The sequence below is a fragment of the Candidatus Mycalebacterium sp. genome (genome assembly GCF_977828045.1).
Window position 1 is genome coordinate 112812 of sequence record NZ_CDWCUL010000013.1, and the last position, 57671, is coordinate 170482.

51 protein-coding genes, 1 tRNA gene and 1 pseudogene (2 of these 53 cut by a window edge) are annotated in these 57671 nt (G+C 50.1%); 15 read left to right on the forward strand and 38 right to left on the reverse strand.

Annotated elements, in window-relative coordinates:
• Both lpdA and lipB read left to right on the forward strand, forming a co-directional pair.
• On the forward strand, nucleotides 1–884 hold the 3' portion of the coding sequence (gene lpdA, locus ACY430_RS04760) for a dihydrolipoyl dehydrogenase (protein WP_462137740.1). It extends 553 nt beyond the left edge of the window; 884 of the gene's 1437 nt are visible here — the last part of the coding sequence; its start codon lies beyond the left edge, outside the window; it ends in the stop codon at nucleotides 882–884.
• 7 nt (nucleotides 885–891) lie between these two features.
• The gene (gene lipB / locus ACY430_RS04765) at nucleotides 892–1563 is read left to right on the forward strand and encodes a lipoyl(octanoyl) transferase LipB (RefSeq protein ID WP_462137741.1); all 672 of its coding nucleotides are present in this window, start codon (nucleotides 892–894) and stop codon (nucleotides 1561–1563) included.
• Here lipB and ACY430_RS04770 read toward each other — a convergent pair.
• The 6 genes from ACY430_RS04770 to ACY430_RS04795 form a co-directional block, all read right to left on the reverse strand.
• Nucleotides 1547–2107 carry an ankyrin repeat domain-containing protein gene (locus tag ACY430_RS04770; protein ID WP_462137742.1) on the reverse strand — a complete coding sequence of 187 codons (561 nt, stop codon included), beginning with the start codon at nucleotides 2105–2107 and terminating at the stop codon, nucleotides 1547–1549. The genes lipB and ACY430_RS04770 overlap by 17 nt on opposite strands.
• A 24-nt stretch (nucleotides 2108–2131) precedes the next feature.
• Complete coding sequence (locus tag ACY430_RS04775; protein ID WP_462137743.1) at nucleotides 2132–2596, reverse strand: DUF805 domain-containing protein; 465 nt, start codon at nucleotides 2594–2596, stop codon at nucleotides 2132–2134.
• Nucleotides 2596–3024: an EamA family transporter gene (locus tag ACY430_RS04780; RefSeq protein ID WP_462137744.1), complete on the reverse strand. Its 429-nt coding sequence runs from the start codon at nucleotides 3022–3024 to the stop codon at nucleotides 2596–2598. The genes ACY430_RS04775 and ACY430_RS04780 overlap by 1 nt, the downstream gene beginning before the upstream one ends.
• Nucleotides 3025–3090: 66 nt before the next feature.
• Nucleotides 3091–3876 (reverse strand): tetratricopeptide repeat protein, encoded by a 786-nt coding sequence (locus tag ACY430_RS04785; protein WP_462137745.1) that lies wholly within the window; start codon nucleotides 3874–3876, stop codon nucleotides 3091–3093.
• A 25-nt stretch (nucleotides 3877–3901) separates the two neighbouring features.
• On the reverse strand, nucleotides 3902–7624 hold the full coding sequence (gene metH, locus ACY430_RS04790) for a methionine synthase (protein WP_462137746.1): 3723 nt from the start codon (nucleotides 7622–7624) through the stop codon (nucleotides 3902–3904).
• A gap of 8 nt (nucleotides 7625–7632) precedes the next feature.
• A complete protein-coding gene (locus tag ACY430_RS04795; RefSeq protein WP_462137747.1) occupies nucleotides 7633–8583 on the reverse strand; it encodes a hydroxyacylglutathione hydrolase in 951 nt (316 codons plus the stop codon).
• Between ACY430_RS04795 and thrC the strand changes: the two genes are divergently transcribed.
• On the forward strand, nucleotides 8583–9827 hold the full coding sequence (gene thrC / locus ACY430_RS04800; protein WP_462137748.1) for a threonine synthase: 1245 nt from the start codon (nucleotides 8583–8585) through the stop codon (nucleotides 9825–9827). The genes ACY430_RS04795 and thrC overlap by 1 nt on opposite strands.
• Nucleotides 9828–9837: 10 nt before the next feature.
• Nucleotides 9838–10110: a MoaD/ThiS family protein gene (locus ACY430_RS04805; RefSeq protein ID WP_462137749.1), complete on the forward strand. Its 273-nt coding sequence runs from the start codon at nucleotides 9838–9840 to the stop codon at nucleotides 10108–10110.
• Between the two features lie 7 nt (nucleotides 10111–10117).
• Here the strand turns inward: ACY430_RS04805 and dnaJ are convergent, their stop codons facing one another.
• The 21 genes and pseudogenes from dnaJ to ACY430_RS04910 form a co-directional block, all read right to left on the reverse strand.
• Complete coding sequence (gene dnaJ, locus ACY430_RS04810) at nucleotides 10118–11182, reverse strand: molecular chaperone DnaJ (RefSeq protein ID WP_462137750.1); 1065 nt, start codon at nucleotides 11180–11182, stop codon at nucleotides 10118–10120.
• A gap of 1 nt (nucleotide 11183) precedes the next feature.
• Entirely contained in the window at nucleotides 11184–11813 is a 630-nt protein-coding gene (locus ACY430_RS04815; protein WP_462137751.1) for a nucleotide exchange factor GrpE, read from the reverse strand.
• Between the two features lie 2 nt (nucleotides 11814–11815).
• Nucleotides 11816–12346 (reverse strand): gamma carbonic anhydrase family protein, encoded by a 531-nt coding sequence (locus tag ACY430_RS04820; RefSeq protein ID WP_462137752.1) that lies wholly within the window; start codon nucleotides 12344–12346, stop codon nucleotides 11816–11818.
• A gap of 1 nt (nucleotide 12347) precedes the next feature.
• Entirely contained in the window at nucleotides 12348–14249 is a 1902-nt protein-coding gene (dnaK, locus tag ACY430_RS04825) for a molecular chaperone DnaK (protein WP_462137753.1), read from the reverse strand.
• Between the two features lie 3 nt (nucleotides 14250–14252).
• The gene (locus ACY430_RS04830; protein WP_462137754.1) at nucleotides 14253–15098 is read right to left on the reverse strand and encodes an RNA polymerase factor sigma-32; all 846 of its coding nucleotides are present in this window, start codon (nucleotides 15096–15098) and stop codon (nucleotides 14253–14255) included.
• A gap of 184 nt (nucleotides 15099–15282) precedes the next feature.
• A complete protein-coding gene (gene sucC / locus ACY430_RS04835) occupies nucleotides 15283–16446 on the reverse strand; it encodes an ADP-forming succinate--CoA ligase subunit beta (RefSeq protein WP_462137755.1) in 1164 nt (387 codons plus the stop codon).
• 17 nt (nucleotides 16447–16463) lie between these two features.
• Nucleotides 16464–17204, reverse strand: coding sequence for a succinate dehydrogenase/fumarate reductase iron-sulfur subunit (locus tag ACY430_RS04840; protein WP_462137803.1), 741 nt, complete (start codon nucleotides 17202–17204; stop codon nucleotides 16464–16466).
• A 30-nt stretch (nucleotides 17205–17234) separates the two neighbouring features.
• Entirely contained in the window at nucleotides 17235–19145 is a 1911-nt protein-coding gene (locus ACY430_RS04845) for a fumarate reductase/succinate dehydrogenase flavoprotein subunit (protein ID WP_462137756.1), read from the reverse strand.
• A 9-nt stretch (nucleotides 19146–19154) separates the two neighbouring features.
• The gene (locus ACY430_RS04850; protein ID WP_462137757.1) at nucleotides 19155–19829 is read right to left on the reverse strand and encodes a succinate dehydrogenase cytochrome b subunit; all 675 of its coding nucleotides are present in this window, start codon (nucleotides 19827–19829) and stop codon (nucleotides 19155–19157) included.
• Between the two features lie 3 nt (nucleotides 19830–19832).
• Nucleotides 19833–20771: a malate dehydrogenase gene (mdh, locus tag ACY430_RS04855; RefSeq protein WP_462137758.1), complete on the reverse strand. Its 939-nt coding sequence runs from the start codon at nucleotides 20769–20771 to the stop codon at nucleotides 19833–19835.
• A gap of 21 nt (nucleotides 20772–20792) precedes the next feature.
• Entirely contained in the window at nucleotides 20793–22169 is a 1377-nt protein-coding gene (icd, locus tag ACY430_RS04860) for an NADP-dependent isocitrate dehydrogenase (protein ID WP_462137759.1), read from the reverse strand.
• Nucleotides 22170–22291: 122 nt separating this feature from the next.
• Nucleotides 22292–23155 carry an ankyrin repeat domain-containing protein gene (locus ACY430_RS04865; RefSeq protein WP_462137760.1) on the reverse strand — a complete coding sequence of 288 codons (864 nt, stop codon included), beginning with the start codon at nucleotides 23153–23155 and terminating at the stop codon, nucleotides 22292–22294.
• Between the two features lie 108 nt (nucleotides 23156–23263).
• Nucleotides 23264–25937, reverse strand: a pseudogene (gene acnA / locus ACY430_RS04870) (aconitate hydratase AcnA).
• A 26-nt stretch (nucleotides 25938–25963) separates the two neighbouring features.
• Entirely contained in the window at nucleotides 25964–27196 is a 1233-nt protein-coding gene (fabF, locus tag ACY430_RS04875) for a beta-ketoacyl-ACP synthase II (protein WP_462137761.1), read from the reverse strand.
• On the reverse strand, nucleotides 27186–27446 hold the full coding sequence (acpP, locus tag ACY430_RS04880) for an acyl carrier protein (RefSeq protein ID WP_462137762.1): 261 nt from the start codon (nucleotides 27444–27446) through the stop codon (nucleotides 27186–27188). Before acpP ends, fabF begins: the two co-directional genes overlap by 11 nt.
• Nucleotides 27447–27494: 48 nt before the next feature.
• Nucleotides 27495–28247 carry a 3-oxoacyl-[acyl-carrier-protein] reductase gene (gene fabG / locus ACY430_RS04885; RefSeq protein WP_462137763.1) on the reverse strand — a complete coding sequence of 251 codons (753 nt, stop codon included), beginning with the start codon at nucleotides 28245–28247 and terminating at the stop codon, nucleotides 27495–27497.
• Nucleotides 28248–28251: 4 nt separating this feature from the next.
• Nucleotides 28252–29178 carry an ACP S-malonyltransferase gene (gene fabD / locus ACY430_RS04890; RefSeq protein ID WP_462137804.1) on the reverse strand — a complete coding sequence of 309 codons (927 nt, stop codon included), beginning with the start codon at nucleotides 29176–29178 and terminating at the stop codon, nucleotides 28252–28254.
• Nucleotides 29179–29200: 22 nt separating this feature from the next.
• Nucleotides 29201–29395 carry a 50S ribosomal protein L32 gene (gene rpmF / locus ACY430_RS04895; RefSeq protein ID WP_462137764.1) on the reverse strand — a complete coding sequence of 65 codons (195 nt, stop codon included), beginning with the start codon at nucleotides 29393–29395 and terminating at the stop codon, nucleotides 29201–29203.
• 32 nt (nucleotides 29396–29427) lie between these two features.
• Nucleotides 29428–29904 (reverse strand): YceD family protein, encoded by a 477-nt coding sequence (locus ACY430_RS04900; protein WP_462137765.1) that lies wholly within the window; start codon nucleotides 29902–29904, stop codon nucleotides 29428–29430.
• A 43-nt stretch (nucleotides 29905–29947) separates the two neighbouring features.
• Nucleotides 29948–30712 (reverse strand): slipin family protein, encoded by a 765-nt coding sequence (locus ACY430_RS04905; RefSeq protein WP_462137766.1) that lies wholly within the window; start codon nucleotides 30710–30712, stop codon nucleotides 29948–29950.
• Nucleotides 30713–30715: 3 nt separating this feature from the next.
• A complete protein-coding gene (locus tag ACY430_RS04910) occupies nucleotides 30716–32041 on the reverse strand; it encodes an NfeD family protein (protein ID WP_462137767.1) in 1326 nt (441 codons plus the stop codon).
• A gap of 30 nt (nucleotides 32042–32071) precedes the next feature.
• Here ACY430_RS04910 and ACY430_RS04915 point away from each other — a divergent pair, with 30 nt between their 5' ends.
• Nucleotides 32072–32731, forward strand: a complete 660-nt coding sequence (locus tag ACY430_RS04915) for a tetratricopeptide repeat protein (protein WP_462137768.1) — start codon at nucleotides 32072–32074, stop codon at nucleotides 32729–32731.
• A 66-nt stretch (nucleotides 32732–32797) separates the two neighbouring features.
• Here ACY430_RS04915 and ACY430_RS04920 read toward each other — a convergent pair.
• The 3 genes from ACY430_RS04920 to ACY430_RS04930 all read right to left on the reverse strand — a co-directional run bounded on the left by ACY430_RS04920 (nucleotide 32798) and on the right by ACY430_RS04930 (nucleotide 34924).
• Nucleotides 32798–32879 (reverse strand) — tRNA-Leu (locus ACY430_RS04920).
• A 31-nt stretch (nucleotides 32880–32910) separates the two neighbouring features.
• On the reverse strand, nucleotides 32911–34137 hold the full coding sequence (locus ACY430_RS04925; protein ID WP_462137805.1) for a 2,3-bisphosphoglycerate-independent phosphoglycerate mutase: 1227 nt from the start codon (nucleotides 34135–34137) through the stop codon (nucleotides 32911–32913).
• A 1-nt stretch (nucleotide 34138) separates the two neighbouring features.
• Nucleotides 34139–34924 (reverse strand): MBL fold metallo-hydrolase, encoded by a 786-nt coding sequence (locus ACY430_RS04930; RefSeq protein WP_462137769.1) that lies wholly within the window; start codon nucleotides 34922–34924, stop codon nucleotides 34139–34141.
• 81 nt (nucleotides 34925–35005) lie between these two features.
• Here ACY430_RS04930 and polX point away from each other — a divergent pair, with 81 nt between their 5' ends.
• Entirely contained in the window at nucleotides 35006–36697 is a 1692-nt protein-coding gene (gene polX, locus ACY430_RS04935; protein ID WP_462137770.1) for a DNA polymerase/3'-5' exonuclease PolX, read from the forward strand.
• 2 nt (nucleotides 36698–36699) lie between these two features.
• The gene (gene ligA / locus ACY430_RS04940; protein ID WP_462137771.1) at nucleotides 36700–38739 is read left to right on the forward strand and encodes an NAD-dependent DNA ligase LigA; all 2040 of its coding nucleotides are present in this window, start codon (nucleotides 36700–36702) and stop codon (nucleotides 38737–38739) included.
• A 9-nt stretch (nucleotides 38740–38748) separates the two neighbouring features.
• On the opposite strand, the gene ACY430_RS04945 is transcribed toward ligA, so the two are convergent.
• Nucleotides 38749–40077, reverse strand: a complete 1329-nt coding sequence (locus ACY430_RS04945; protein ID WP_462137772.1) for a M23 family metallopeptidase — start codon at nucleotides 40075–40077, stop codon at nucleotides 38749–38751.
• A gap of 110 nt (nucleotides 40078–40187) precedes the next feature.
• On the opposite strand from ACY430_RS04945, the gene ACY430_RS04950 reads away from it, so the two are divergent.
• Nucleotides 40188–43673 (forward strand): translocation/assembly module TamB domain-containing protein, encoded by a 3486-nt coding sequence (locus tag ACY430_RS04950; protein ID WP_462137773.1) that lies wholly within the window; start codon nucleotides 40188–40190, stop codon nucleotides 43671–43673.
• Nucleotides 43674–43681: 8 nt separating this feature from the next.
• On the opposite strand, the gene ACY430_RS04955 is transcribed toward ACY430_RS04950, so the two are convergent.
• Genes ACY430_RS04955 through ACY430_RS04975 form a run of 5 tightly spaced genes read right to left on the reverse strand, consistent with a single transcriptional unit; the run spans nucleotide 43682 to nucleotide 48922 of the window.
• Nucleotides 43682–44533, reverse strand: coding sequence for a phosphatidate cytidylyltransferase (locus tag ACY430_RS04955; RefSeq protein ID WP_462137774.1), 852 nt, complete (start codon nucleotides 44531–44533; stop codon nucleotides 43682–43684).
• An 11-nt stretch (nucleotides 44534–44544) separates the two neighbouring features.
• Nucleotides 44545–45384 carry a deoxyribonuclease IV gene (locus ACY430_RS04960; protein ID WP_462137775.1) on the reverse strand — a complete coding sequence of 280 codons (840 nt, stop codon included), beginning with the start codon at nucleotides 45382–45384 and terminating at the stop codon, nucleotides 44545–44547.
• 52 nt (nucleotides 45385–45436) lie between these two features.
• Entirely contained in the window at nucleotides 45437–47899 is a 2463-nt protein-coding gene (locus ACY430_RS04965) for a S8 family peptidase (protein ID WP_462137776.1), read from the reverse strand.
• 49 nt (nucleotides 47900–47948) lie between these two features.
• A complete protein-coding gene (locus ACY430_RS04970; RefSeq protein ID WP_462137777.1) occupies nucleotides 47949–48473 on the reverse strand; it encodes a hypothetical protein in 525 nt (174 codons plus the stop codon).
• 2 nt (nucleotides 48474–48475) lie between these two features.
• Nucleotides 48476–48922 (reverse strand): DUF2085 domain-containing protein, encoded by a 447-nt coding sequence (locus ACY430_RS04975; RefSeq protein WP_462137778.1) that lies wholly within the window; start codon nucleotides 48920–48922, stop codon nucleotides 48476–48478.
• A gap of 297 nt (nucleotides 48923–49219) precedes the next feature.
• On the opposite strand from ACY430_RS04975, the gene ACY430_RS04980 reads away from it, so the two are divergent.
• Nucleotides 49220–49780, forward strand: a complete 561-nt coding sequence (locus ACY430_RS04980) for a pyruvoyl-dependent arginine decarboxylase (RefSeq protein WP_462137779.1) — start codon at nucleotides 49220–49222, stop codon at nucleotides 49778–49780.
• A 3-nt stretch (nucleotides 49781–49783) separates the two neighbouring features.
• Here the strand turns inward: ACY430_RS04980 and ACY430_RS04985 are convergent, their stop codons facing one another.
• Nucleotides 49784–51067 carry a glutamate-5-semialdehyde dehydrogenase gene (locus ACY430_RS04985; protein ID WP_462137780.1) on the reverse strand — a complete coding sequence of 428 codons (1284 nt, stop codon included), beginning with the start codon at nucleotides 51065–51067 and terminating at the stop codon, nucleotides 49784–49786.
• Between the two features lie 85 nt (nucleotides 51068–51152).
• On the opposite strand from ACY430_RS04985, the gene ACY430_RS04990 reads away from it, so the two are divergent.
• The 6 genes from ACY430_RS04990 to ACY430_RS05015 are packed head-to-tail and all read left to right on the forward strand — an operon-like array spanning nucleotide 51153 to nucleotide 56049.
• Nucleotides 51153–51920 carry a DUF3450 domain-containing protein gene (locus tag ACY430_RS04990; protein ID WP_462137781.1) on the forward strand — a complete coding sequence of 256 codons (768 nt, stop codon included), beginning with the start codon at nucleotides 51153–51155 and terminating at the stop codon, nucleotides 51918–51920.
• Nucleotides 51921–51923: 3 nt separating this feature from the next.
• Nucleotides 51924–53288, forward strand: a complete 1365-nt coding sequence (locus tag ACY430_RS04995) for a MotA/TolQ/ExbB proton channel family protein (RefSeq protein WP_462137782.1) — start codon at nucleotides 51924–51926, stop codon at nucleotides 53286–53288.
• The gene (locus ACY430_RS05000; protein WP_462137783.1) at nucleotides 53281–53802 is read left to right on the forward strand and encodes a MotA/TolQ/ExbB proton channel family protein; all 522 of its coding nucleotides are present in this window, start codon (nucleotides 53281–53283) and stop codon (nucleotides 53800–53802) included. The genes ACY430_RS04995 and ACY430_RS05000 overlap by 8 nt, the downstream gene beginning before the upstream one ends.
• The gene (locus tag ACY430_RS05005; protein WP_462137784.1) at nucleotides 53799–54209 is read left to right on the forward strand and encodes an ExbD/TolR family protein; all 411 of its coding nucleotides are present in this window, start codon (nucleotides 53799–53801) and stop codon (nucleotides 54207–54209) included. Before ACY430_RS05000 ends, ACY430_RS05005 begins: the two co-directional genes overlap by 4 nt.
• The gene (locus ACY430_RS05010; protein ID WP_462137785.1) at nucleotides 54206–54814 is read left to right on the forward strand and encodes an energy transducer TonB; all 609 of its coding nucleotides are present in this window, start codon (nucleotides 54206–54208) and stop codon (nucleotides 54812–54814) included. The genes ACY430_RS05005 and ACY430_RS05010 overlap by 4 nt, the downstream gene beginning before the upstream one ends.
• Entirely contained in the window at nucleotides 54811–56049 is a 1239-nt protein-coding gene (locus tag ACY430_RS05015; protein WP_462137786.1) for a tetratricopeptide repeat protein, read from the forward strand. The genes ACY430_RS05010 and ACY430_RS05015 overlap by 4 nt, the downstream gene beginning before the upstream one ends.
• Here ACY430_RS05015 and ACY430_RS05020 read toward each other — a convergent pair.
• Nucleotides 56046–57671, reverse strand: partial view of a TonB-dependent receptor plug domain-containing protein gene (locus ACY430_RS05020; protein ID WP_462137787.1) — the 3' portion only. It continues 1023 nt past the right edge of the window; the window shows 1626 of its 2649 coding nt (coding positions 1024–2649); its start codon lies beyond the right edge, outside the window; the stop codon is at nucleotides 56046–56048. The genes ACY430_RS05015 and ACY430_RS05020 overlap by 4 nt on opposite strands.

A 57671-nucleotide genomic window follows, 5' to 3' on the forward strand; every position in this document is an offset into this window, starting at 1 on the left:
TTGAGTTTGCTTATGTTTACAACTCTTTCGGCAGTAAGGTTACGATTGTTGAAATGGCTCCGAACATAATTCCGGGAGCCGATGAGGACGTTTCAAAGGAGCTTGAAAAGAGTTTCAAAAAAAGCGGAATGGAGGTTTTGACTTCCACCGCATACAAATCAATTAAAAAGACAAAAACGGGCGCGAAAGTAACCGTTGAGGACATCGCTTCAAAAGAGGAAAAAGTTTTGAACGCGGAGATCGTGCTTGTCGCCATCGGCAGAAAAGCGGTCGCCAATTCAGCGCCGACTTCTTTCAGTTTTTACGGTTCAGGCGACCCGCTCGGCCTTGACGAACTCGGCATAGAAACCGATGAGCAGGGATTTATCAAAACCGATGAAAATTATTCAACAACCTGTTCGGGTGTTTACGCGATTGGCGATGTTAACGGGCCTCCCCTGCTCGCTCACAAGGCGTCTGACGAGGGTGTTGTCGCCGTTGAACGCATGAACGGGCTGGACACGCACGTTCACTACAACAACATTCCGGGCTGTGTCTATTGCCAGCCGGAAGTGGCGTCTGTCGGCATCACCGAAAAACAGGCGAAAGATGACGGTTACAACATTTCCGTTGGAACTTTTCCCTTCAAAGCGGTCGGCAAGGCGGTTGCGGTCGGAGAAACCGAGGGGTTTGTCAAAATTATTTCAAACAAAGATAACGGCGAAATTCTCGGCGCGCACATAATCGGGCACGGAGCGACCGAACTTATTGCCGAACTCGGCACGGCGAAAACGCTTGAATCCACGCCTTATGAGATTGCGACAACTTCGCACGCGCACCCCACTCTTTCCGAAGCGGTTATGGAAGCCGCGCTTTCGGCGATGGGCAGACAAAGAAACTTTTAGTGCCTTTATGCAACAACTAACACTTCTGACCCCCGGCATTGTTGACTATCCCGGCGCGGTTGAAATTCAGAAGCAAATTCTTGAAAAACGCATAGCGGACAAAGCCGGAGACACTTTAATTCTTCTCCAGCATCCGCCGACAATCACAACGGGCAGACGCGGAAATCTTTCAAACCTGATGGCGAGCCCGGAATTTCTTGAAAAAAAAGGCGTTTATGTGGACGCGTCCGCGAGCAGAGGCGGAGACATAACTTTTCACGGACCCGGGCAGATTGTGTGCTATCCGATTATTGGCATAAAAAACCGCAAAGGCGGTGTGCCGGGCTATGTGCGCTCGCTTGAAGAGGTGATTATTCGTGCGCTATCCGATTTTGATATTTCCGCCCACAGAATTGAAAAACTGACGGGTGTTTGGGTTAAGCGCAGTAAAATCGCCTCAATCGGAGTCGGCGTAAGGCGGTGGGTAACATGGCACGGCTTCGCGCTTAATGTGAACACAGACCTTTCGTGGTTTGACACAATCGTTCCCTGCGGAATTCCGCAAGTGAAAATGACCTCAATAAAAGATTGGACAAAAAGTCCCGAAGATATTGATATGGAATTAGTTTGTGATTCGCTTGTCCGGCATTTTGCGGAGGTGTTTGGGTATGAGGAAGACGTGTTTAGTTCTTGTGTTTGAATCTTCCTTTGTTTTTCTGTAATTCCCGTATTACTTCATTGTTGCCTAATTTTTTTGCAGCCATCAAAACTGTAACACCTTGTTTATTTCTTATATTTACATCTGCTCCCGCTTTCAGCAATTCTCGTAGTGCTTGTGTTTTGCCTCTTGCTATCGCAGCCATTAGAGCAGTATCGCCGTTTTTGTCTTTTGCATTTACATTTGCCCTTGCTTTCAGCAATTCCCGCATTGATTGTATTTCACCTCGCAGTGCTGCAAACATTAGAGCAGTAACGCCGTCTCTGTTTCCTATATTTACATTTGCTCCCGCTTTCACTAATTCTCGTATCGCTTCGTTTTCCCCTTGTATCACTACATACATTAGAGCGGTCATACCGCGTTCACCTTTTGCATTTACATTTACCCTTGCTTTCAACAATCTCCGTATTTCTTCAGTATTGGCATCTATCGCCGCCCATATCAGAGGCGTATCGTAATTTGCTCCCACCCTTAACGGAAAGATAAAACAAACAAGCAAAACAGCAACTATCAGTTTTTTCTTCATAACTTTCTCACTCCTTCGTTCAATTCAGTTCACACCTTTCGGGTTTTTGCCGTATTTATTTGTTCCTTTTTCGCTGTTTTTCAGTCCGAACCATATTGAATAAAGCACGACAATAAAGCAACAACCTATGCCAAAAAAGATAAGTATGAGAGACTGAGACGCTACTCCCACAGTCAGCAAAAATATGGAAAGTATCACAAGAACAATTTCCCACAGAATCAACCAGGCGCTTTTGCCTATATCGTGAAGCCGTCTTGCTTGTATGGCAAAAGTGGGAATGGTGAAGAAGATATTTGCAAAAAATGCCGGTGTCGGGGCTACCAGAGAAGTTATGATAAAAGTCCATAATAGAAAAAACCAATACTCTCTTCTGCGAGCCCGACCTCCAAAAACGGCGTATAACCTGAGCCCCTTGAGAAACCACGGCAAACCCAGCGGCAGACCGGAATTTTTCCTCTTTTTTTCCGCCTCTATCAGTTTTTCCGACATTACTTTTTCGTCCAATACATAATCGCGGCGCCGAAGACAATCAGGGAAATTCCCGCGAGGCGCATTGATGTGATTCTTTCGCCGAGAATTGCCCAGGCGTAAAATGCGGAGAAAAGCGGAGCGGTTGCCGCGAGCGGAATGACATACGATGCCTCTCCGTCTTTGATCGCGGAGAAGAAAAGGAAAAGCCCTATAACGCCGCCCAAAAGTCCGGCGATGAGAATAAACAACAGCGTTTTTCCGCTAATTTGAAAAATCTCCGCCCCTTTGCCTGTCGCGATTGTAAAAACCGTTACAACGGCGGATATGAACAGCAACCGTATCGTCATAACAACGGTTGTGGATGTGTCTTTGAGGCTCAATTTCTCAAAAATCGGGCTGAGCCCCCATATTGCCGCGACCGCGAGAGCCATCACTGTTATTCTCATTGATGTTTCCATGATTTGTTTTAGTTGAAATGTGTCGTTGCTTTGCTCAAACACATTCAGGGTTTCTTAAGACATCTGTTTCTGATTCGCTTTGAGAACCTCTTTCGCGGTTTTTGCGAGTTCGGAATCCGTTTCTTTGTTTACTACCGCTTCAAAATCCGCTTTCGCTTCGGCAAACTTTCCGAGTTTTTGATATTCGGTCGCCCGCGCGAAAAGAGCTTTTGTAAATTCGGGATTCACTTCAAACGCTTTGCTGAAATCTTCCGCCGCCTTGTTGTTGTTGCCCATGCTGTCATAGACGTGCCCCCGGCTGTAAAGACTTTCAAAATCGTTCGGGTTAAGTTCAACCGCTTTGTCGTAGTCTTTGAGCGCGTTTTTGTAATCCCTGAGCAGGTTGTGGTATGTCGTGGCGCGGTTGTAAAATGCCTCGCCGCTTTTCGGGTCAAGTTCAATCGCTTTGTCATAATCGGCTATGGCAAGTTTGGCTTTCCCAAGCCGCCCGTAAGCCGTTCCCCTGCTCACATACGCTCCCGCAAAATCCGGCATCATCTCTATAACTTTGTTGAAATCGTCTATTGCGGGGCTGTGGTCTCCGATGTCAACAAGCAGGGAGCCGCGATTATAAAACGCCTGCGCGTAGTCCGGCTTAACCTCAACCGCCTTTGCGTATGAGTCAATCGCGTCCCGCAGTTTGCCCTGCATTGACAGTGCCACTCCGAGGTTGTAGCGCGCATCCGCATGGTCGGGCTTTTCTTCAATCGCCTTATTGTAATTCTCAATCGCTCCGTTCCAGTCCTTGGAACCGGCGCATGAATTTCCTTTCTTAAACACACTTTCAAAATCTTCAGCCATTTTTATTTCTCCTTTTTGCGAATTTTTACGCCAAGTTAGGCGTGAGCCATTTTCTTGCTTCCTTTAAGGATACCCTTTTTCTTTTAGCATAGTCTTTTAATTGGTCGTCCCGTATTTTCCCAACATTGAAATATTTTGCCTGTGGGTGAGCAAAATAAAATCCCGAAACCGAACTTGCCGGATTCATCGCGAGCGTTTCCGTAAGCGAAACCCCGGTGTGCTTTTCCGCGTCCAGAAGTTTCCAGATTGCCAGTTTTCCCGTGTGGTCCGGGCATGACGGATAGCCCGGCGCGGGCCTCACGCCTTTGTATTTTTCCTTTATCAGTTCTTCGTTGGAAAGATTCTCGTTCTTGCCATAACCCCATATTTCACGGGCTTTTTTATGCATCATCTCGGCAAGAGATTCCGCTATTCTGTCGGCGAGCGCTTTTACGATTATGGAAGTGTAGTCATCTCCCGTGCGTCTGAATTTTTCCGCGTATTTATCCGTTTTGTCTCCGGCGGTTACGACAAACGCCCCGATGTAATCCCTTTCGCCGGACTCTTCGGGAAGAATGAAATCGGAGTTGCAGTAATAGATTTCCTCTTTCGCGTTTTTCCTGATCGTTTGCTGACGTATAAAATACGCGGTCGCAATCGCCCGCCCGCCCTTGCCTTTCGGTGAATATATTTTCACGTCGTCTCCGCTGCCGTTTGCGGGCCAGAAGCCGATTGCCGCGCGCGGATTGAACGCGCCGGTTTTTATAATTTCGTCCAACACCCCGCGCGCGTCATTGTAAAGTTCGGTTGCCTGTTTGCCCCATTTCGGGTGTTTGAGAATTGAGGGGAAAGAGCCTTTCAATTCCCATGTCCAGAAAAACGGAGACCAATCCATAAACTCTGCGGCATCGGCCGTGCTGATGTTCTCAAACGGTATAATGCCCATTTTGTCAGGTCTGGTGACAGGGTGTTTTTTCCAATCGGCTTTGAATTTTTTACTCCGCGCCGTCTCAATATCCGTGTATTCAAGCGCGCCCGATCCGGTTAAATACCGTTGCCGCTGTTTTTCCTGTTCGCTTTCAAGATCTTTCGCGTATTGCGCGGATTTTTTCGGGTTCAGAATCTGTTCGCAGACGCCAACAACAAGCGAGGCGTCTTTGACATGCTCAACCACTCCGCTGTAAGCGGGAGAAATTTTGACCGCCGTGTGCGTTTTGCTTGTTGTTGCGCCGCCGACAAGAAGCGGAATGTTCAAGCCCCGCCGCTCCATTTCCGCCGCGTTGTATATCATCTCGTCAAGAGACGGCGTTATGAGCCCGCTCATTCCTATCGCGTCCGCTTTTTCCTTTTTTGCGGCGTTGAGAATTTTCTCGCACGAAACCATCACACCGAGGTCAATAACCTCATAGTTGTTACACGAAAGCACCACGGAAACTATGTTTTTTCCAATGTCGTGAACATCACCTTTGACCGTGGCGATAACAAATTTTCTGTCCGCCAGTTTCGCGCCTTTTTCCTTCTCCATAAGCGGTGTTAGAAAAGAGACCGCTTTTTTCATCACGCGGGCGCTTTTGACCACCTGGGGCAGAAACATTTTCCCTTCTCCAAAAAGTTTTCCGACAACCTTCATTCCGCCCATCAGCGGTTCCTCTATCACTTTCAGCGGCTTTTTATATTTTTTGAGCGCTTCTTTCGTGTCCTGTTCAATAAAGTCAACAATTCCGTGCACAAGCGAGTGTTTTACCCGCTCCTCAACTTTTTCTTTTCTCCACCGCCCGGGATCTTTTTCATCTGCGGATTTTTTGCCGCTCTGAAACTCTTTGGCGATTTCAAGCAAATCTTCCGCGGCGTTCGGATTTTTGTTCAGAACCGCATTCTCAACCCGTTCAAGCAGATTTTTCTCAATGTCCTCATATACCGCGAGCATTCCGGCGTTCACTATCGCCATGTCCAGGCCGCTTTTGACCGCGTGATGAAGAAAAACACTGTGCATCGCTTCGCGCACCCTCCTGTTTCCCCTGAATGAGAATGAAAGGTTGCTTATGCCGCCGCTTATAAGCACGCCGGGGCAATGTTTTTTGATTTCTTTTATGGACTCTATGAACTCAAGCGCGTAAGCGTTGTGCTCTTCAATTCCAGTCGCAATGGCGAGCACATTGGGGTCAAAAATTATGTCTTCGGGAGCCATTTTGGCTTTTTCCACGAGCAGTTTGTATGCCCTGCGGCATATCCTCACTTTGTCCTTGCGTGTTGCCGCCTGCCCTTTTTCGTCAAACGCCATAACCACAGCGGCGGCTCCGTAGCGTTTGATTTCCCGTGCCTGCTCAAGAAAAACCTTTTCGCCCTCTTTCAAACTTATGGAGTTCACAATGCATTTGCCCTGAGCGCATTTGAGCCCCGCTTCAATCACTCCCCACCGCGAGCTGTCTATCATTATCGGAACGCGCGCTATTGCGGGTTCGGACGAAACGAGGTTGAGAAAACGCGTCATGCATTTTTCGCCGTCCAGCATTGCTTCGTCAAAATTGATATCTATAAGGTTCGCTCCGTTTTCAACCTGTTGGCGCGCGACCTGCAAAGCGCCTTCAAAATTGTCTTCCTTAATCATGCGTGAAAACACCGGAGAGCCCGTAATGTTTGTTCTTTCGCCGACAATTATCAGATTGCCGTCACTGTTTTGCGCTCCTTTTGACGATTTTACCGCGAGCGGTTCAAGACCGCTCAGGCGGGTCGCCAACTGAATTTTCGGGGGTTTTCTCGGCGGGATTTTCTTCAGTTTTTTCACAATTTCCGCTATGTGTTCGGGCGTTGTTCCGCAACATCCGCCCACAATGTTCACAAGCGATGAGCGGGCGAATTCAGTGAGCAACGCGGAAGTGTGTTCGGGTTTTTCGTTGTATCCGGTTTCGCTCATGGGGTCGGGCAGTCCGGCGTTGGGGTAACAGCTGATAAAACAGTTCGCAGTTCGCGCGAGATCTTCTATGTAGGGTCTCATTTCGGACGCTCCGAGCGCGCAGTTAATTCCCACGCTGATGGGACCGCAGTGTTTGACCGAGTTCCAGAACGCCTCTATTGTCTGTCCGGAAAGCGTCCTGCCCGACATGTCTGTTACTGTCATTGACAGCATCACGGGCATTGTGCGCCCTCTTCTCTCAAACATTTCCTCCATTGCGTAAATGGCGGCTTTCATGTTGAGAGTGTCAAAACTTGTTTCGGCTATCAGAATGTCCGCGCCGCCTTCGGCGAGCCCTTCGGCCTGCTCAAGGTAGGCGGCTTTGAGGTCGTCAAAAGTTGCCGCTCTGTAAGAGGGATCTTCAACTTTCGGAGACATTGATGCGGTTTTATTTGTGGGACCGAGCGCTCCGGCAACGAAACGCCTCGTCCGTCCTCCGGCTTCCTTCACTGCTTGCACCGCGATTTCCGCCGCTTTTCTGTTGATTTCAAAAATGTGGTCTTGCAGTCCGTAATCCGCCTGCGATATTGAGGTTGCGTTGAATGTGTTTGTCTCAATGATGTCGCACCCCGCTTTGAGATACGCCTTGTGTATGTTCAAAATCGCGTCCGGTTTTGTCAGAACCAGAATATCGTTGTTTCCTTTCAGCGTTTCGGCGGACGCGCTTTCAAAGATTTTTCCTCTGAAATCTTTTTCTTCAAGGTCCAAACGCTGAATCATCGTTCCCATAGCGCCGTCAAGGAACACAATTCTTTTTTCAAGAAGTTTTTTCAGGGCGTTTTCAGTTTCGCGCCCGGACGATTTTGATTTTTTCATTCCGTGTTTTACCAGTTGTTTCTGAGCGCTCTGAGCCCGGCGAAAATTTCGGCTTCGCTCCGCGCCGAAGGAAATGCTTCGCGCATTTTTTCAACCACGCTTTCATTGCCGCATCTCATAAACGGGTTGTAAAGTTTTTCTTCCCCGATTGTTGAAACAGGGTTGCCGTTTGTCCTCACTTCGTCCAGTTTTCTTTTGGCGTCCGCGTTGTCCGGCTCAATGCTGAGCGCGAACTCAAGATTTGTTTCCGCGTAGTTGTGTCCGCAGAAAATACGGGTTTTATCGTCCAGTTGCCCAAGCCGCCGGACGGAATTGAAAAGGTCATCCACATTGCCTCCGAAACGGGTGTTTCCGCAACCCGAAAGAAACAAAGTGTCTGCCACGAAAGCGTTTCCGTCAATAAGAAGCGTTATGTGATCGGGGCAGTGTCCGGGTGTGTGCATAACCGAGAATGACAGGTTGCCGAACGCGATGCCGCCTCCCTCGCCAACGGTTTGCCGTGCGCCGGTTTTTTCCGCCGCAAGCGCGTGCGAAACAACCGGCGCGCCCGTTGCCTTTGCCGCGGAGTCGTTTCCGGCTATGTGGTCGGGATGCGAGTGCGTGTTCACGATGACTTCGGCGGACATTCCTTTGCTTGCAATGTAGTCAATAATTTCTCCGGGCGACAGCGGGTCAATGACGGCGCACTTTCCCGTTTCCGAACAACAGACGGCGTAGCTGTAGTTCGAGTCGCTTTTGGGAACGGAGAACCTTATTATGGAAAACTGTCCGCAGTTAAAAATCTCCATGAGTCCCATAAAATCTACACAATGCCCGAATTCAATCAAAAACCGTTCACTTCCGTCCGGGCGGCGCGGGCTTTGACAACCCGCCGTGTCGCTGTCATAGTAATACCCCGATTTTGCTTCATAGCAATACGCCATGTCGCGGATTGCTTTTGAAAAAAGGGTTTTAGGCAATGTCTTTTGTTCAGCAACTTTCCTGCAAGGAGTGCGGGCGTCCGTACCCGAAAAAAGCCCTGCATGTTTGCGAGGATTGTTTCGGGCCCCTGGAGGTCAATTACGATTACCCCGCCGTGAAGAAGGCGCTTTCGCGCGATAAAATCGCGTCCCGGGCTCCGAACATCTGGAGATACGCCGAGCTTCTTCCCATTGATGAAAAACCGCAAGCCGGGTTTGATGTGGGTTTTACCCCGCTTCTCAAAGCGGAGAAACTGGGGCGCGCGCTCGGGCACAAAAACCTTTATGTGAAAAACGATGCGGTTTCGTTCCCCACGCTTTCCTTCAAAGACAGGGTCGTTTCGGTCGCGCTTTCAAAGGCGCTTGAGTTTGGATACAAAACCGTTTCCTGTGCGTCAACCGGCAACCTCGCCAACGCGGTCGCTTCAATAGCCGCCGAGCGCGGGCTTGAAGCCATAATTTTCATTCCGCACGATCTTGAAAAATCAAAGGTTATAAACACCGTTGTTTACGGCGCGAAACTTGTCCGTATTAAAGGCACTTATGACGATGTAAACCGCCTTTGCAGTGAAATCGCGGGCAGACGCGAATGGGCTTTTGTCAATGTGAACATGAGACCCTATTACTCCGAAGGGTCAAAAAGTCTGGGTTTTGAAGTGGCGGAGCAGATGGGCTGGAGTCTTCCGCGCCACATTGTGGTTCCAATGGCAAGCGGCTCTCTTTTGACGAAAATCTGGAAGGCGTTCGGCGAACTGCGCGAGGTTGGGCTTATTGACGGCTCAGAGCCCCTTCCGGTTATGCACGGCGCGCAAGCGACCGGTTGCTCGCCGATTTCCGTCGCCGTCAAAGACGGAAGGGATTTTTTCAAACCCGTTATACCGGACACAATCGCAAAATCGCTTTCAATAGGAAATCCCGCAGACGGCTACTACGCGATAAAGGTTATAAATGAGAGCGGTGGGTGGAGCGAAGACGCGTCCGATGACGAAATACGCGAGGGAATAGCCCTTCTCGCCGAGACCGAGGGCATATACACCGAAACCGCCGGCGGTGTTACGGTGGCGAGCGCGAAAAAACTGATAGCTCAGGGCCGCATACCGGACGGCGAGCCGACCGTACTGTGCATAACGGGCAACGGGCTTAAAACTCAAGACGCGATTGAAAACAGCGTTTCAACCCCTTATCTTATGGAGCCGAACATTGAGGATTTTGAAAAGATGTTCGCAGAAACCAACAGCAAATAAGGAGACGAAAATGCCGCTTGTCAGAATACCCACCCCTTTGAGAAATCTTTCCGGAGACAGAGACGAACTCAATGTTGCCGCCGTGAATATCGGCGATATGATTGAAAAACTTGAAGCCGAATGCCCCGGAATGAAGGACCGCATCTGCGATGAAAGCGGCGAAATCAGAAGGTTCATAAATATCTACGTCAACAACGAAGACATCAGGTTTCTTGACGGAAAAGAAACCGCGCTTTCAGAAAACGACAATGTTTCAATAATCCCCGCAATTGCGGGTGGTTGAGAAGGAATTAAAACTCTTTCTCCAATTCATCAAGAATCTTTTTCTGTTTTGACGACAGTTTTGTCGGAATTTCCACTTTGATGTTTACGAATAAATCGCCCGTGCCTCTGCCGTTTATATTGGCAATTCCTTTTCCTTTGAGCCGCATAATCGTTTCCGATTGGGTTCCGCTTGGGACTTTGAAGTTTATTTTGTCGCCGCTCAAAGACGGGATTGATATTTCATCGCCCTTGATTGCCTGAATGAAGTTTATTTTTGCCTCGCATATCAAGTCTGCGTCTTTTCTTCTGAAAGTTTTGTGTTCGGCGACAATGCAACGTATGTACAGGTCGCCGTTTTCCCCTTTGCCATTCAGGGCGGCTTGTCCCTCGCCTCTGATTTTGAGCCGTGTTCCGCTGTCAACGCCCGGAGGAATTGAAACATTGACCTTGCTTGTTTCCGTAAGAACTCCGTTGCCCCGGCATTTTTTGCACGGTTCTGTTATCAACTCGCCCCTGCCTTGACAGCCGCGGCAGGCTTGGCGCATCTGAAAAAATCCCTGTCTGTAAGTCTGGTTTCCGCTTCCGCCGCACTGGTCGCAGGGAACGGCTTTGTCTCCGCCTTTGCCGCCGCAACCCGTGCACAGCACGGTTCGGGGTATCGCAATCTCTTTTTTACACCCAAATACCGCGTCTTCAAACGATATGGCAAGGTCAAGCATGAGATCCTGCCCTTTTGCCGGTCCCCGTCTCGCCGCGCCGCCTGAAAAAACATCGTCAAAAAGGTCGCCGAAAAGTCCGCCCAAATCTTCAAAACCACCTCCGGCTCCGCCGTCGAACCCGCGACCGGAATCAAAACCTCCGCCGCCCGGTCCCGCGGCGTGTCCAAAATTGTCATATTGCGCGCGCTTGTTTTTATCCGAAAGCACTTGATATGCTTCGTTTATTTCCTTGAATTTTTCTTCCGCTTTCTTTTTGTTTTCGTTTCTGTCGGGGTGGTGTTTCTGAGCGAGTTTTCTATACGCTTTTTTAATTTCGTCATCACTCGCGCCACGTGAAACGCCGAGCGCTTCGTAGTAATCTTTTTTTGCCATTTTACTCTTCCGGTTTTTCGTCTTCGCCGGACTGTCCTTTGTTTTCCGATGCGGGGCTTTCAGACACGGCTTTTCCCGATGAAACTGCGACAAAAATCGGACGAATCAATGTTTCGCCCGCGATGTATCCCTTCGCGATTTCCTCCGCCACACAACCATTTTCCACTTCTTCGGACGGCCTGTTTTCTATTGCCTGATGCACCGACGGGTTGAATTTTTCGCCAATCTTAACGGACAGTTGCGTTATGCCGAAGTTCCCGAGTTGAGACACCGATTGCTCGTAAGTCAGGCGGACGCCTTGAATAAGCCCGTCAGAGTCCGCGCCTGATTGCGAGCCGTGTTTGAGTGCCAGTTCCAGACTGTCCAGAATGCTGAAAGTTGACGCCGCCAAATCACGCACTCCCGAAAGGCGCGCAGTTTCTTTTTCTTTTTCGGTGTGTTTTTTGTAATTGTCAAAATCCGCAGCCAGACGCAAGAATCTGTCGTTGAGTTCGTTGTATTTATCTTCAAAGTTTTCCGTTTTCCCCGCGCCGCTTTCTTTCTTTTCCTCCTGTTTCGCACTGGCGGCGGATTTTTGCTCCGCATCGTTTTCCGGAATTTCTTCGGGTTTCTCTTTTTTCTTTGAAGTCATTTTTATTGTCCCTTTGCGAAATCGGGGTCTTCCATATACGTCCGTGAGTTCCTTATGTAGTTATCAGCCGATGTTTTTATGCTTTCCCTCTCTTCGTCCGTCAGGTCTCTCGCCACTTTCGCGGGAACTCCGACCGCGAGTTTGCCCGAAGGCAACACAAAGCCCGGAGGCACAACCGCACCCGCGCCTACCATTGATTCCTCGTTTATTTCCGCTCCGTCAAGCACGATGGCTCCCATTCCTATCAAAACCCTGTCTTTAATCAGGCATCCATGAACAACCGCATTGTGCCCAACGGTAACATAGTTTCCTATTTCAAGCGGATGCGTGCCGCCGGTTACATGAAGCATTGAGTTGTCCTGCACGTTTGTCCCTTCCCCGATTTTTATGTGGTGGACATCGCCCCTTGCAACCGTGTTGAACCAGACGCTTGAACTTGCGCCGACGGTAACGTTTCCGACTATCACCGCCTGCTCCGCTATAAATGCGGTCGGATGAATGGACGGGGTTTTTCCTTTCAGGGATTTAATCAATTTATTTGTCTGTTATTTCCGCGTCTATAACTTCCCCGTCATTGTCGTCCTTCTCCTTGTCGGATTTTTCCCCGCCGTCCGCCGCGCCGCCGTCCGCGCTCTGCTGCTGTTTATACATAATCTCGGCGAGTTTGTGAGACGCTTTTGTTATCGCTTCGGACGCTTTTTCAATCTCGTCCGCGTTATTGGATTTTATCGCGGCCCTGCCCGATTCAAGCGTCTGCTCAAGCTCTTTGCCCTCTTCGTCCGACAGTTTGTCCTTGTGCTCTTTGAAGGTCGTCTCGGTTGAGTAAATCAACTGGTCAAGCTGGTTTTTCGCCTGAACGGTTTTGTGTTTTTGCTCGTCTTCCCCGCTTTTTTCCTCCGCCTCTTTTATCATCGCGTCTATCTCTTCCTGAGACAGTCCGCTTGACGCCTCAACCTTGATTTTCTGCTCTTTGTTGGTCGCCTTGTCTTTTGCCGTAACATGCAGAATGCCGTCCGCGTCTATGTCAAAAGACACCTCAATCTGAGGCAGTCCTCTGGGCGCGGTGGGGATTTTGTCCAGAATAAATTTGGCAAGAGTTCTGTTGTCCGTGGACATTTTCCGCTCTCCCTGAAGAACATGGATTTCCACCTGTGTCTGATTGTCTTCAGCGGTTGTGAATATCTGGCTTTTCTGGGTCGGGATTGTAGTATTCGCTTCAATTATCGGGGTCATTATTCCGCCCAGCGTTTCAATTCCGAGCGAAAGCGGCGTAACATCCAGAAGCAGAACATCCTTTACATCTCCTCCGAGCACCGCACCCTGAATTGCCGCGCCCATCGCCACAACCTCATCGGGATTGATTCCCTTGTGCGGCTCCTTGCCGAAAAATTCCGTAACGGTTTTCTGCACAAACGGCATTCTTGTTGAGCCGCCGACAAGCAGAACTTCCGATATGTCGGACGCTTTGAGTCCGGCGTCCTGGAGCGCTTTTTTGCACGGCTCCAATGTTCCCTTGACCATCGGCTCTATCAACTGCTCCAACTTTGATCTCGTGATTTTCATCACAAGATGCTTCGCGCCCGAAGAGTCTGCGGTTACGAACGGAAGGTTGATTTCCGTTTCCAGTTTGCTTGACAGTTCCACCTTGGCTTTTTCCGCCGCCTCTCTGAGACGCTGAATTGCCGTTTTGTCGCCCGAGAGGTCTATGCCGCTGTCTTTTTTGAACTCTTCAATGATGTAGGAGATTATGTGGCGGTCAAAGTCGTCTCCTCCGAGAGCCGTGTTGCCGTTGGTTGATTTCGCTTCAATAACGCCTTCGCTTATTTCAAGCACGGAAACATCAAAGGTTCCGCCTCCGAGGTCGTAAACCACAATTTTGCGGTCTTTCTGATTGTCACAACCGTATGCGAGCGCCGCCGCGGTCGGCTCGTTGATAATTCTGTCAACCTTGAGCCCCGCGATTTTGCCCGCATCTTTTGTCGCCTGCCGCTGACTGTCATTAAAATACGCCGGAACGGTTATAACTGCTTCCGTCACTTCGGAGCCGATGTAGCTTTCAGCCGCCTTTTTGAGTTTCATCAACACATGGGATGCTATCTGCGGCGGTGAGTATTTTTTCCCCTCAACTTCAATCCACGCATCTTTGCCTTTGTCCGCCGAAACAACATTGTAGGGAAGTTGTTCCACAAGGTCCTGAACCTCGTCCAGCCGTCTTCCGATCAACCGCTTGGACGAATACACCGTGTTTTCGGGATTGACAACCGCCTGTCTTTTCGCCGAAGCGCCGACAAGTATTCCGTCCTCTTTTGTGAAAGCTATGATTGAAGGGGTTGTGCGCTCTCCCTCCTCGTTCACGATTATCTTCGCCTCTCCGCCTTCCACAATTGAGACGACAGAGTTTGTTGTTCCGAGGTCTATACCGATTATTTTTGCCATTTTTTATTCCTCCATTTTTGCCATACTGATGCCTGGCGACCGCTTGATTTTGTAAATTGCTTTGTTTTCTATCTGCCTTATCCGTTCAGCCGAGACTCCGAATTTTTTCCCGAGGTCCTCAAGTTTTACGGGCGTTTCTGTTAGAAAACGCGATGTGATAATTTCCTTTTCGCGCTCATTAAGCCCACTAAGCGCCTTGTTTACAGCCGTTTTTTGCCATTTTTCATTCTGGAATTCCGAGAGAGCCGTTTCCTGAGACGGGGTTGTGTCTGTAACAAGTTCAAGATATGAGCCCGCGTCAGAAATTCCGCCGACTTTGGAATCAAGCGAAAAATCCCTCGCCGAAGTTCTCGTTTCCATTTCCGTTATCTCCCGCGCGCTCACGCCCAGCATTTCGGACAGTTTTTCAGGCGCCGTTTCCGCCCCCGAAAGCGCACGCCGTGCCGCCGGAATTTTCTGAAACAGTTTCCTTTCGTTGCGACTGCCTCCTATCCGTACACTGCTCCAGAACCTCATAATGTATTCGTGTATGCGCGCCTTTATCCACCAGACTGCGTATGAAACAAGGCGGTAGCCGCGATGCGGATTAAATTTTTTGACCGCGGTCATCAACCCAAGCGCCCCTTCCTGAATGAGGTCCATAAGGGAAACATCGTAACCCGCGTAACTTTTCGCTATACGAACCACAAAGCGCAGATTTGAGTTCACAAGAGAGCGCGCCGCGTCAAGGTCACCCGTTTCCCAATGCTTCACGGCGAGGGCGAATTCCTCTTTCCTGCTGAGCAACGGGTAACGCCCAACCTCTTTCATGAATGCTCCGATATTTGAATTTAAGGCAAGATTCTTCATTTTCACCTTCTGAATCCAAGATAAGCACCGAAACCTCCGTGTCAAGCGATAAAGGCGAGACAGGGAAAGAAACTGTTTCAGCCGCCAAAGAGAAAATTATATGTGAAACAAGATAGTTACAGTTTAAACCGCAAGTATAATCTATCTTCGGTGATTTCACGTTTCCGGTGAAAAAGGCGTTTTTTCAGCCGGATATGGATTTTACCGCTTTTTCCGCAGCTTCCCTCATATCTGCGGCGGTTGTTATATCAAGCCCCGATTCCAAGAGCATTTTTCTGCCGAGGTCAACATTTGTGCCTTCAAGCCGCACAATGAGTGGAACATTTATTCCAACCTCTCTGGCGGCGGTGATGATGCCTTCCGCAATAACATCGCATTTCATTATGCCGCCGAATATGTTGACCAGAACCGATTTCACGTTTTTGTCGCTGAGTATCATTTTGAACGCTTTTGTTACCTGCTCGGTGGTTGCGCCGCCGCCGACGTCAAGGAAGTTTGCGGGCTCGCCGCCGTAGTATTTGATGATATCCATTGTCGCCATCGCAAGCCCCGCCCCGTTGACAAGGCACCCTATGTTGCCTTCCATCTTGACGAAGCTGATCCCCACCTCTCTCGCTTCCACATCAAGCGGGTTTTCGTCGCTCACGTCCCGCATTCCTTCAAGCGCTTTGTGCCTGTAAAGGGCGTTGTCATCAAGGTTTACTTTGCAGTCAAGCGCACGCAACTCGCCCTCTCCGGTCAGTATCAGAGGGTTAACCTCCGCGATTGAGCAGTCATTTTCAGTGTAGAGCCTGTAAAGCCCCGATATAAAAGCGACCGCTTTGTTCACCTCTTTGCCCGTAAGGCCGATTCCAAAGGCAATCCGCCTGCATTGAAACGGCTGTATGCCGATTGCCGGATCAATAAACTCTTTGATGATTTTTTCAGGCGTCTTTTCCGCGACTTCCTCAATCTCAACCCCGCCCTCCGAACTTGCCATAACAACGTCCTTTTCGCTTGAGCGGTCTGATACAATCGCCAGATAAAACTCGTGCTTGATGTCCGCCGGCTCCTCAATGAGAACTTTGCGCACGACTTTTCCTTCGGGGCCGGTCTGGTGTGTTACAAGCGTCATTCCCAGCATTTCAGAACTGATTTTTTCCACTTCTTCGGGGGTTTCGACGATTTTAATTCCGCCCGCCTTACCTCTGCCTCCGGCAAGTATCTGTGCCTTGACAACGAACTTGTCAAACTTCAAATCTTTGGCGTGTTTTGCGGCCTCTTCCGCCGTAGCCGCGACTTTTCCGGCCGGAACGGGCACGCCGTATTTTTCCAGCAATTCCTTTGATTGGTATTCGTGAAGATTCACTTTTTTTCCTCCGGAGTTTATTTAAGGGCTGATTTTATCCAATCCCTTTTCATTTTCGCAATGTTGATGATTGAAATTTCTTTCGGGCAGACGGCTTCACACTCGGCGTGGTTTGAGCAGTTGCCGAACCCTTCGGTGTCCATCTGGTTGATCATTCTCATAACCCTGCCCGCCGCTTCGGGTTTGCCCTGGGGCAAAACTCCCAAATGCGATATTTTCGCCGATGTGAAAAGCGAAGCGGACGCGTTCGGGCAAGCCGCGACGCACGCTCCGCACCCTATGCATTCGGCTGAATCCATAGCATCATCGGCTATATCTTTGGGAACGGGAATGTCGTTCGCGTTCGGCGCGCTTCCCGTATTCACCGAGATGTATCCGCCCGCGCGTATGATTCTGTCAAACGCGCTTCTGTCAACAACAAGGTCTTTTTGAACCGGAAAAGCGTTTGCCCTGAACGGCTCAATAAATATGGTGGCTCCGTTGTTAAAATGCCGCATGTGTAACTGGCAGACCGTTGTCGCCGCTTCGGGGCCGTGAGCTTCTCCGTTGATGGTAATTCCGCAAGTGCCGCAAATTCCCTCGCGGCAGTCGCTATCAAACGCGATGGGGTCTTTGTTTTCCTTAATCAGCCCCTCGTTCACGACGTCAAGCATTTCAAGAAAAGACATATCGGGCAACACGCCTGTCACTTCGTGTTTCTCCATCGCCCCTTTGGAGTGCGCGTTTTTTTGCCGCCATACCATCAGCGTAAGGTTCATTGTTTTAGAGTTTTCAGACATCGGAACGGTTTATTTGTAACTCCTCGTTGACGGTTTCACAAACTCAAAGTCCAGAGTTTCCTTCTGAATCTCCGGACTTCCGTCCGGATTGTTTTTCCATGCGGCAACATAGGCGTATTTTTCATCATCGCGCAACGCTTCGCCCTCTTCGGTCTGGTATTCCTCCCTGAAATGTCCGCCGCACGATTCCTCTCTTTCAAGCGCGTCTTTCGCCATCAGTTCGCCGAGTTCAAAAAAATCCGCAACCCTGCCCGCCATTTCAAGGTTTTTGTTTATCGTGTCCGCGCCTTCAGGGATTTTGACATTGCTCCGAAACTCCTCTTTGAGTTTGGGTATTTCGGCAAGCGCGTGGTTTAAGCCGTCTTTGCTTCTGGACATTCCCACATAGTCCCACATGATTTTTCCGAGCTCGCGGTGGAACTCCAACACTGTTTTGTTTCCTTTGATTGAGAGCATTTTGTCCGTACTTTGCCGGACAGATTCGGCGGCTTGCTTGAATTCGTCCGCATCGGCGCCGGTGTTCGGCAAGTCCGCGCCGGCAAAGTATTCGCCTATTGTATAGGGAATGACAAAATATCCGTCCGCGAGCCCCTGCATAAGCGCGCTCGCGCCGAGCCGGTTTGCTCCGTGGTCTGAAAAATTCGCCTCTCCGAGAACAAACAGTCCCGGAATTGTGCTCATCAGTCCGTAATCAACCCACAGTCCGCCCATGCAGTAATGAACCGCGGGATAGATTCTCATCGGAACCTCGTAGGGGTTTTCGTCCGTGATTTTGTTATAAATGTCAAAAAGGTTGCCGTATTTTTCCTTGACCGCCGCCTGCCCGAGGCGCTCTATCGCGGACGCGAAATCCAGATAGACCGAGAGCCCTGTTTTGCCCACTCCCCGTCCCTCATCGCATATCGCTTTGGCGGCTCTTGAAGCCACGTCTCTCGGCACAAGATTTCCGTAGGCGGGGTATCTTCTCTCAAGGTAGTAGTCCCTCTCGTTTTCGGGGATTTGGTCAGGGCTTCGTTTGTCGTCCTTGTTTTTTGGAACCCACACCCTTCCGTCATTGCGCAGGCTTTCGCTCATAAGCGTCAATTTTGACTGATGGTCTCCCGACACGGGAATGCATGTGGGGTGAATTTGCGTAAAACACGGATTGGCGAACAGCGCGCCCTTTTTGTGGCAGCGCCATGCCGCGGTCGCGTTTGAATTTCTGCCATTTGTGGAAAGGTAGTAGATGTTGCCGTATCCGCCGGTCGCGAGAACAACCGCATCCGCCTCGTATGATTCTATTTCGCCGGTGGCGAGATTTCTGCACACCACTCCGCGCGCCGCGCCTCCGATGACGACAAGATCAAGCATCTCCCTCATCGGAAAAATCTCAACATTTCCCTTGTCCGCCTGCCGCATAAGCGCGCCATATGCGCCTATGAGCAATTGCTGCCCGGTCTGTCCGCGCGCGTAAAAAGTTCTGGACACCTGAGCGCCCCCGAAAGAGCGATTTTCAAGCAGTCCTCCGTAGTCTCTGGCGAACGGAACGCCCTGTGCGACGCACTGGTCTATAATCCCCGCGCTGATCTCCGCGAGGCGGTGAACATTTGCCTCTCTCGCCCTGTAGTCCCCGCCTTTGATTGTGTCATAAAAAAGACGCCAGATGCTGTCTCCGTCATTCTGGTAGTTTTTCGCGGCGTTAATTCCGCCCTGCGCGGCTATGCTGTGCGCCCTTCTCGGAGAATCCTGTATGCAGATGTTTGTTATTTTGTATCCCAGCTCCGCCAGAGCCGCGCTCGCGGACGCTCCGGCGAGCCCGCTGCCGACCACAATGACTTTGAACCCGCGTTTGTTCGCGGGATTAACCAGAGGCACGGTGGATTTGTATTTTGTCCACTTGTCTTCAAGCGCGCCTTCGGGAATTTTTGCGTTAAGAGACAATTTTGTTTTTTATCCTCCGCGCCCGGCGATGTGCACCCACAACGGTATCACGAGAAAGCCCGCCGCCAGAACAACTGCCATCAAGTATCCCGCCACAGTTACAAAAGACATATATTTTTTGTTCGTCATTCCCAGCGACTGAAACGCACTCCAGTATCCATGGCGCAGATGGAAGCCCAGAAAAATCATCGCCGCCATATAGAGAGCCACGTTGAGATGGCTACTGAAAAAATCGTAAACAAGCGCGTGAAGGTCTCTTGCCACTTCACCGTCAATCACGGTTGCGTATCCTTCGGCGATTCCGGGGCCGAACCGGAAAGACAAAACATGCCACACGACAAACGCTCCGAGCAGTATGCCCGTGTAGATCATATTTCTTGAAACCGCGGGGTTTGTGGCGGTCGCTCTGCCTTTTAATCCCGCTTCATATTTTCCGGCGCGCGCTTTTCTGTTGGAAATTGTGATAACGATAGAGGTTATTATGTGAGCGGCGAACAGCGCAAGCAACCCTATTTCAGTTACCGTGAGAAGCCAGCCGAGGTCGTGAAGGTATTTGGCGTAGATGTTGAAAAGCTGTGAGTCATCGCTGAAAAGCGTCAAGTTGCCCAGAAGGTGGACTACAAGAAATGAGACAAGTCCGATGCCCGTGAGTGCGTTGAGAATTTTTTTCGCGACCGATGGCATTGATTATTCCTTTATTTTATCAATTTTATCGCACAACTCTTTCACGCTTGCGATTGAAGTTTTCAACTCTTTGGCTTCGGTTTTCGTAAGGTCCACTTCAACTATTTCTTCCGCGCCGCCCGCGCCAAGTTTTACCGGAAGCCCGACGAACATTCCTTTGATGCCGTATTCGCCCTCGGCGAGCACACAGCACGGAAGAATCTGTTTTTTGTCTTTGATTATGGCTTCGGCCATCAAAGCCGCGGACGCTCCCGGTGCGTAGAAAGCGCTTCCTGTTTTAAGCAGTCTGACAATTTCCGCACCGCCCTTGCGGGTTCTGTCCACAAGGGCCTTTATTTTTTTCTTCGGAAGAATATCCGTAAGAGGTATGCCCGAAACCGTTGTGTAGCGTGCGAGCGGAACCATATCGTCTCCATGCCCGCCAAGCACAAACGCGTCTATGTTTTCCACCGAAACACCCAGCTCTTCCGCTATGAAGGTTTTGAAGCGCGCCGAATCCAGAACACCCGCCATTCCCATCACCCTGTGTTTGGGGAAACCACTTGTTTTGTAAGCCGCGTAAACCATGGCGTCAAGCGGGTTTGTTACAAGGATAAGAATTGCTTTCGGGGATTTTTTCACCGCCGCTTTAACGACTTGGCGGATAATTTTTGTGTTTGTGGCAAGCAGGTCATCTCTGCTCATTCCCGGCTTTCTCGCGAGGCCCGAAGTGATGATTATGATGTCCGAACCGGCCGTTTCATCGTATTCATTGCTTCCGCAGACTTTTACGTCAACCCCCAGAACCGCGCACATCTGCGAAATGTCCAGCGCTTTGCCCTGCGGCATATCCTCAACTATGTCAACGATTACGACATCGGCGATTTCAGCCTCGGCAATTCTCAGAGCCGCAGTCGCGCCGACATTACCTCCGCCTATGATGGAAACTTTCTGCCTGGCCATATTTGCCTTCCGGGGTTTAGTTTAACCCATGTTCTCGACTATGGCGTTGCCGAATTCACTGCATTTCAGGAGGGTTGCCCCGTCCATAAGACGCTCAAAGTCGTAGGTTACGGTTTTCTTCCTGATTGACTCCGCCATGCCTTTCTCAATAAGGTCGGCGGCTTCGTCCCAGCCGAGATGGCGGAACATCATAACTCCCGAAAGGATTACCGAACTGGGATTCACCTTGTCCTGCCCGGCGTATTTTGGAGCTGTTCCGTGGGTCGCCTCAAAAATTCCGTGCCCCGTTTCGTAGTTTATGTTCGCCCCCGGAGCAATTCCTATTCCCCCGACCTGCGCGGCAAGAGCGTCTGACAGATAGTCTCCGTTGAGGTTCATGGTCGCGATGACCTCAAATTCTTTGGCTCTTGTGAGAACCTGCTGGAGAGTTATGTCTGCAATGGTGTCTCTAACCAGCAGTTTTTTCTTGTATGCGCCGCCCCCGTGCGAATCGTAGATTGAATTGACAACGTTCTCCACTTCACTGCACAAATCAGCTTTTTGCGTTTCGGTCATCATGCTGTATCCGGGGTCTATTTGTTTCGCGTTGTCTTCGGTGCTGATTTCTGTGTCCCTGTCCTTGTTGTCCAGAATCCAGCTTTCCCTCTCGGTTACGGTCTGGTCGCGGAATTCTGAGACCGCCACCTCAAAGCCCCAGTCTTTGAAAGCGCCTTCGGTAAATTTCATTATATTGCCCTTGTGAACAAAGCAGACGCTTTTGCGTCCATGCTCCAGGGCGTAGCGAATTGCGGCACGCACCAGGCGGGCTGTTCCTTCCTGTGAAACCGGTTTGATTCCAATTCCCGAAGTTTCAGGAAAACGGATTTTTTCAACTCCCATCTCGTCCCGCATAAAATCGATGATTTTTTTCGCTTCCGGAGTTTGAGCTTTCCATTCAATTCCCGCATAGATGTCTTCGGAGTTTTCGCGGAAAATCACCATGTCAACATCTTGAGGATTTTTGACCGGACTTGGAACCCCTTCGTACCATCTCACCGGACGCAGACAGACGTAAAGGTCAAGCATTTGCCTGAGCGCCACATTGAGGCTTCTTATGCCTCCGCCAATCGGGGTTGTGAGAGGCCCCTTGATTCCCACGAGATATTTTCTAAAACCCGCAATGGTTTCGTCCGGAAGCCAGTTTCCGGTTTCGTTAAACGCTTTTTCTCCGGCCAGCAGTTCAAACCAGTCAATTTTTTTCTTTCCGCCGTATGCTTTTTCAACCGCCGAATCAAACACATGTTGGGAAGATTTCCAGATATCAGGTCCTGTTCCGTCCCCTTCAATGAAGGGAATTACGGGGTTGTCGGGAACTTGCAGTTTTCCCTCTTTGATGCTTATTATTTTTCCTTGAGGCATATGTTTCTTCTCCCTAGATTACGAAAATGAAGTGTCCGAAAGCAGTCTTTCGGTTCGGGGAATAATAATTGCGCGAGGGGTTGTTGTCAACGGAGGCAAGGCGGTTTTAAGCCGTCTGGTTTCTAAAAATCCACCTGTTTGAGTTCCCAATACGCCTTTGAATCTTTGAGGTGTTCGTTTTCCAGAAGAAGGTCTATCGCTTTTTTCCCTTCCCTGTCCGTTTTATGCGGGTTCGCACCGTTTTTTATGAGAGCGACCACGACTTCGGGGTTTGTGCTGTTCCACGCCGCTTTCAGCAGAGGCGTTTTTCCGTCAAACCCCGTTATGTTGGGGTCCGCTCCGTTTTGCACAAGCGCGAGGATTACTTTTTCGTTTGCGTTGTTCCATGCCGCTTTCATAAGCGCGGTTTCACCGTTGATGTCAACCTCATTGGCGTTGGCTCCTTTTTCTATAAGAGTCTCAACTATCTTTTCGTTTACGTTGTTCCACGCCGCGAACATAAGCGCGGTTTCACCGTTAGGGGTTCGGGACCTTATATTGGCTCCGTTCTCTATCAGAGCGCGAATAACTTCAAGGTTCGGATTTACTTCCGCCGCTATCATAAGCGGGGTTTTGCCTTCATTGTTTCTTGCGTTAATCTCCGCCCCGTTTTGTATCAGAGTAAGGAAACTTTCCACATCCTGCCTTGCCATGGCGGTAATAATAAGAGGCGAATTGCCCCGCTCGTCCCTTCCGTTAACGTCCGCCCCCTTTCTGACCGCGGTTTCAACCTGTCGGTGGGTCGCGTCACGAATGAAGGTTATATCTGTAAGGCTGTTTTTCGGGGTGTGCTGGGAAAGGAATACTACGACAAGCCCCGTAACGCACACCGCCGCAAGCACGAGCGCGGCTATAAGCCATTTGCTTAAATCACTTAGTCTCTGTCCGATTTTCCAACGGACGGGAAACGGCTCAAAGTATTTGTCGCTCTTTTTTTTCTTCAACACTATAGGTGCACCACTCTCCCTTGCAATGGCGCTTCAACTCTCTTAGTGCGCCGCTCAATACCCGCTGAATAATAACAAACAGCCGTAGTAAAAACAAATAAACAGAAGTTAAATCATTTGCTTAATTACTGTCTGAAGTATTCCGCCGTTGTTATAGTATTCCACTTCAACGGGGCTGTCCAGACGGCAAATTGTGGAAAAGTTTTTCTTTCCGCTCTCTCCGTTCGCCTTTATAAGGAATTCCTGCCCGGGTGTGATTTCACCTGAAAGCCCTTCTATGGAGAAGGTTTCAAAACCCGTTAGGGAAAGAGTTTGAGCGTTTTCATCTTCTTTGAATTGCAAGGGGAGAACGCCCATTCCGACCAGATTGCTGCGGTGTATTCTCTCAAAACTTTCCGCTATTACGCATTTTACTCCCAGAAGAGCCGTTCCCTTCGCCGCCCAGTCGCGCGAACTGCCGGTTCCGTATTCTTTTCCGGCGATGACTATGAGAGGCGTTCCATCGTTCATATATCTGTCCGCCGCATCGTAAATTGCCATCTGCTCTCCGGACGGAATATGCATCGTGTATCCGCCCTCTGTTCCGGGAATCATAAGGTTTTTTATCCTGATGTTTGCGAAAGTTCCCCTCATCATGACTTCATGGTTTCCGCGCCGCGCTCCGAAACTGTTGAAGTGTTTTTTTTCAACGCCTTTTGAAATCAGGTATTTGCCCGCCGGTCCGTCCGGCTGAATTACGCCCGCCGGCGAAATGTGGTCTGTTGTTACCGAATCTCCCAGAACCGCAAGCGCCCTCGCCCCTTCTATGCTTTGCGGACGCGTCTCCACCGCGCCGTTCAAGGAGAAGTTTTCAAAGAAAGGCGGATTTTGTATGTATGTAGATTTTTTCATCCCATTCGTAAATCGGGCTTTTTGGAGCCGCAAGATCCGACCACATGTCGTCGCCTTCAAAAACGCGCGAATACTGCTGCTTGAACATTTCCGGGCTGATGGCGTCCGAAACAGTTTTGTTTATCTCATCCTGACCGGGCCAGATGTCTTTGAGATAGACCTCGCCGCCGTTTTTGTCTTTGCCAATCGGGGTGGACAGAATGTTCGTATCCACGGTTCCGGCGAGAGCGAAAGCGACCACAAGTGGCGGGGATGCGAGATAGGAGAATTTTATGAGCGGATGAATTCTGCCCTGAAAGTTTCTGTTGCCGCTCAAAACGGACGCACAGGTCAGGTTTCCTTTTTTGATTCCGTCTTCAACTTCGCGCGGAAGCGGCCCGCTGTTGCCGATGCAGGTTGTGCATCCGTATCCGACAAGGTGAAATCCGAGCGCTTCAAGAGGCTCAAGCAATCCGGCCGCGGAGAGGTAGTCCGTAACGACCCGCGAGCCGGGCGCGAGGCTTGTTTTTACATAGGGCTTCACCTGTAAACCCCTTTCAACCGCCTTTTTCGCGAGCAGGCCCGCCGCCGCCATAACGGACGGGTTGGAGGTGTTTGTGCAGCTCGTAATCGCCGCGATGAGAACCGAGCCGTCTTTAATGTCGTGGCTTTCGTTTTTGATTTTAATGCTTATTTTGCCCGCGCTTGTGCCGTCCGTTTTCTCGCTGATGCTTTTCCCGTACGAGGTTTTCAAATTGCTGAGCGCGACCCTGTCCTGAGGCCTGTCGGGACCCGCGACCGAGGGCACGACAGTTGCGATGTCAAGCCCAAGCGTGTCGGTGTATTCAGGGTCTTCGCCGGTTTTCCTGAAAAGCATTTGCGCGGTTGCGTATTTTTCAATCAACTCTGTGCGGTTTCCCCTGCCGGTTGAGTTCATATAGCGCAAGGTTTCCGAGTCCGTGGGGAAAAATCCCATGGTCGCGCCATATTCGGGCGCCATGTTTGCTATTGTGGCTCTGTCCGCGAGCGATAGTTGCGACAGCCCGTCGCCGTAGAATTCAACAAATTTTCCGACAACCCCTTTTTGCCTGAGCATCTCCGTAACGGTGAGAACGACGTCGGTCGCCGTGATGCCGTCAGAGGGTTGTCCGGTGATTTTGAAACCTATAACTTCGGGCGTGAGCATATAAAGCGGCTGCCCGAGCATGCACGCTTCGGCCTCTATTCCGCCAACTCCCCAGCCGAGCACACTCAGGCCGTTAATCATCGTCGTATGGGAATCCGTCCCGACCAGAGTGTCGGGATAGGCGAATGTTTTCCCGTCCTTTTCGCCCGAAGCGACAACATCCGCCAGACATTCAAGATTAACCTGATGCACTATTCCCGTTCCCGGCGGAACGACCCGGAAATTGTCAAAAGAGTTCTGTGCCCATTTCAAAAACTGGTATCGTTCGCCGTTTCTTTCGTATTCAATCTCAACATTTTTGGAAAACGAGTCCTTTCCGGCGAAGAAATCAACCTGTATGGAATGGTCTATTACCAAATCCACGGGCACGACCGGATTTATTCGCGAATAGTCCGCACCTTCAATTCCGCTGACCGCCGAGCGCATTGACGCCAGATCCGCCACGCACGGAACGCCCGTAAAATCCTGCAGAATCACCCTTGCGGGCTTGTAGGGAATTTCGCACGCGGGCTTTCCGCCCTTCCATTCCGAGATGGCGCGCACATGGTCTTCGGTAACGGTTTTGCCGTCATAGTTTCTGAGCGCATTTTCCAGAAGAATTTTTATGGAGAACGGAAGTTTGCCGATTTTTTTTCCGAGATTTTCCTCCAGTTTGCGCAGAGAGTAAATAAGGAATTTTTTACCGTCCGCTTCCATCTCTTCAAGTGTTTTGAATTTGTCCTGCATTTTCTCACTTCCGGGCGGGGAACCTGTCAGTCAACCCGTCTGAGCGCGATTACGGAGTTTGTGCCGCCAAAACCGTATGAGTTTGAGAGTACGGTTTTCAGTTTTGCTTCCCGCGCCTCATTGGGCACATAGTCAAGGTCGCACTCGGGGTCTTTGTTGAAAAGATTCATAGTTGGGGGAATCACTGAATTTTTAATTGCCAGAGCGCACAAAGACACTTCAACGGCTCCGCTCGCTCCAAGCATGTGTCCTGTCATTGATTTAGTGGAACTGATGGGAATGTCATACGCTTTGTCGCCGAAAACGCTTTTTATCGCGGCGGTCTCGTTGGAGTCGTTAAGTTTTGTTGATGTGCCGTGGGCGTTGATGTAGTCAATGTCCTGAGGATTGAGCTCCGAATTTCTAAGCGCCATTTCCACGCATCTTACGGGCCCGTCAAGAGACGGAGCCGTGATGTGGTGTGCGTCTCCGCTCATTCCGGAGCCAAGCACTTCGGCGTATATTTCCGCTCCGCGCGCCTTTGCGAATTCAAACTCTTCCAGAATTACCGTTCCGGCTCCTTCGGAGAGAATAAAGCCGTCTCTGTCAACATCAAAGGGTCTTGATGCCGTTTCGGGGTCGTCATTGCGTGTTGACAGCGCTTTTATGACATTAAATCCCGAAACCGTGAGAGGAACAAGCGGCGCTTCGCTTCCGCCCGCTATCATGGCTTCGGCATCTCCGTTTTTAATCAGCATCGCTGCCAGAGAAATCGAGTGCCCGCTTGCGGCACACGCCGTTGTGGTGCTGCAGTTCGGCCCCTTCGCGTTGAATTTGATGGACCCGTATCCCGCCGCCATGTTTGTTACCACATTCGGAATGAAAAATGGTGAAACCCTGCCGGGACCCTTTTCGTCAAGAGTCCGCACCATCTTGCAGTAGGTTGTAGTTCCGCCGATTCCCGAAGCGATAATGATTCCGACTTTCGGAGCAAGTTCATCTGTGATTTCAAGCCCCGCGTCTTCAAGCGCGAGTTTTGTACCGGCGATTGAGTACTGAATAAAAGGGTCGTCTCTGCGGGCTTCGCGCTCGCTCATGAAGTCTCCGGGACTGAACCCTTTGACTTCGCCCGCTATTTGCGTTTTCAGGTCTGAGGCATCAAAGCGCGTTATTGTCCCAACGCCGCTTTTGCCGGCGCATATGCCATCCCAGGTTTCTTTGTGCCCGATACCGAGCGAAGTTATAAGGCCTATGCCGGTTATGACGACCCTACGCGCCATCGCCCTGCTTTTCCTTTATGAAACTAACCGCGTCCTGAACGGTGATAATTTTCTCAACGTCTTCGTCCAGAATCTCAATTCCGAATTCGTCCTCTATCGTCATAACGAGTTCAACCAGATCAAGGGAATCCGCTCCCAGGTCGTCAATGAATGACTGTTCCAGTTCAATCTCATCGGTGGATTTGCCGAATTGCTGGGCTATCATGCCCTTAATTTTACCTACCATTTCCGTTTCTTTGTCTTGAGACATTTAATGTCCTCCTTAGTTTATTTTTTGTCTTTATATCTTTTTTTAAGACTAAATGTAAAGACCGCCGTTAATTTTTATAACTTCGCCCGTGATGTAAGACGCCCTTTCGGACGCCAGAAAAGCCACCGCGCCGGCTATGTCTTCGGCTTTGCCGTATCTTCCCAGTGGAATGGATTTAAGGTATATGCGCTTCATTTCTTCGGAGATTGGAGCTGTTATATCAGTCTCCACAAACCCGGGGCTGACGGCGTTGACCGTTACGCCGCGCGAAGCAAACTCTTTTGCCGCCGATTTGGTGAACCCTATTATTCCCGCTTTCGCCGAAGAATAATTTATCTGCCCCGGGTTTCCCATTTCGCCGACCACTGACGTTATGTTGATTATCCTTCCGTATCTGTCGTTAAGCATTCTTCTCGCCACGGCTTTTGTGCAGTTGAAAATCCCTTTGAGATTTATGTTTTGAACCTTGTCCCAGTCCTGCTCGCTCATTCTGACAAACAGTTTGTCTTTTGTAATTCCCGCGTTATTGACGAGTATTTGAATACCGCTTTTTTTCACAATCGGCGCAAGGGATTTGCCAACCGCTTTGTAGTCGGAGACATCAAAGCCCATTGTTTCGCCGCTGCCTCCGTCTTTTTCTATAAGGTCAAGCGTTTCCTTCGCCGCATCCGCATTTGAAACATAGTTCACTATCACATGGCAACCACTACGGGCGAGCTCTATTGCCGTCTGCCTTCCTATTCCCCTTGATGCGCCGGTGACGAGGGCGGTTTTACCGCTAAATTCCGTTTCCAAAATCATTTCGCTAAATCTTATGCAACTGCTCCGTCATTTCAAGATTGAAAGTTTCCGAGTCTTTCACGGTTCTTTTTATAAGTCCGCAAAGCGCTTTTCCGGGGCCTATTTCAATAAACTTGTTTGTATTCCGCTCTTTCATATATTCAACTGATTCAGACCACCTGACCGGATTTGTTATCTGCAGAAGCAGAATCCCTTTGACTCTTTGCCGGTCGGTATTGGCGGCCGCCTCAAGGTTTGTTATGACGGGTACGCGCACATCTGAAATGCGGACGCTTTCAAGCGTCCGCGCGAGTTTCTCCGCGGCGGGGCTCATGAGCGGGCAATGAAAAGGCGCGCTCACTTTCAGAGGCACGGCTCTTTTTGCGCCGCGCTCAAGCGACATTTCAGAAGCTTTTTCCACTTCGTGCGCTCCGCCCGATATGACGGTTTGTTCGGGAGAGTTATAGTTTGCGGGCCAAACATTTTGGGCGCCGCCGTCGGAGCAGTTTTTGCACACCCGTTCAACCTCGTCTTTTTTCAAACCTATGATTGCAGCCATCGCGCCCTCGCCTGCGGGAACCGCCTCTTGCATAAACTCGCCTCTTTTTCTGACGATTTTCACCGCGTCCGCGAATTCAATGGCCCCGGCGGCTACGAGCGCGGAGTATTCTCCGAGGCTGTGCCCCGCGACAAAGTCCGGACGCATATCCGTTTCCTTCTCAAGCACCGCGAGCGCCGCCGAGCTTACGGTCAAAATCGCCGGCTGAGCGTTTGCCGTGAGACTCAAAGTTTCTTCGTCTGAATTGAAGCACAAAACCGCCATGTCTTCATTTATTGCTTCGCTCGCGCTCTCAAATACGGAACGGGCTTCGGAAAAGTTGTCGTAAAAATCCTTTCCCATTCCAACATACTGCGAACCCTGTCCCGGGAAAACAAATGCCGTCATTTTGATTTATTCTTACGAAACGGACGATTTACCGCTCTTCTCCGTCCTCTTCTGATTTCATGAAAGTTCTGCCCTTGTAGTAGCCGCAGTGCGGACAAGCCCTGTGGGGATGCATTTTTTCATTGCATTGCGGGCACATTGAACTCGCAGGAATTTGTGCTTTGTAATGAGTCCTTCTTTTTCTTGATTTGGAAGTGGATGTTTTTCTCTTTGGAACCGCCATGACAGTTTTCTCCTTTTTTCGTCAAATATAATTTAAGACAGTCTAATTTCCTTGAGCGCTTTAAGACGCGGGTCAATTTCCCGTCTTTCGCACTTGCAGGGGTTTTCATTCAAGTCCGCTCCGCAGGATGCGCAAAGTCCTTTGCAGTTTTTCGCGCAGACCGTTTTTTCGGGTATCGCCATGGCGACCTGCTCGCGCATGTCGTCCGAGATGTCTATTTTGCTCTGGTTCGCGGGCAATTGCACAAAAGAGTTTATCTCGTGGCTGACGCCGCTTTTCGCGGGCTTGAGGCAACGCGAACACGGTGAAAGAAGTTCAAAACTCAAAGTCCCCGAAATAAAAATCTCACCACCCATTTTTTCAATGCCCGCTTTGAACAAAACAGGGGAAAGCAATCCGGACTTCCCTGTGTTTTTCGCGAGTTCCGATATATTCGTGAGCCACACGGCATTTCTTGAAACTTCAAAAGACAGCCGGTCGTTTCCTATTTCTCCTTTTTCGAAAAGCATGATTTTCTCTCGTGGGCGGCGTTTCCTTCAAAGCGCCTTTCCGTCAGGTGTCCGTTTCATCTTTTCTTTTTTCAAGAAAAGGTCTCAGAATATCAAGCGGCAGAGGCAGTATTACGGTTGAGCTTCCCTCGGGCGGAAGGTCTGAGAGCGCCTGAAGAAAGCGCAGTTGGAGCGAAGCGGGATTTTTTGAAAGTATGTCAGACGCTTCGCTGATTTTTTGAGATGCCTGAAACTCACCTTCGGCGCTTATGATGCGCGCCCTTCTCTCTCTTTCGGCTTCCGCCTGTTTCGCCATCGCCCTCTGCATTTCCTGCGGCAGGTCAACATGCTTCACTTCAACAAGTGTAACCTTGATTCCCCACTCGTCGGTCTGAGCATCAAGAACCTCCTGCAGTTTCATGTTCAACTCTTCCCTTTCGGTCAGAAGGTCATCCAGTTCAACCTGTCCCAATACGCTTCTGAGCGTTGTCTGCGCGAGCTGAGAGGTCGCGTAATAGTAGTTTTCCACTTTGATAATTGTGTTTATCGGGTCAACAACTCTGAAATACAAAACGGCGTTGACCTTGACCGAAACGTTGTCTTTTGTAATTACATCCTGCGGCGGAACGTCCATTGCGATTACGCGCAAACTGACTCTCGTCATTTTATCAACGAACGGAATTAGCCAAATAAAGCCCGGCCCTTTGACGCCGATAACGCGCCCAAGACGCAGAACCACGCCTCTTTCGTACTCTTTGAGGATTCTTGCTCCCGACAGCAGGAGCAGAACTCCTATTATGACCAGTGTTGTGATTGAAGGAATTGGCATTTTTTAACTCGCAGAATTTTCAGAATTACGGCGTCTAACTTTAACTTTCAAGCCTTTTGTTTTTTCCTCAACTATAATCCGCTCTCCTTTTGAAAGCGGCGCGTTACTTTCAGCTTTCCAGTATTCTCCGCCGATAAATACTATACCCCCGTTGCTGTCCCAGTCAACAACCGTGCCTTCCATTCCGGCAACCTGTCCCTCCCCGCCGGCGACCGATGTTTTCTGTGAGCGCGCAACCGAGATTGCGACCGCTCCAAAGATCAAAACAAAAGCCGCGCCTACGGTCGCGAGCGTTTTTTCATTCACGCCTCCCGTTTGTGCCGAATCAAAAAGCAACACCCCTCCTGCAATAAGGGACACCAATCCCGCAAGCGCGAGAAGCCCGTAACTTATAACAAAAACCTCGGCTATCATAAGCCCCGTTCCCACCAGAATAAGCCCAAGCCCGGCGTAGTTGAACGGAAGTATTTGCAATGCGGCGAAAGCGAGTATCAGCGATATGGCTCCGACAACGCCCGGAAAAATACTTCCGGGATTGTATATTTCCATCAAAATCCCTATTGAGCCCAGAGACAGAAGAAGATAAGCGATGTCCGGCGAGCCGAGAATGTTTCCCATTCGCTGGCGAGTCGTCATTTTGTGCGTAAGGATTTTCGCTCCCGCCGTTGCAAGTTTCACGGTTTTTCCGCCCGCCTTAACTTCCATGCCGTCAATTTTGTTCAGCAGTGTGTCCATGTCCGGCGCGGTGAGGTCGGATATGTTGTTTTTCACCGCGTATTCCCAGGTGACGGACGAACTTTCCGTAACCGCCTTGACCGCCCATTTTCTGTTGCGTTTTCTCTGGCGCGCGATGCTGTCAATATATGACGAGGCGAAATTTGTGATTTTCTCGTCAGTTTTCCCCTGCTCCGCTTTACCCTGAATCGTAACCGGATGCGCCGCGCCCAGGCTGGTTCCCGGAGCCATTGCCGTTATGTGAGCTGCGAGAAATATAAAAGTGCCCGCGGAGGTCGCCGTCGCACCGGAGGGGAAAATGTAAGCAACAACCGGCACGGGCGAATTGAGAATGTCCTGCACTATTTCTTTTGTTGAATTGAGCAAACCGCCGGGCGTGTCAATAAGCACAACCACCGCTTCGGCTTTTTCCCTGCCTCCGCGTTCTATCGCGGTTTTGATGAAATCCGCCGAGAAGGGATTCACCGTTCCTTTAAGAGACGCGACCACCACCTGCGTTGAGCGGGATTCGGTCTCCCCGCCCGCGCCTGCCGGAATAAAAACCGCGCACGCCAGAAACGCGCACACTATTGCAGTTTGTGTCTTGCCACTCATTGCTTGAAAAACTATAATAACTGCTTAACTATGAACAACAACGACATCCCTCCGGACTCTCCCCCGTCCACCGAAGACGGCAGACTTTCAAACGCGGCCGGGGTTCTGGAGAAAATCTCCGACCGTGTTTTGTCAATGAGCTGGCTTTCCATTGCCACAGTCGTATTTGTCGCGGTTACGGCTCTGCTTTTTTACGCATTTGTGGTTGATTCGCGCGAAAAAGAGGTCGTGAAGGCAAGCGTCAAAATGGACGCCGCGGTTGCCGCTTATGAAAACGGCGAGGTCGATTCTTCTCTGGAACTTTTAAGGGGAATCAGGAATGACTTTCCGAATTTTGAGATAGCGGAACTGTCTCTGTATTACGAGGGAGCCATACTGTTCGGAATGGAGAAAGATGAAAAATCGCGCGAGCGTATGGACGATTTTCTCGCGGGCTCGCCCGACCCCATTCTCAAAACCGAAGCCCTTTTTATGGCGGGTTTTTCCAGTTTCCGTCTTGAAGAGTGGAAAAAAGCCATAGGTTATTTTGAAAAGTTGATTCCGCTTGGAACCCCGTCTCACGCGAGGCGCGTCCTTCCGCTTCTCGGAACCGCCTACACAAAAACCGGAAACAGGGAAAAAGCCGAAGAGATTTACAGAATTTTCGTAATTACCTTTCCCGTTCCCGGCCCTCAAACTGAACAGCCGTAAGGCGTGGAAGAGAACCGTTAACGCGGTTTTCTATTTGAAATTCAGGACATCACAATTTTTTTTGTATGCCGAAGGGGGGACTCGAACCCCCACGCCCAAGGGCACTACCCCCTCAAGATAGCGCGTCTGCCAATTCCGCCACTTCGGCTTTGGGAAAAACAGATTGTATCACAAACGGACTAAGCTCCAAATTTCGCGAGCCGCCCCGCGTGAGCGAGCGCGAGCGGCATAATCTCAACCGCTCTTATAATTCCCAACTCTCCGGCACGGCAGTCCATTTCATTAAAACCGCTTTTGCCGCCGATACTGTGGCGTGATTTTATCAAAAGCGGAACCGGATGCCAGCTGTGAGACGACATGGACGCGGGCGTTGAGTGGTCTCCCGTTACAATCAAAACATCCGGGGCGAGTTTGAGCAGGCGCGGAACAAACTTGTCAAACTCGCTTATGGCGCGCGCCTTGTCCTTAAAATTGCCGTCCTCTCCGTGTCTGTCGGTGGATTTTATGTGCAGATAAACAAAGTCAAAATCAGAGAAAATCTCCTCCGCACGCCTGATGATTTGCTCTGTTTTTCCGCCGGCCGGGTTTTTTATGTCCATTCCGGCGATTTGCGCTATGCCGCGATACATCGGATACGCCGCAACACACGCGGCTTTGAGCCCATAGGTTTTTCCGAAGGTTTCGAGATTCGGCGGCGCGGAAAATCCTCTGAGAAGAACGCAGTTCGCGGTTTTTCTGTTTCCCAGAACCTCTTGCGCTTTTTCAGAAAACCGCTGTATTGTTCGCGCGGCGGCGATGGTTTTTTTGTTTTGCGAATCGGTCTTTACCACAAGCGGAGCCTCAAGCCCTTCCCTCTGCGGGTCCGTGTCGCAAATCCGCTCTGCGTCCGTAACCGGATGGGGAAAAGTGAACACGACCACAAATCTGTGCTCAAGCCCCGGATAGATTTTTATTTTTACGTTTCCGATTTTTTTCACCGAAGCCGATATTTGCGAGACAAGTTCGGTGCTGTGTTTTGTTGAAATTCTTCCCGCCCTTCTGTCCGTGAGGACGGTTTTTCTTTTTTGCGTTTCAACGGTGGCGAAATTTCCGCGCGCGACCAAATCGTTTTTTCCGGTTTTTATGTTGAGCCCCGCGGCTTCAACCGCGCCCCTGCCCACTTTGAAAAAGAGCGGGTCGTAGCCGAAAAGCCCCAGGTGCGCGGCTCCGCTGCCCGGAGTTATTCCGGGCGCCACGGGAGTGTGAAGACCGCAAGACGCCGCCCGGGCGAGTTTGTCAAGGTTGGGTGTTTTCGCGCTTTGCAGTTCGGTTTTGCCGTTCACGGGCAGTCCTCCGAGACCGTCAAGCACGCACATCATTATTTTTGAATCCGATTTTACGGAAATACCGCTTATGAGCGAACGCATGTCAGACACCTGTTTTTCCTCCCGTGTTTTGAATTTCAAAAATCGCACCGTCCCTTGCGGGTTCCACATTCGCGGGAAGATTTTTCTTCAGTTCAAAATAACCCATTTTGCAACTCATATGGGTCAAAACCGCTTTTTTCGGAGAGATGATTTCTATATGCTCAAGCGTCTGTTCAAGATTGAAATGGGACGGATGAGGGCTGTATCTCAAAGCGCTGATTACAAGCAGTTCAAGCCCGGCAAGTTTTTTCATTGATTCGGGCGGAATTCCGTTGCAGTCCGTCAAATAGGCGAAGTTTCCAATTCTATAGCCCAGAATTTTCCACGAGCCGTGATCTATTTTCACGGGAATAATACGCATTTGCCCTATGGAAAAATCTCCGTCAATTTCATTCAAGCGCAGGTTCGGTTTCACTTCCCCCGGGCTTTCGTCGCCGAAAATGTAGCCGAAGTTTCTCCTCAAATTCGCGGCGGTTTCAGGGTTTGCGTAACAATCTATTATTTTCCGTCCAAAATCCGTGAACGGTTTTAAATCGTCTATGCCGTTTGTGTGGTCGGCGTGTGAATGCGTGTACAAAACCGCGCTGATCGCGGATATATTCGCGCGCAACGCCTGCGTTCTAAGATCCGGCGAGGTGTCTATTAGAAGACTCAAATCCGCCGTTTCCACAAGCGCGGAGCTTCTCGTGCGAAGGTTTTCCTCCGCCGCGCAGGAGCAGACGCCGCAATCGCAACCCGGAACCGGAACACCGGTTGAGGTCGCACAGCCCAAAACCGTTACTTTCATTGGATTGCTCAAAGTAATTTTTTGCCATCTTGCGGACAAGACCGCACGGCAATAGAATATACGGCGTCACAGGAATTTCATATGGGCGCAAACCGCCAAATAGCGCATCTTTTTTCGGAAATCGCCTCAATGCTTGAGATTCAGAATTCCAATCCGTTCAAGATACGAGCGTATAAAAAAGCCGCCGATTTGATAAGCGAAATGGAGTCGGACCTCTCGGAAATGCTTTTAGCAGGAAGCGATTTTTCCTCCGTGAAGGGCATAGGAAAGGATCTGTCCGCAAAAATCCGGGAGTTTTTTGATACGGGCGCGATTGAGTATCACGGAAAACTGCGCTCTGAAGTCGGCGAAGGAATGCTTGAGATGCTCAAGATCAGGGGCATGGGACCAAAAACCGCGCGCCTTTTTTCCGATGCCGGAGTAAAAAGCGTTGAAAATCTTGAGCGGCGGCTTCTGGAAGGTGCCGGAGAGGGCATCGCGGGCATAGGCAAAAAGAAAGCCGAAGCGATACTTGAAGCTCTCGCTTTTTACAAAAGCAATCTTTCGGTTCACGGGCTTGGCAAGGCGCTTGCCGCCGCACGGGTTTTGCGCGAGCGCGTTCTCGCGATTGACGGCGCTCTGGACGCAAGCGCAGTCGGTTCCTTGAGGAGAATGACGGAAACCGTTTCAGAGATTGAGATGCTTGTGTCGTTTGAGGGCGATGAGAAGAGGTTTTTCAACGCCCTTTCCGCTTTGGATTGGACGCAAAGTGTTGAACGCTTGAAAGATTCCGGAACGACCAAAGCGGTTGTGAGTTCAGATATTGAGATCAAAACGGTTGTTTATCTCTCGCCGCCCGAAAATTTTTATTTCAACCTCGCGCGTCTGACGGGTTCGGAAAGCCACTGGAAAAAACTGACTTCCGCGAAAAAAGGCAAAGTCCCGCGTCTGGCGCGCAGCGAAGAGGATTTATATTCCGATTTGGGTTTGGAGTTTATCACTCCCGAACTCAGGGAAGACGGCGGAGAGATTGAGGCCGCGAAAAAAAGCGCTCTGCCCGGCCTTGTTGAGTTGCGGGACATCAGGGGCGACCTCCACACTCATACCGACTGGAGCGATGGCAGAGATTCCATCGGGGAAATGGCGCGCGCGGCTTTTGAAAAGGGGTATGAATACATCGCACTGACAGATCATTCTCCATCTTCAAAAGTGGCTAACGGACTTGATGCCGACCGGCTTGCGCTTAAAACTGAAGAGGTGAAAAAAATCAATTCTCTGCTGGACGGCATAGAGATTTTCTGCGGCTCCGAGGTTGACATAAAGCCGGACGGCTCCCTGGACTATCCGGACGACATTCTTTCCGAACTTGATTTTGTGGTGGCTTCCATTCACAGCTCTTTTTCGCAGGATTCCGATTCTGTCACAAAACGCGTCATTCGCGCGCTTGAAAACCCTTTTGTTCATGCGCTGGGGCACCCGACGGCGAGAATCATCGGGCGGCGCGCGCCGTGCGCGATGGATATCGAAAAAATCACGGATGCGGCTTTGAGCAACGGCAAGGCGCTTGAAATAAACGCCTCCTGCGACCGTCTTGACCTTAAAGACGAGCACGCGCGCATTGCGGCGCGCAAAGGAGTTAAACTTATAATCTCAACGGACGCTCACGCTGTCCGGCATCTTGAATCGATGGCGTGCGGGGTTGCGGTTGCCAGACGCGGTTGGTGTGAGCGTGAGAATTTTCTCAACACTCTGCCGCTTGAGGACTTGCGCGGCTGGCTGAAAACGTGCGGATAAAAATGACCGATTCTGCTAAAAACCGGGTTCGCAAAGAGTATGACGAACTGAAAAAACTCATAAAAAAACACAACCGCCTCTACTATGAGAAAGACAGCCCTGAAATATCCGACTCCGAATATGACAAACTCATGTCGCGTTTTCGGGAGATTGAGCGGGCGCGCCCCGAATTTGTTTCAGACGACTCCCCGTCCCGGAAAATCGGCGGCAAATCCTCCGCGCAGTTCGCGCCCGTAACTCATCTGAAAAAAATGATGAGCATAGATAACGTCTCCGCCGGAGAGACCGATGACCGTCCGAATAAGGCGCGCGCGTTTGACACACGGGTCGCCAAAGCGACCGAAGTGCTCCCCGCTTACGTAGCGCAGCTGAAATTTGACGGCGTTTCGGCGTCCCTTGTGTATGAAAACGGCAAACTCGCCCGCGCCGCCACGCGCGGAGATGGCTCGGTCGGCGAGGACATTACGGAAAACATCAAAACCATCAAATCCGTGCCTCACGCCCTTCGCGGCGGCTCTTCCAAGCCCGAAATTATTGAGATACGCGGCGAGGTAATGATACTCCTTGACGATTTCAAAAAACTGAACAGTAAAATGACAAACTCCGAATCCGTGCCTTTTGCGAATCCGCGAAACGCGGCGGCGGGCTCTTTACGACAGATTGACGCTCAAATTACCGCTTTGCGCCCGTTGAGGTTTTTCGCATGGGGGATAGGGCATATGTCCGGCGGCGACCCGATGCCTGACGAAATGGCGGTGTCCCGCGCGCTTGAGGATTGGGGGTTTAAGATGGAAGGCGGTCCCCGCCTGTGCGGCGGCATTGAAGAGGCGGTCAAATTCTGCGGCGAGGCGGAGGAAAAAAGAGAGTCGCTGAAATACGATGCCGATGGAGTTGTTATCAAGGTGAACGATATGAACTTGCGGCAAATCCTTGGCGAAACTGCGAAGCATCCGCGCTGGTGCGTCGCTTATAAATTCAAACCCCGCCACGGCGAAACGACTCTGAAAAACATAACAGTTCAGGTTGGCAGAACCGGAATTCTAACCCCGGTTGCGGACCTTGAGCCCGTGAACATTGGCGGCGTTACGGTCAGAAGAGCGTCTTTGCACAACGCGAATTTTATAGAGGAAAAAGACATACGAGTCGGTGACATGGTTGTTGTGAAACGCGCGGGAGACGTTATCCCCGAAGTCGTAAAAGTTTCCGAAAAAAACCGCCCGGGCAGACCGCCCCGCTTCAAGTGGAGCAATGTTTGCCCCGCCTGTCCTTCCTGCGGCGGCGAGGTTTCCAAAATGGAAGGCGAAGCCAATTTCATCTGTGCCAACCCTTCCTGCCCGGAGCAGTTGAAGCAGGCGATAGCGTACATGGCGTCTCGCGGGATTTTTGATATTAAGGGGCTCGGGCGCGAGACGGTTTCGGCTCTTGTTGAAGGGGGAATTGTGAAAGATATCGCTGATGTTTTTTCGCTCACAAAAGAGAGGATTGCCGATATGGAAGGTTTTGCCGAAAAATCATCGTTCGAACTTGAAAGGGAGATTAATGAAAGCAAAGAGGTTGGTTTCGGTGTTTTTATAGCCGCGCTCGGAATACGTCATGTGGGGAAACAGACCGCGGAAGTGCTCGCGGCGGAGTTTGAGTCTGTTGGCGATTTTTTCAACGCGAGCAAAGACACTCTGGTTTTAATCAACGGGGTTGGTCCGAAAACTGCGGAAACAATAGCGGATTTTACCGGTTGCGCGAAGGGCGTTGCGCTTAAAGATAAAATGTTGCGGCTCGGAGTGAAAATAAATCACCCGCCCGTGCGGGATTCCGGCGGTAAAGAGGGGATTTCCGGAAAAACCTTTGTAATTACGGGAAAGTTCGGCAAACCCCGTGCTGAAATTGAAAAAGCGATACGCGGTGCGGGCGGAGTTGTTTCTTCGTCGGTATCTTCAAAAACTGACTGTCTTGTTCAAGGCGCAGACCCCGGTTCCAAACTGAAAAAGGCGGAGCGGTTGGGCGTGCGGATTATAGATCAAAAAACTTTTGAGAAAATGCTGTAAAGCGCGGACTTAATCTATCTCTTTTTTTGCGTCCAGAAGGTTCTGGGTTATGCGCGTCTGCACCCAGTTGTGGTCCCACCACTGGATTGGTTCAACCGGCAGTCCGCCAACGTATATGCTGAAATGCAGGTGGTCTCCGAAGGCAAGCCCGGTCGCGCCCGTGTTGCCTATTCTGTCTGCTTTCACGACGGTTTCCCCGCGTTGCACGCTCATTGAACCGAGGTGCGAATAAAGTGTGGCGATGCCCATTCCGTGGTCTATTATTACCGTGTTCCCGTATATTCCCAGATCATCAGCGAAGATTACCACCCCGTTGTTCGCGGCGCGAACCGGGTTTCTTTTTTGAGAAGCTATGTCGTATCCCAGATGCGGCTTTTTGTCTATTTCCTCGCCTTCAAATATGTAAATCCTCTGTTCAAATCGCGACTGCAATGATCCCACAGGCCTTATAAATGAACCTTCCCACAAAATTTTGTCGGATTTGTCGGAAACATGAGAAAGGAGTTTGGTAATTTTTTCGTCGTTGAGCGCGCGAACTTTATTGTTCACCATAACAAATGTTTCTTTGGCGGAATAGTCTTTGCGGGCATTGATGAGCGGAACCATCTTCATTTTGATAAACCGCTCCGTTATCTCAACCGGATTGTCCGGCAAAATCCTTTCTTCAAGTCTGTAATTTATGGGCAGGTTTCTTTTGTTTCCTATGGCGTCAGTTGCGGTGATGAGAACCGTTTCTCCTTCGCTAAAATTGTATGGATATGAGAAAAACGCGATGCGGACGCTTTTGTCTGAAAATCCGTTTTTCGGCGCGGCTTTGTGTCCTTTAAAAAATTTGTTTCCGATTTTGACGCCGCTCTCCTTTGAATCCGCCGAAACCTTGTAAACAATAATTCCTGAGCCGCCTTGCAGAAATCTCTCCGCGCCCGATATGACGGTTATTTTCGGCGGAGAGAGGTCTATTACTATGTTTTTGGTTTTGCTTATTGATGTATTTTCTCCGGAACTGAACATTCCGCCGTAGGACTCCGCCTCGACTTTAATCTGCGCGGGTCCGTCTTCAATGCCCGCGAACGGGTTCAGTGAGACTTGAACCGTGTCTTTTTTGACCCCTTTGGGGTAGTCTTTTGTTTCAAGTAAAAGGGTTTGATCTTCAGAGATATATGAAATCCGGATATTTTTCAGTCCGTCGCCAACGCCTGAAAACTTGACGCTAAAAGGTTGTGTGCCCACGGATTCGGACTGCAATCCAAAACTGATTTTAGATTCTTCAAAACACGACCGGAATATGAACACTGCGAGGGCAAGCGCAATGGATGTCAGAAAAATCTTTCTTATCATAGGTCTTCCAAGTGGCAAAACTTTTCCGAGTTTCTGTTTGTAACCCAACCCCGAAACACTATACTACATCAGTGGGTATGCGTTGTAAAGTGTCCCGCTTGTGTTCGCAAATGAGTCTTTTTAACAACCTGCTCCCGCGTTATTCCGTACTTGTGTTTGCCGTGTTTGCCCTGCTGTGCGCCACGGGTTTTCCCCGCGTTGCGTCTTGTGTGGAGTTTTTCAAACCCGAAATTGAAAAAAGGCTTCGGCAAACCTTGCCCGATTTTGAAGTTTCCATCGGTGAGGTCAGCACGTTTCACGAGAAAGGAATTCAGATTAAAAATTTTTCTCTTTCTAAAGACGGACAAAAAATCGCGCGGGCGAAATCGGTTTTTGTAAGTTACGGCTCCGTTATTTCCTCAATGCTTTTCAAGGATTTTTTCTCGTCTTCGGCCGTTGAAATTGAAGGGCTTGAGGTTTTCTTTTCTCCCCGGGTCCGGCGCCTGCTTTTCGGGCGGCGCTCTCTCTCTTCCGCATCAATTTCAGAAAGTGAAAATGCGTTTGAGAGAGGCAAACTTCCCAAAATTATAATCAAAGATTCAGTTTTTCATTTTCAAGACGGCAGAGCCGAAGTCCATTTTGCCGAACTTTCGTTAGAGGGCGGTGAGAGGAAAGGTGTGCTGCGGGCACGGATTGAAAATGCGCATATTCCCCTGCCCCATGTGAATTTATCGGTAAAAAATCTCGTGCTTGGCGCAGACATCGTCCGGGCATACGGAGGATTAAAAATCAGCAACGCAGACGGAAGCGCGTCTCTTGAAACTTTGCGCGGAGAGCCGGTTGCGGAAGCGGAGTTTGGGATTTCAATCCCCGGCGATGTTTCAAACACGGCTTGGAACGGGCGCGTGTCTTTGTCGGGAATATCTTTGGAGGGGCGGCAAGCCGGTCTTTCATTCAGTTCGGTTACTTTTGATAAAAACGGCGACCTTTCGGTTTACGGCAACATTTTTGCGGGCAGTTTTACATCGCTCATCAAGGCGCAAATCAATACTGAGGGTGGCGGCATAATCCCCCGTTTCGGGCGGGAAAACATTTTTGAAATTGAATCCGATGTTTCCAAGGGCAATCTGCCCATCGGGGGCTTCAAGCTCACGGGGATTGTCAAAAAACGGGATGGGAAATCCGTAATTTCAGGCAAAATCGCGGACGGCTACCGCAACAAACTTGATCTGTTTGGAGTGGGCGAACTTCTTGAAGATTTTAATTTCGAAGTCGCCTTGAAGGGTGGCAAAGTTGCTTCGGGCGGACTGTTGATTAAATCTCAAAAGTCTCTTCTGGAGGCGAATTTTGAGACCGCCGGGAGAGGCGCTTTTGAGGTTGATTACAGTGTTAGGTCGGATGATGTGTTTCATCTTTCCGAAGTGGTGAGTTTTTTGAAACCCTATTACGTGTCGGGTGGATTTCAGTCTTCAGGGAAAATTGAAAAACGTGCGGACGGAAAAACTTTTTTGTCCGGAAGCGCAAAACTTAAAGATTTTTCCGCAACTTTCGACAAACAGTTTCATATTGGCGGCGGGAGTCTTGATTTCAGAACCCCGCTTGAAGATTTTGCGTTTGAGAAGATTCTTCTCCGGTCTTCAATCGAGAACGTTTCATATGCGGAAACTTTGTTAAAAAAAGCGAATCTGGACTTTGAATACGGAGATCTTTACGCGAAGTTGGAGTTTGAAAATTCCGTCTCTTTTGAATTTGTCGCGGAAGCCGCACGGAAAAAAGGGAGAATCCAAGCCGATATTGAAAATATCAAAATTAAATCCGGTGACTCGGAAATGCTTCTTTCAAGGGGGTTTTCCGTTGAGTTGTCGAATGAAAAAATAGAGTTATCAGAGATGCTGCTTTACGGGCAGGGTTCATACTTGCGTTTTTCCGGTTTGTATAAAAACACGGATGAGCCCGAAATATCCGTAAATGCAGATTTTGGAGGGGTGGACACCTCATTTTTTGAGCCGTTTTATCCGCCTTTGCGCTCCCAAAAGGGATTGCTTTCGGGCAAGGTTTCCATAGCGGGCGCAACGGGTCTGCCAGCCGCCAAGATAGGAGTCAAATACGAAAGCGTCCTGCGCGAAAAGCGCGCGGATTTGTCCGTTGTGCGGGCGCAACATTCAAAACTGTTTTCGGTCAAACTGACAATTGAAGATGACATCTCCGGCGGTTTTCTGCGCGCAGGCGCAAATATTTCCCCCGTGGGCGTGGAGATTTACAAAATACGGGAACTGTTGAGCGGCTCCTCGGAATACGATTTCAATTTGAGCGCGAAAAATTTCAGCATTAAACCGATTGGAATTTTATCCGGAAAAATCCAGGACCTTGACGGAGTTTTCAGCGGCGACCTCGCGGTTTTGAACGATGGCGGTGATTTTTCAGTGAAAGGTGCGATTGATATTGAAACCGTGAAAATGAAAATCGGTGAGTGGACTGAGTTGATGGAGATTAACTCCACGCGAATGGATTTTGACGGAGATAAAATGCGCGCCGCCTTTAATCTGGCGGACGCTTACGGCGAGGCGAAGGGCTTGGGGAGTTTCAATTTTAGAGATTTTTCATACAATTGCAAAGTGGAACTCTCCGGAATTTATCTGCACATAAAACACCTGTATTCGGGTTTTTACGGAACGGTTTTTATTGACGGAAAAGGGAGAAATCTCCGCGTCAGAGGGGACGGGCTTAAAACAGAAGGCGCAAATATCTGGCTTAAAAAGGATTACAACATAGCGGTTGAAGGCCTGGTTTTTATTGACTCGCCGGAGAGCGGTTTTGCCGAGGGCAAAAAACCGGACTTTTTCTCACGGACGGCGGATTTGGATTTCCGTCTTTTAATTTCAAAAGACACAAAATTCAGGCTGGACAGGGTTGACGCGCTTCTTTCGGGCGAACTTCATGTTTTGAGAACCCCCGGAGACGATTTCACATCTGTTAACGGCGAACTCAATGTTTTCAGGGGGTCGTACAGGATTTTAGGAAAGCGCTTTGCCGTGGACAAGGGTGCGATTTCATTTTTCACAAGAGAGTACTTGAGCCCCATTGTTGATATCAACGCTTTTTATGAGCGGACCGGATTGTCGGTCAAAGCATCTCTTCACGGCGAAGCGAATGACCTTAAACTCCAACTCTCAAGCACTCCCGCGATGAACGAAGATGAAATAATTCTTGCCTTGCTGGTAGGTTCCACCGTAAGCGGAACTGATGACAAGCGCGCCTCCGATATTATTGAGGAGGTCCGGGATAGGCGTCCGGGAGGGTCTTTGACTTTCGGATACGTCGCCGATGAACTTTTCTCGTCCGTCGTTGAGGGCGGCAATCTGTTCAATTTTGTGGATGTTCTCAGCATTAAAAGAGAAGGCGCGGGAATGCTTGAGTCCGATATTGAAGTTGGAGCGTATGTTACGGACAGACTTTATTTTACATACGAGCGCATAAATGAGGCATTGCCCATCAGCACTTCATACAAGAGCAGATTTACCGCGTTATACCGTTTGAACAATTACTTCACGCTTGAAGGCGTTGCGGGCGGGCTCACACCCGGAGCCAATCTGCTTTTCAATTTTGATTTCAAGTAAAACCCGCACTAAAAAAACAAAATCGCAACTATGTAGAGGGTCGGGAAAGTAAAAATAATCCCGTCAAAACGGTCAAAAATTCCGCCGTGCCCGGGCAACATCGTTCCCGAGTCTTTGGCATTGCCGTTTCTTTTGATGGCGGATTCAATCAGGTCTCCCGTTACTGAGGAAATTCCCGCAGCCAATCCGAAAAGCGGCGCAAGCCACAGCGGAAACGGGGAGCCGAACGCGAAATTTACGACCACGCTTCCCGCAACGGCGGCGGTTATTCCGGCGGCCAGTCCTTCAAGCGTTTTCGCGGGGCTGATGCCGGAAGCGATTTTTCTTTTTCCCTTCCAAATTCCGACAAAATAAGCTGCTGAATCATTAACCGCGCCGCATAAAAAAGCGATTACGGCAAAGAAAAACCCTATTTCATTTTTCAGAAAAAATGCGGTCTGCTCCGGGGAAACGGGTAATTCCATTTCTCGCAACAGTATTGCGCAGCCGGTCATGATTCCGGGAATAGTTATTAAAATAAGAGACATTCCCACTTCGCCGGAATATCCCGATATGTCCTTTCTGCCCTTCAAGATATTGAGCGCAAAAACCGCCACCGCCGAGCCGACAAGCGCAGCCGTGAAATATTCCGTTCCCATATAAGCCCCGATGAGTATGAGCAAAACGCATGCCATCAAAAATTCCCTTGCCACTTTTAAGCCCCGTGGGGCCAGAAGCCGGTAAATCTCTCTGGTTGCGCCCAGAGATATAAAGCACATAAGAGCCAGAAAATACACGCCTCCGAGATAACAGATAATCGCTATCGGAACTATCAGCATAAAAGAGGTGAGTATTCTTGTGCGGAAAATTTGCGGAATCATATCCACTCATTTTACTGCGTTTTGCGTCTTATTTCTTTGAGATTTTTTACATCCGCCGCACTTTTTTCAGGAGGCGTTTCAGCGATAAAGTCAATTTCTCTGAACTCCGCGTGCGAAAACAGAGGGGTAAACCCTTTTGTTCCGATTTTGCCGAGACCAATGTGTTCGTGGCGGTCTTTGCGCGAGCCCAAATCAACTTTTGAATCGTTGCAGTGGACAAGCCCTATCTGTTCCACGGAAAAAGTTGCGTTGATGTTTTTTACGGTTTTTTCAAAACCCTCTTCCGTTCTGATTTCGTATCCCGCGCCGAACAGGTGAGCGGTGTCAATGCAGACGCCGAGGTTGGGGTCGCCCGTTTTGTCCAGAATTTCGGCAATTTCTTCAAAAGTGTCTCCGAGCGTTGAGCCCTGCCCCGCGGAGTTTTCAATCAGAAGTTTTACGCGCGCGCCGCGTGTTTTGTTCAAAATTTCCTTCAGAGACTTCGCTGCTTTTGCGACCGCATCCTCGCGCTTCATTCCCGCGGCGGTTCCAATGTGCGTTACGGCGCAAGCCGCGCCGACGGAGTCCGCGCGCCTGAGGTCTTCAACTATTATCGCGACCGATTTTTTTCTGATGTCCGTTTTCGCGGATGCGAGGTTGATTATGTAAGGAGTGTGGACATAGCAGTTTGAAAGCCCGAGTTCGTGGCGTTCATCGGCGAATTTTTTCGCGACCGCGCCCGTAATTTCGGGTGGTTCCCCTCCCCTCGGTGAGCGAGTGAAGATTTGAAAACACTCACAACCCATTTCCGCGGCACGTTGCGGCGCTTTTTCAATTCCGCCGCTGATTGATATGTGGCAACCGATTTTCATCCGGCTTGCGGATTATACATAAGGCGTTCGCAAACTTTTTACGCAGGAAGTGTTAAAGGTTCACGCTGTAACCCGTAAGAAACGATACGGAACTGTCCGAATTTTTATTATGTCCGGGTTCGCGGCTTACCACTCCCCCGAAACTTAAATTGCCGACCGGAGTTTGAGTAACTATCTGCGCGCCAACATCTATTTGCCTGCCGGACGGTTCAAGATCCGCAGAGATAGTATTGTTCAGTATTGCGCCTTCGGGAGTTCTGCCGGAGGGAATTGTAATATCCATCCGCCCGCTTTCAATTCTGATAGGTGAAGACACGGAAACTCTTATTGCTGAGTTGCCGGAAATTTTGCGAATTAAACTTGCGGAAAATGAGCTTGTCGTCAGGGGCGATACATCGCCAATCAATCCGGTTTCGGTTCCGGAGTTCGCAACTCCAATTTCTGCGTCCGCAATTATTTTCCAGTTGCCAAAATCATAATCCCAATCAATGCCCGCAAAAACTGTTGATGTTGACAAACCTCCGAACGCCCCCTGCGCGGCGGTGCCAAGTGCGGATTTTTGCTCGGCAATGTAGCCCGAACGCAAACCCAGAGGCGTATTCGGCAAACGGTAGGAAGCAACCGCTCCCTGCGAGGGTTTGTTTCCGCGTTCATCCGTGGAAAACGCGGAAATGGCAAAGTTTTCATACTGAACTCCAAAAGACACCGGATTGTCCACGAAAGACAAATGACCGTATTTGCTAAAACCGTTCTGAGTTGTCATTGTGCCTCTTGCCATTGAGACGCGAATTTCCGGAATTTGTTTGTTTTCCGCAAAAACGCCTTTGCCCCGCCCGCTTTTTCCCGCGAACAGAGGCACGGATATTTCTTCGCTTAGAATTCCCGCTTGTTTTGCTTGTTCATTCTCGCGGTTTGAAAAATCCGTAAAACTGAGCAGTTGTTGCAAAACTGTGGATTTTCCTGTTTTCAGCGCGAATGCTTCAAGCGGATACCAGAACGGCGCTCCGAGAGAGTCAAACCCCGCAATTTCTTTTCCCGCAAAAGAGCGGGCGAGACTGTCTCCAAATGCTTCGCCCATTTCCACACGCGTTTCAGAAAGCGGGGCAAACTGCCAGCCGCTTTCATCGTTGATAAACTGCGCTCCTCCGGCGGAAGAAGTACTTACCATTCCAAAAGGTTCGGTGGCGGCTCCGAGGTTCAAAAGCCCTTGTCCGTAAATGCTGCGGTCTGCGTAAGCACCGCTTTTTGTGGCGGTGGCAAACATTCTGGAAAGCAACGCAACATTGCTTAATTGACTGCGAAACCGCTGTTTCATAAGGGCAAGTCCGCCCGCCACTATTGGCGCGGCGAAAGAAGTGCCCGCGCCGCGAGGGTCTGAGATAATGCCGGTAATGCTGACCGCAACGCTTCTTGTAATAGTGCCGTCAGGATTTCTTCTTGAATAGGCAACTCCTATGTCTTCTCCCGGTGCGGCTATGCACCAATCAGCGGTAACTCCACACCTGTTGGAGAAGTCGGCAATGGTTCCGTCCAGTTTGGTGGCTACAACCACAACTGAGTGCGGACGCAGTTCGGGAACCAGATACATTGCCCCCGCTAACGGACCTGGCGAACTCGCGTTAACTGCTCCACTTTGACAACTCTCAATACCATCTATTGAAGGACAAGCAGAGTTATGTTCATTTCCGGCCGCCCAAACAAAAAGTGTTTTTTCTGCGCGTCCCGCTTGTATGGCATCTGTAAAATCGCTGGCGGAAGGTCCGTCCATTGTATAGCGAGAATCTGAAACTATGCCGTATTGGTAAAAACCGTCCTCTTCATTTGGAAGTCCAAGACTCAGATTTAATATGTCAACGCCACGAGCAGGGTCAAGAGCGGCGACAGTTGCGGCCTCAATCGCATCCGCCAGATTCTCAAAGGAATTACCATGAAAAGCAAACATTCTTATATTCGCGCCCGGAGCAACGCCCTCGGAAGTTGCGGGTTCTTGTCCAACAAACCAGTCTTGTCTTACTCCGGCGGCAATACTCGCAACGCTTGTTCCGTGAGAACCGCCTGCCAAATCGGAACCCGCAAATGCGGTTCCAAAGTATTCAACAGTTGCGCTTTTGCCTTCAAAAGCCGGATGTTCCGTATCCAAACCTGAATCAATAAACCCGATTGTAACCCCGTCGCCCGGGCGGGTCGCCGCGCTCGCGCCCGTATATTCGTAGAGGTTCGCATACGCCCTGTCCAAACTGATGATGCCGAATTCCACGCCGGCCAGAGATCTTTGCAAATAAGCGGTATAAAAACCCTCAAGTTCCGCAACAGTTGGATTCGTGAGAGTGGGAGAATCAACTATCGGACTTTTCGGTGGACTCGGCAATGACGGAGGAGCAACGGCTCCGCCACCCCCACCTCCGCCCCCGCTTCCACCCCCGCCAAAGCATCCCGCGATGACGAGAGAAAGGGAAAAGATTATTGGTAAGGTTCTTTTTGACCAGCCGCCCTTTGCTGTAATACTGGTTTTCATCCGACTTGCGGATTATACATAAAGCGTCCGCAAACTTTGCCGATTGCTATCAGTTATTGCTGACTTTAATTTTTTTGTCAGTCACAGTTAGCGTTCTAATTACTGCTCCGGCGGGAATAATTCCCTCTTTTCCTTTGTTGAGGAAAGCCAGAGGGCACAAAATTAAACCCACGGCGACCGTTCCGCCTATTTCAGAGTCGCCTTTTGTATTGAAACTGCCTTTCAAGGGAATAGTGGTTCCATCAACGGCTTTCGTATACTCCACGGCTATTGAAACATGTCCGGAAATCCCCGCCATTCCCGCTCCCTTTCTGTCGGCGACACTCGCGACAACTCCGGCGCCGGCCTCAATGACGATAACCCCGTCAACTTTAATGTCCCGCTCAACAGACAAAATAACTTCTTGACCGGCTCGCATCTCTTGTGACGAAATACGCTGTTTCGTTTGAATGGGCACAAGAATGCCTTCTTTCAAAACAACCTCACGAGCAAAAGCGTTGCTTGCCCCGAACGACAAAGCCAAAGCCGCTATTGCGACACAAAAACCCAGACGCTTGATTATTAAACTTTTCATTTTTATCCCTCCTGTAAAATGTGTGGTTTTTTTTCAAATCTTGACGGAAAGCAGAGTATGAAAACGCCTGTTCCGCCAAGAAATCCTGTAACGGCTCTGGTTAGATTGATGCTTTGATAACTTGTTACGCTCTGCGCAAAAACATCCAGAATTGCCGGAAGCAGCAACGCAATTCCAAGCAAAGCGCGATTTGTGTATTTTTGAGGACGGCTGACAAACAGAGCGGCAACGGCAATGCCCGTGTATCCCAAAAGACACCTTGAACAAAGCCCGCCCGGAAATTCCAGAATCCAAAATGATCGTGAAGGGAACTGATGACATATAAAAGACAGCCATAGATAAAGCGATTCACCACTGGGAAATCCGCTGATTGATTGGCGGATTGGCGCCGCGAATGAAAAAACAACCAGCAGAAAAGAAGTTGCAAAAGTTAGCAGTCTGATTTTCATATCTCCAAATAGACCTGAACCGGGAGCACAAAGGCGCCGGGCCTTGTTAAGCATCTAAATAGAGATTTAGAAGTTCTGTTGATTTCCCGCGAGGGTCTTGTATTCACAGAGACCCGACATGCGGGGTCTCTACAAAGATGCTTAACGGTAAGCATTTTAATTAAAGGGGGTTGCGGTGTCAAAGGCAAAGCGCGGTTCGGAGTTAGCGCGCAAAATTGACAACCCGCTTCCGCGCATATAGAAATGGCGGGTAAATTTGTTCACTCGCCTTATGGTTTGTGATTAGAGGTAAAACGGATGATTCCAACCACGGCTTTTGTTACAAAGGGAATGGGGAAGAGCAAGGAAAAACTCGCAAGTTTTGAGATGGCTTTGCGGGACGCCAAAATCGCGCAGTTCAACCTTGTAAAAGTTTCCAGCATTTTTCCGCCCTATTGCGTTCTTATTTCGCGCTCAAAAGGCGTATGTCTTCTTTCGCCCGGTCAGGTTGTTCACGTTGTGATGAGCGAAAACTCAACCAACGAGCCAAACCGTCTGCTTGCGGCTTCCGCCGGAATAGCCATACCAAAGGAGGAAGACAGATTCGGCTACATCTCGGAACACCACAGTTTCGGAGAGAAAAGATCTCAAGCCGGTGAATACGCCGAAGACCTCGCGGCTTATATGCTCGCGACCACTCTGGGCGCGCCTTTCAATGTGGATAAAAGTTATGACGAACAGAAAGATATCTGGAAAATAAGCGGGCATGATGTCAGAACTCAAAACATCACGCAGACGGCGTTCGGAGACAAAAACGGGCTTTGGACAACCGTAGTCGCCGCGGTGGTTTTTTCATCCTACTCGTCCGGAAATTCCTGAAAACTAATTTCTTGTCTGCCCGTTTCCTCTTACTACAAACTTTTCAGAGGTTAGTTCTTCAAGCCCCATGGGCCCGAAGGCATGAATTTTTGTCGTGCTTATACCTATCTCCGCTCCCATGCCGAGTTCAAAGCCGTCATTAAACCGCGTTGAAGCGTTGTGTATCACGGCTGATGACTCAACTTCGCGCAGGAAACGGCGCGCGTTTTCCGCGTCTTCGGTGATTATTGAATCAGTGTGCATTGAGCCGTATTTGCTTATGTGGTCCATTGCTTCTTCAATATCTTTTACGACCCGGATTCCCAGAACAAGCGCGAGATGTTCCGTTTCCCAGTCCTTTTCGGTCGCCTCTCCGCAGTCCGGAACAAGCTCAGTGGTTTTCGGACATCCTTTCAGGACAACACCGTTTTTCGTCATTTCCTTCGCGACCACAGGCAAAAAATTCGCGGCGGCTTTTTCATGCACAAGCATTGTTTCCATCGCGTTGCAAACCCCGGGGCGCTGAACCTTGGCATTTACGCATATATCAACCGCCATATCGGTTTTGGCGGACTCATCAACAAATATGTGACAGATTCCCTTGTAGTGTTTGAGAACCGGTATTGCCGAATTTTCGGTAACAAACCGTATAAGCGCCTCGCCGCCGCGCGGAATTATGAGGTCTATCAAGCCATCAAGTTTGAGCATTTCCAGAATGTGTTTTCTGTCTGCGTCTGGAACCACGCTTACCGCGGACGGGTTTATTCCGCAGGCGGACAAACAGTCACTTATGATTTTCCCGATGGCGATGTTTGAGCGTAAAGATTCCGATCCGCCCCTTAAAATCACCGAGTTACCTGATTTCAGGCAAAGCGCCGCCGAATCCGCCGTAACATTCGGTCTTGACTCATATACCATTCCAATCACACCGAGCGGAATTCTCATTTTTTCAATGGAAAGCCCGTTGGGTCTTTTCCCGAACGGAACGACCCGCCCCACCGGGTCTTCAAGCCGTGCGACCTCCGCGATGCCTTCAGACATCGCTTCCACCCTCTTGTTGTCAATCATGAGCCGTTCGGTAAGCGCCGCGCCGATTTTGTTTTTCCCCGTGTCGTTTTTTTCCGCGTCCGCGAGGTCCCTGGAGTTTTCCTCAAGGATTTCACCGCGCCTTTTTATAAGTTCGGACGCGATTTTTTCAAGCGCGGAGTTTTTCACTTCAGAGTCAAGAACTGCAATCTCCATCGCCGCCCGCCGCGCATTGGACGCGATTTTTTTCATAAGGGAGGATTTTGAAGATTTTTCAGACATGGCACTAAAAGTAATATTCTACACATTTTATGGCAATCGCCGGTCTTTCAAGACGGCTGCTTTCTTTGTATAATAACCGCCCATTATGGCAAGAATTTTTGCCGCACTTTTTCTCTTTATGTTTTTATCCACTCCTGCGGACGCGGAGCCGGAGTTGTCAAAGGTTATAAAAACCACCGGGCAGTCCGCGCAAAAAAGCGCCGCAGTTCAGGAAGAGGTTGGCGCGGTTGACGATGAATCGGACGCACTGCTTCGCAAATTCCGCGATGAAAACAGGCGCATTGAAGACCTGCGTCTTTACAACCGCCAGCTTGAACTCCGCATAAAAGACCAACTTTCCCTCATTGAGCAACTCAAAAAACTCGGGCGCGACGCCGTGGAGTTTGAAAAACGAATTCCCCCTCTTCTTCTGCGAATGATAGAGAGTCTTGAACAGTTTGCCGCACTGGACATTCCCTTTCGCCCCGAAGAAAGAGCGAAAAGAATAGATTCTTTGAAAAAACTGATGGCGCGCGGCGATGTTTCCATAGCCGGGCAATTCCGCAGGGTTTTTGACGCGTATCTGGAAGAGATTGACTACGGCGGCACAATCGGCGCTTACGCCGGAACCGTTGAAATTGAAGGCGAAACGCGCCGGGTTACTTTTCTGCGAATTGGAAGAATAGCGCTTCTTTATCAGACCGATGACCTTTCCTCGGTCGGCATGTGGAATCCGGAAGAGAAAAAATGGGAACGGCTCGGCGGGGAGTATAAGGACCCCGTCAGAAAAGGCATCGCCATCGCGCGTGAGCAAGCCGCGCCAAACCTTCTTTTTGTTCCGGTCCGCGCTCCCGCCGGGGAGGGGAAGGAATAAACAATGCGCGCCTTTTTCCTCATCGCTCTTGTGTTTTTGTGCGTTACGCCCTCCGCGCTCGCGCAGTCCGAAGCGAAAAAAAATGAAAAGCCCGCTTCGCTGTCCGAGCTTCTTGAAGCGGTTGAAAAAAAGGAACTCGTAAGAGAGGAACGGGACGCCGAGCGCTTGCGGCGTTTCATAAAACTCAAAGACAAACGCGAACAAATCTCCCTTGAAGCCGCGCGTGTGAGAATCGGGGAGGAAAAGCGTAGCGAGATTTTGCAGAAACAATACGGGAACAACGACCTCACAATCCGCAGTTTCAAAGAGTCATTGAGCCGCCGGCACGGGGGCGTCAAAGAGATTTTGGGGCATTTGACGGTTGCCGCCGGCAAGTCCGCCGATATTTTCCGCCGCTCCGCCGTGTCCGCTCAGTTTCCGGACAGAACCGGATTCGCCGAAAAATTGCGGCTCAACAGATTCCCTTCCATTGACGAAATTGAGCGCCTGTGGTTTGAACTTCAAAGGGAGATGGTGGAATCGGGGCGTAGCGCGCGCTTCACCGCTCCGGTTTATGACTCAAAGGGGCGGCTCAAAAGCGCGCAAATCGTGCGGGTCGGCGGGTTTAATGTTATGGGCGGGGGCGGTTTTCTTGTTTACGACCCGCAGACAGGACAGGTTAAAACGCTTTCCCGCCAACCGAAATCGCGTTTCCGCTCTGCAGCGAAAAAGATTTTTAAATCGGATTCGGGCATCGTCAAAACTGCCATTGACCCGTCTCGCGGCGCTATTCTTTCGCTGTTTGTCCGCGCTCCGGGGCTCGGAGAGAGAATAGACCAGGGCGGAAACATCGGCTATCTCATAATCCTGATGGGAATTTTCGGGCTATTTTTGACCTACGCCCGCATGCGCGACCTCAAACGCGTAACCGGGCGCATGCAAACGCAGGCGATGCATTCAAAAGGCGAAGACGACAATCCGATGGGACGGCTTATGCTTGCTTATGAGAAAAACTCATCTGCCCCCGTTGACTCGGCGGAAATCGCGCTTGCCGAAACCATAAGGGCTGAAAAAGCGGGTTTTGACAGGTTTATACCGTTCATAAAATTTATCTATGTTTCCGCTCCGCTCATGGGTCTGCTCGGAACCGTTGTCGGAATGATAAAAACTTTTCAGATTATTTCCTTTTTTGGAAGCGCCGACCCCAAACTGCTTGCGGGCGGCATATCGCAGGCGCTTGTTACGACCGTGATGGGGCTTTGCGTAGCGGTACCGGTTCTGCTTCTTCACACTATTATAAAAACCAGATGCGTGCGCGCAACGGGAATGCTTGAGAAAAAAGCCTCCGAACTTATGGCTTCGCACGGACGGGGGGACCCAAGTGCTTGAAGCGTTTTTCGCGCTCGCCGATGACGGCGGAGGTGTTATCTACATTATCGCGTTCGCGGTTTTCGCGATTTGGGCGATGGTTGTTGAAAGAGCAATTTTCCTTTTCAGGTTCGCCGGCCGGAAAGAGGCGGTCGCGGAAAAAATAATAAAAAAGACTGACCAAATGCTTCCCGGGCGGGGTTCACGCGCGGTTTCCATTCGCGCGGGCCAGGTTGCGCGCCTTTCCGTCAAAATTCGCCGGCCGATGGCTTTTATAAGGTCTCTTGTCGCGATATGCCCCCTGCTTGGATTGCTCGGCACGGTAACGGGAATGATGGAGCTTTTTGATTCCATTTCATTTTTCGGCACGGGCAACAGCAGGGCGATTTTGTCCGCCGTGTCGCACACGACAATTCCAACCATGGCGGGAATGCTCGCGGGACTGTTCGGCGCCGCCGCGGATATATCGCTGAGGCACTGGGCGAAAATCAACATTGACGGAGTGAAGCGGCTCATTGCCGCGGAACAGTTATGAGAAGACTCGGAACGGCGGGAAGCGGAGAGGAAGAGCAGGAAGACTCAATTAACATGACGCCCATGCTGGATGTTATGTTCATTCTGCTGATTTTTTTCATCGTAACGGCTTCGTTTGTTAAAGAGTCCGGCATTGAGGTTACGCGTCCCGAAGCGGAAACGGCGGAGATTCAGGAGGGAGCCGCTTTTCTGGTTGCGATTAACGAAAGGGACGAAATCTGGGCTGAAGGAAGGCGCGTTACGGGGCGCACTCTGCACTCAATTTTACGTCTGTTTCACGCTGAAAGTCCGAAAGGCGCACTCGTGGTTCAGGCGGATAAACGTTCCACAAATGACGCGCTCGTCCGCGTTATGGATTCGGCGAGAAGCGCGGGCATTCGGGACATCTCAATCGCCACGGAGAAATGATTTCCCGTAAAAACGCAATAATCGCCGTCATAGCCCTTGTTGTAACGCTTGTTGAAATATCAATAATGCGCGGGCTTGTCCGCGAGCGCGGGTTTTTTATTGAAGATGAAAAACGGGCGGCGGTGGGAAAATTTATCCGCGTGAAAAAGTCGCGTAAAAATAACGACGACCTTCTGTTTGAAACGCCGGAACAGTCCGAAGCCCCGCCCGCCCCTCCTCCCGAAGAAACTCCGCCTGAGCCCGAAGTTCAGGAAACCGAAGAAATTAATATTTCGGTGGTAAATCCCGTGAGCGGCTCATCGCTTTTCGGAGTTTCTTTCTCAGACGGCGACTATCTGCCCATTGTGAAAGTGCCCGCCGATTATCCCGAGGAAGCGCTCAGAAAAGGAATTGAGGGATGGGTGCTTGTGAGTTTTACCGTTTCAAAAACCGGAGCCGTAAAAGATCCGCGTGTTGTGAAGGCGCAGCCCGCCGGATTTTTTGAACGCGCCGCCCTGCGAGCCGTTAAAAGATTTAAATACAAACCGAAAATTATCGGCGGCGAAGCGATTGAGGTGGAAGGCGTTACAAACAGGATAGTTTTCAAAATTGAGGATGTGAAATGAGAATGCGCCCCGTTTTTCTGTGCGCGGTTGCCGCGCTGGTTTTTCTCTTGCCTCCGCAAACCGCGGGCGCGGCGGTTGTCCGCAAGGAAACCTATAAAAAAGTGGAAGAAATAAACAGCCTGCTGGAAAAGGAAAAATATGACAAGTCGCTCTCGGTTCTTGAAGCGGTGGACAAGTCGCGCCTTAACCGCTATGAAAAAAATCTGTTTTTGAATATGAAAGCGCACATATATTTTCAGTCCGGAAAAACCGGTGAGAGTTTGAAAATCTACCGCGAACTTCTGCGCTCGCGCGGTGTTACGGAGCAGTTCCGCAGAGGGATAACAACGACGGTGGCGGGCATATATTTTTCGGAAGGAAAATACCGGCAGGCGCTTGATTTTCTTGACGAACACATAAAGTCGCCCCTGCCCTCGGACACCGCGCTGAGGGGGTTTTGTTTTTACAGACTCGGCGATTACGCGCAAAGCGCAACGTTGATGGAAAAAGCGATAAAGGGCTCAAAAAAACCGCCCGAAAACTGGCTGATTGCTTTACAGTCGTCTTACAAAGAGATGGAAATGGCTGAAAAACGGCTCAAAACCGTTGAACGGCTCGCCGGGCTCTATCCCGCGCGCAGAAATTTGCTTCTCCTTTCAAGTCTTTACGCGCAAAGCGGGCAGCCGGACAGGCAGATGGCCGTTCTAAAACTTATTTATGAAGCCGGAAATTTAAAAAAGGAGAAATATCTTGTTCTGCTTTCGCGCCTGATGTTCAACAGGGGGCTTTTTCTTGAAGCCGCGCGCGTTGTTGATGAGGGAATGAGAGACGGCAAGATTGAGAAAACTGTTGAAAATTTTGAGTTTCTTTCCCGCGCTTATATGCGTGCGCGGGAGCCGCGCAAGGCGGTCGCGCCTCTTGAAGACGCGGTAAAAACAGCCGATGACAACAAGCCGTGCATTGAACTCGCCGATGTTTACCGGATTCTGGAAGAATGGAAAAAAGCCGTTTCCGTGGCGGACAAATGCCTCGCGCAACCTGCGTCAGAGGAAACTCACCGCCTTTATGTCATCAAAGGGCAGGCGTTTTTCAATCTCGGCGATTTTGGCCTTGCGGAGGAGCAATTTACAAAAGCGCGGAATTTTAAGAAATCCGAAACGGTCGCAATTCGCTGGATTCTTTATCTTGAATCGGAGAAGAAACGCCGCGAACGGCTGTCGGAAGCGGGTATAAAATTGCGGCGGCCCGTGTTTTAGATTTTTCTTTCCCACGAGAAGTAGTAAAACCCGCCGTTGAATCCGAACGGCGCGCTTCTGCGTGAATAAGTGAAAACTCCCGGAGAGTCCACAACGAGGTTGCCCTCGTGGTCAACAATTGTTTCGCCTCTTGCCTGACCGATGTTGTTTCTGTCGGGCGTAAGGTCAAAAATGTTGTTCGCGCCGATTTTAAAAATTCCGAATTTGCCGAAATCAAAACTTAATTGCGCGTCGCTCGGATATTTCGCGCCATAGGTCTGGGCGCTTCCGTCAAGCACCGTGTATTCGCCATATCTGTGTTGAGTGAATGTTGCGGTGATAAAATTCCAGTTGTATGCCGCTGACAAATTCCAACGGTCTTTCGGCTGCCACGATTCCAGAATTGAGCGGTCCTGTTCGGTTAACAGAGCGTCCGGAAGCCCCGCCGGGAGATTGACCCGTTTTATTTCCGTTTCGTTGATTGTGCCGCCCAGAGCGAAATCAAGAATTGAAGCGCCAAAACCCAGACGGTATGAAGCCGATATGTCAACGCCTCTTGTTTCGGTGTCGGCGGCGTTGAGGAAAAACTGCGCGACATTGTTGCCAATTATACTTTCGTCAACATGGTCTTCGTCTATCCGGCCGCTTATGATTATGCGGTCATCAACCTGTATCCAGTAAAAATCCGCCTCAAAAGAAAGCCCCGGCAACGGGTTTATTATAAAGCCGCCGCTGAAGTTCCGGGATTGCTCCTCTTTGAGTTCGGGTATGCCGATTCTTTTGGCGAGTTCGCTGTCATTGCGGAAAGTTCCCACTTCGCTGGCTATTCCGTCTGAATCAAACTGCGTGCTTATGCTGTTGAAATACAGCTGTTGCATTGACGGGGCGCGGAAACCGGAACTGACCGCCCCTCTCAGCGTGAGCCACCACAGGGGGTTTGAAATTGCCGCGAGTTTTCCGTTGATCGTTGTGCCGAAGTCACTGTATCTCTCAACCCTGAATGCGTGGTTGAAGGTTATAAAGTTTTTGAATTTTCTCTCAAAATCCGCGTAAAACCCGAATGCGTGCCTTGTTTCGTTCACTTCGTTTTGCGGTTGAAAACCGGGGAAAACCTGTATGCCCGCGCTCGCTCCGCCGTTTCCGTCGTAATCCAGATGTGAATACGGGTCACCCGAATTGATTTTGTATGTGTCGGCTCTGTAATCAATTCCCCACGCAAAGTGCCAAATTGGGCTCGGGTGTTTGAAATCCAGATTTACATTTACAAGGCCGAGTTGAAAACCGCCCGCGTCCGCCGAATGAGGCGTGATGCCGTTCACGTCCTGAGCCGTGATGCCGTTGTTCATGCAAGCAGCCTGTCCCGAACCCGGCGAACCGGAAGACGGGTCCGGAGCCGTTCCCCCCGCGAGAGAATTAAAGTTTCTAACGCAGTTCACATACGAGGCGTTCTGGGAGTTTTTAATTTTGAAATCAAAAGTGTTCACTCCGCCCCCGACGCTGAGCGCCACGCTGTCGCCATCATCGTTCAAGTCCCTTTTGAACTCAACCCCGCCGCCCCAGTCGCCGATGGAGGTTTCTATAAGCGGCAAAAATCCGTCCGGATAGTCCGAGTTTGCGGGATTGCGGCCAAGTTGATTGGCGCG

Bases quoted from the DNA above. Each gene is read 5' to 3' on its own strand.
- ACY430_RS05005 (WP_462137784.1), top strand. From the start codon at position 53,799: ATGAGAAGACTCGGAACGGCGGGAAGCGGAGAGGAAGAGCAGGAAGAC.
- ACY430_RS04955 (WP_462137774.1), bottom strand. From the start codon at position 44,533: ATGATTCCGCAAATTTTCCGCACAAGAATACTCACCTCTTTTATGCTG.
- ACY430_RS04970 (WP_462137777.1), bottom strand. From the start codon at position 48,473: ATGAAAAGTTTAATAATCAAGCGTCTGGGTTTTTGTGTCGCAATAGCG.
- ACY430_RS04840 (WP_462137803.1), bottom strand. From the start codon at position 17,204: ATGAACCTTACGCTGATGGTATGGCGGCAAAAAAACGCGCACTCCAAA.
- lipB (WP_462137741.1), top strand. From the start codon at position 892: ATGCAACAACTAACACTTCTGACCCCCGGCATTGTTGACTATCCCGGC.
- ACY430_RS04780 (WP_462137744.1), bottom strand. From the start codon at position 3,024: ATGAGAATAACAGTGATGGCTCTCGCGGTCGCGGCAATATGGGGGCTC.
- metH (WP_462137746.1), bottom strand. From the start codon at position 7,624: ATGAAAAAATCAAAATCGTCCGGGCGCGAAACTGAAAACGCCCTGAAA.
- rpmF (WP_462137764.1), bottom strand. From the start codon at position 29,395: ATGGCGGTTCCAAAGAGAAAAACATCCACTTCCAAATCAAGAAAAAGA.
- ACY430_RS04960 (WP_462137775.1), bottom strand. From the start codon at position 45,384: ATGAAAATCGGTTGCCACATATCAATCAGCGGCGGAATTGAAAAAGCG.
- fabF (WP_462137761.1), bottom strand. From the start codon at position 27,196: ATGGCGCGTAGGGTCGTCATAACCGGCATAGGCCTTATAACTTCGCTC.
- ACY430_RS04995 (WP_462137782.1), top strand. From the start codon at position 51,924: ATGCGCGCCTTTTTCCTCATCGCTCTTGTGTTTTTGTGCGTTACGCCC.
- ACY430_RS04785 (WP_462137745.1), bottom strand. From the start codon at position 3,876: ATGGCTGAAGATTTTGAAAGTGTGTTTAAGAAAGGAAATTCATGCGCC.
- ACY430_RS04945 (WP_462137772.1), bottom strand. From the start codon at position 40,077: ATGATAAGAAAGATTTTTCTGACATCCATTGCGCTTGCCCTCGCAGTG.
- ACY430_RS04775 (WP_462137743.1), bottom strand. From the start codon at position 2,596: ATGTCGGAAAAACTGATAGAGGCGGAAAAAAAGAGGAAAAATTCCGGT.
- ACY430_RS04830 (WP_462137754.1), bottom strand. From the start codon at position 15,098: ATGAAGAATCTTGCCTTAAATTCAAATATCGGAGCATTCATGAAAGAG.
- ACY430_RS04980 (WP_462137779.1), top strand. From the start codon at position 49,220: ATGATTCCAACCACGGCTTTTGTTACAAAGGGAATGGGGAAGAGCAAG.
- mdh (WP_462137758.1), bottom strand. From the start codon at position 20,771: ATGGCCAGGCAGAAAGTTTCCATCATAGGCGGAGGTAATGTCGGCGCG.
- polX (WP_462137770.1), top strand. From the start codon at position 35,006: ATGGGCGCAAACCGCCAAATAGCGCATCTTTTTTCGGAAATCGCCTCA.
- dnaJ (WP_462137750.1), bottom strand. From the start codon at position 11,182: ATGGCAAAAAAAGATTACTACGAAGCGCTCGGCGTTTCACGTGGCGCG.
- ACY430_RS05015 (WP_462137786.1), top strand. From the start codon at position 54,811: ATGAGAATGCGCCCCGTTTTTCTGTGCGCGGTTGCCGCGCTGGTTTTT.
- ACY430_RS04910 (WP_462137767.1), bottom strand. From the start codon at position 32,041: ATGAGTGGCAAGACACAAACTGCAATAGTGTGCGCGTTTCTGGCGTGC.
- acpP (WP_462137762.1), bottom strand. From the start codon at position 27,446: ATGTCTCAAGACAAAGAAACGGAAATGGTAGGTAAAATTAAGGGCATG.
- ACY430_RS04950 (WP_462137773.1), top strand. From the start codon at position 40,188: ATGAGTCTTTTTAACAACCTGCTCCCGCGTTATTCCGTACTTGTGTTT.
- ACY430_RS04815 (WP_462137751.1), bottom strand. From the start codon at position 11,813: ATGACTTCAAAGAAAAAAGAGAAACCCGAAGAAATTCCGGAAAACGAT.
- ACY430_RS04850 (WP_462137757.1), bottom strand. From the start codon at position 19,829: ATGCCATCGGTCGCGAAAAAAATTCTCAACGCACTCACGGGCATCGGA.
- ACY430_RS04770 (WP_462137742.1), bottom strand. From the start codon at position 2,107: ATGAAGAAAAAACTGATAGTTGCTGTTTTGCTTGTTTGTTTTATCTTT.
- icd (WP_462137759.1), bottom strand. From the start codon at position 22,169: ATGCCTCAAGGAAAAATAATAAGCATCAAAGAGGGAAAACTGCAAGTT.
- thrC (WP_462137748.1), top strand. From the start codon at position 8,583: ATGTCTTTTGTTCAGCAACTTTCCTGCAAGGAGTGCGGGCGTCCGTAC.
- ACY430_RS04985 (WP_462137780.1), bottom strand. From the start codon at position 51,067: ATGTCTGAAAAATCTTCAAAATCCTCCCTTATGAAAAAAATCGCGTCC.
- ACY430_RS04925 (WP_462137805.1), bottom strand. From the start codon at position 34,137: ATGCGTTCGCTCATAAGCGGTATTTCCGTAAAATCGGATTCAAAAATA.
- ACY430_RS05010 (WP_462137785.1), top strand. From the start codon at position 54,206: ATGATTTCCCGTAAAAACGCAATAATCGCCGTCATAGCCCTTGTTGTA.
- ACY430_RS04905 (WP_462137766.1), bottom strand. From the start codon at position 30,712: ATGCCAATTCCTTCAATCACAACACTGGTCATAATAGGAGTTCTGCTC.
- ACY430_RS04990 (WP_462137781.1), top strand. From the start codon at position 51,153: ATGGCAAGAATTTTTGCCGCACTTTTTCTCTTTATGTTTTTATCCACT.
- ACY430_RS04975 (WP_462137778.1), bottom strand. From the start codon at position 48,922: ATGAAAATCAGACTGCTAACTTTTGCAACTTCTTTTCTGCTGGTTGTT.
- ACY430_RS04930 (WP_462137769.1), bottom strand. From the start codon at position 34,924: ATGAAAGTAACGGTTTTGGGCTGTGCGACCTCAACCGGTGTTCCGGTT.
- fabG (WP_462137763.1), bottom strand. From the start codon at position 28,247: ATGATTTTGGAAACGGAATTTAGCGGTAAAACCGCCCTCGTCACCGGC.
- ACY430_RS04915 (WP_462137768.1), top strand. From the start codon at position 32,072: ATGAACAACAACGACATCCCTCCGGACTCTCCCCCGTCCACCGAAGAC.
- ACY430_RS04805 (WP_462137749.1), top strand. From the start codon at position 9,838: ATGCCGCTTGTCAGAATACCCACCCCTTTGAGAAATCTTTCCGGAGAC.
- ligA (WP_462137771.1), top strand. From the start codon at position 36,700: ATGACCGATTCTGCTAAAAACCGGGTTCGCAAAGAGTATGACGAACTG.
- ACY430_RS04900 (WP_462137765.1), bottom strand. From the start codon at position 29,904: ATGCTTTTCGAAAAAGGAGAAATAGGAAACGACCGGCTGTCTTTTGAA.
- ACY430_RS04965 (WP_462137776.1), bottom strand. From the start codon at position 47,899: ATGAAAACCAGTATTACAGCAAAGGGCGGCTGGTCAAAAAGAACCTTA.
- dnaK (WP_462137753.1), bottom strand. From the start codon at position 14,249: ATGGCAAAAATAATCGGTATAGACCTCGGAACAACAAACTCTGTCGTC.